Source organism: Cobetia sp. 5-11-6-3 (genome assembly GCF_013374055.1).
In the GTDB taxonomy this organism is placed as follows: domain Bacteria; phylum Pseudomonadota; class Gammaproteobacteria; order Pseudomonadales; family Halomonadaceae; genus Cobetia; species Cobetia marina.
Genome location: NZ_BLWJ01000008.1, coordinates 115343 through 173013, shown reverse-complemented (window position 1 = coordinate 173013; position 57671 = coordinate 115343). Strand labels below are relative to the sequence as shown.

Annotated in this window: 48 protein-coding genes (2 of these 48 running past the window's edge); 22 read left to right on the top strand and 26 right to left on the bottom strand. The window is 62.1% G+C overall.

What is annotated here, in order from left to right; genetic code table 11:
- A protein-coding gene (locus HXS66_RS13880) for a CNNM domain-containing protein (protein WP_176503860.1) crosses the window boundary here: on the top strand, window positions 1-1065 show its 3' portion. The gene continues 48 nt to the left of window position 1, outside the view; 1065 of the gene's 1113 nt are visible here — the last part of the coding sequence; its start codon lies off the left edge, out of view; it ends in the stop codon at window positions 1063-1065.
- Window positions 1066-1209: 144 nt separating this feature from the next.
- Here HXS66_RS13880 and HXS66_RS13875 read toward each other — a convergent pair whose 3' ends face one another.
- A complete protein-coding gene (locus HXS66_RS13875; protein ID WP_176503859.1) occupies window positions 1210-2019 on the bottom strand; it encodes an NYN domain-containing protein in 810 nt (269 codons plus the stop codon).
- 100 nt (window positions 2020-2119) lie between these two features.
- Complete coding sequence (locus HXS66_RS13870; protein ID WP_176503858.1) at window positions 2120-3013, bottom strand: LysR family transcriptional regulator; 894 nt, start codon at window positions 3011-3013, stop codon at window positions 2120-2122.
- A gap of 118 nt (window positions 3014-3131) precedes the next feature.
- On the opposite strand from HXS66_RS13870, the gene HXS66_RS13865 reads away from it, so the two are divergent.
- Entirely contained in the window at window positions 3132-4343 is a 1212-nt protein-coding gene (locus tag HXS66_RS13865) for an NADH:flavin oxidoreductase/NADH oxidase family protein (protein WP_176503857.1), read from the top strand.
- Window positions 4344-4454: 111 nt separating this feature from the next.
- Here HXS66_RS13865 and arfA read toward each other — a convergent pair whose 3' ends face one another.
- Entirely contained in the window at window positions 4455-4634 is a 180-nt protein-coding gene (arfA, locus tag HXS66_RS13860) for an alternative ribosome rescue factor ArfA (protein WP_176503856.1), read from the bottom strand.
- 899 nt (window positions 4635-5533) lie between these two features.
- Here arfA and HXS66_RS13855 point away from each other — a divergent pair.
- Window positions 5534-6943, top strand: a complete 1410-nt coding sequence (locus tag HXS66_RS13855; protein ID WP_176503855.1) for an NAD(P)-binding domain-containing protein — start codon at window positions 5534-5536, stop codon at window positions 6941-6943.
- A 140-nt stretch (window positions 6944-7083) separates the two neighbouring features.
- Here the strand turns inward: HXS66_RS13855 and HXS66_RS13850 are convergent, their stop codons facing one another.
- From HXS66_RS13850 to HXS66_RS13840, 3 genes are all read right to left on the bottom strand, one after another.
- Complete coding sequence (locus HXS66_RS13850) at window positions 7084-7251, bottom strand: hypothetical protein (protein ID WP_157109453.1); 168 nt, start codon at window positions 7249-7251, stop codon at window positions 7084-7086.
- 138 nt (window positions 7252-7389) lie between these two features.
- Window positions 7390-8748, bottom strand: coding sequence for an ammonium transporter (locus HXS66_RS13845; protein ID WP_077371230.1), 1359 nt, complete (start codon window positions 8746-8748; stop codon window positions 7390-7392).
- A 355-nt stretch (window positions 8749-9103) separates the two neighbouring features.
- A complete protein-coding gene (locus HXS66_RS13840) occupies window positions 9104-11530 on the bottom strand; it encodes a DUF1989 domain-containing protein (RefSeq protein ID WP_218015188.1) in 2427 nt (808 codons plus the stop codon).
- 274 nt (window positions 11531-11804) lie between these two features.
- Here HXS66_RS13840 and HXS66_RS13835 point away from each other — a divergent pair, with 274 nt between their 5' ends.
- The 7 genes from HXS66_RS13835 to HXS66_RS13805 all read left to right on the top strand — a co-directional run bounded on the left by HXS66_RS13835 (window position 11805) and on the right by HXS66_RS13805 (window position 18208).
- Complete coding sequence (locus tag HXS66_RS13835) at window positions 11805-13112, top strand: sensor histidine kinase (RefSeq protein ID WP_176503854.1); 1308 nt, start codon at window positions 11805-11807, stop codon at window positions 13110-13112.
- A complete protein-coding gene (locus tag HXS66_RS17575; RefSeq protein ID WP_176503853.1) occupies window positions 13109-13996 on the top strand; it encodes a response regulator transcription factor in 888 nt (295 codons plus the stop codon). Before HXS66_RS13835 ends, HXS66_RS17575 begins: the two co-directional genes overlap by 4 nt.
- Window positions 13993-14850, top strand: a complete 858-nt coding sequence (locus HXS66_RS13825) for a PAS domain-containing protein (protein WP_176503852.1) — start codon at window positions 13993-13995, stop codon at window positions 14848-14850. Before HXS66_RS17575 ends, HXS66_RS13825 begins: the two co-directional genes overlap by 4 nt.
- A 171-nt stretch (window positions 14851-15021) precedes the next feature.
- On the top strand, window positions 15022-16431 hold the full coding sequence (locus HXS66_RS13820; RefSeq protein WP_176503851.1) for an NAD(P)-binding domain-containing protein: 1410 nt from the start codon (window positions 15022-15024) through the stop codon (window positions 16429-16431).
- A gap of 213 nt (window positions 16432-16644) precedes the next feature.
- On the top strand, window positions 16645-17013 hold the full coding sequence (locus HXS66_RS13815; protein WP_176503850.1) for a multidrug efflux SMR transporter: 369 nt from the start codon (window positions 16645-16647) through the stop codon (window positions 17011-17013).
- Window positions 17014-17027: 14 nt separating this feature from the next.
- Window positions 17028-17348 carry a multidrug efflux SMR transporter gene (locus HXS66_RS13810; RefSeq protein WP_136939268.1) on the top strand — a complete coding sequence of 107 codons (321 nt, stop codon included), beginning with the start codon at window positions 17028-17030 and terminating at the stop codon, window positions 17346-17348.
- Between the two features lie 110 nt (window positions 17349-17458).
- A complete protein-coding gene (locus HXS66_RS13805) occupies window positions 17459-18208 on the top strand; it encodes a 2OG-Fe(II) oxygenase (protein ID WP_176503849.1) in 750 nt (249 codons plus the stop codon).
- A 21-nt stretch (window positions 18209-18229) separates the two neighbouring features.
- Here HXS66_RS13805 and HXS66_RS13800 read toward each other — a convergent pair whose 3' ends face one another.
- A complete protein-coding gene (locus tag HXS66_RS13800; RefSeq protein ID WP_176494115.1) occupies window positions 18230-19144 on the bottom strand; it encodes a LysR family transcriptional regulator in 915 nt (304 codons plus the stop codon).
- 203 nt (window positions 19145-19347) lie between these two features.
- Between HXS66_RS13800 and HXS66_RS13795 the strand changes: the two genes are divergently transcribed.
- On the top strand, window positions 19348-19809 hold the full coding sequence (locus HXS66_RS13795; protein ID WP_176503848.1) for a LexA family transcriptional regulator: 462 nt from the start codon (window positions 19348-19350) through the stop codon (window positions 19807-19809).
- Window positions 19810-19817: 8 nt separating this feature from the next.
- Window positions 19818-21149: a Y-family DNA polymerase gene (locus HXS66_RS13790; RefSeq protein WP_141391801.1), complete on the top strand. Its 1332-nt coding sequence runs from the start codon at window positions 19818-19820 to the stop codon at window positions 21147-21149.
- Here HXS66_RS13790 and HXS66_RS13785 read toward each other — a convergent pair.
- The 3 genes from HXS66_RS13785 to HXS66_RS13775 form a co-directional block, all read right to left on the bottom strand.
- A complete protein-coding gene (locus HXS66_RS13785; RefSeq protein ID WP_136939265.1) occupies window positions 21106-21996 on the bottom strand; it encodes a LysR substrate-binding domain-containing protein in 891 nt (296 codons plus the stop codon). The genes HXS66_RS13790 and HXS66_RS13785 overlap by 44 nt on opposite strands.
- A 160-nt stretch (window positions 21997-22156) precedes the next feature.
- Window positions 22157-23011, bottom strand: coding sequence for a trimeric intracellular cation channel family protein (locus HXS66_RS13780; protein WP_084208437.1), 855 nt, complete (start codon window positions 23009-23011; stop codon window positions 22157-22159).
- A gap of 63 nt (window positions 23012-23074) precedes the next feature.
- Complete coding sequence (locus HXS66_RS13775) at window positions 23075-24169, bottom strand: GlxA family transcriptional regulator (RefSeq protein WP_255303267.1); 1095 nt, start codon at window positions 24167-24169, stop codon at window positions 23075-23077.
- A gap of 342 nt (window positions 24170-24511) precedes the next feature.
- Here HXS66_RS13775 and HXS66_RS13770 point away from each other — a divergent pair, with 342 nt between their 5' ends.
- The 3 genes from HXS66_RS13770 to HXS66_RS13760 all read left to right on the top strand — a co-directional run bounded on the left by HXS66_RS13770 (window position 24512) and on the right by HXS66_RS13760 (window position 28889).
- On the top strand, window positions 24512-25681 hold the full coding sequence (locus tag HXS66_RS13770) for an iron-containing alcohol dehydrogenase (RefSeq protein ID WP_077371205.1): 1170 nt from the start codon (window positions 24512-24514) through the stop codon (window positions 25679-25681).
- 89 nt (window positions 25682-25770) lie between these two features.
- On the top strand, window positions 25771-27204 hold the full coding sequence (locus tag HXS66_RS13765; protein ID WP_176503847.1) for a hypothetical protein: 1434 nt from the start codon (window positions 25771-25773) through the stop codon (window positions 27202-27204).
- Between the two features lie 65 nt (window positions 27205-27269).
- On the top strand, window positions 27270-28889 hold the full coding sequence (locus HXS66_RS13760) for a sigma-54-dependent Fis family transcriptional regulator (protein WP_176503846.1): 1620 nt from the start codon (window positions 27270-27272) through the stop codon (window positions 28887-28889).
- Here HXS66_RS13760 and HXS66_RS13755 read toward each other — a convergent pair.
- The 3 genes from HXS66_RS13755 to HXS66_RS13745 form a co-directional block, all read right to left on the bottom strand.
- The gene (locus HXS66_RS13755; protein WP_084208434.1) at window positions 28873-30099 is read right to left on the bottom strand and encodes a diguanylate cyclase; all 1227 of its coding nucleotides are present in this window, start codon (window positions 30097-30099) and stop codon (window positions 28873-28875) included. The genes HXS66_RS13760 and HXS66_RS13755 overlap by 17 nt on opposite strands.
- Window positions 30100-30340: 241 nt before the next feature.
- Window positions 30341-31852, bottom strand: coding sequence for a sodium:solute symporter (locus HXS66_RS13750; protein WP_176503845.1), 1512 nt, complete (start codon window positions 31850-31852; stop codon window positions 30341-30343).
- Window positions 31845-32087 carry a hypothetical protein gene (locus HXS66_RS13745; protein ID WP_176503844.1) on the bottom strand — a complete coding sequence of 81 codons (243 nt, stop codon included), beginning with the start codon at window positions 32085-32087 and terminating at the stop codon, window positions 31845-31847. Before HXS66_RS13745 ends, HXS66_RS13750 begins: the two co-directional genes overlap by 8 nt.
- A 504-nt stretch (window positions 32088-32591) precedes the next feature.
- On the opposite strand from HXS66_RS13745, the gene HXS66_RS13740 reads away from it, so the two are divergent.
- Window positions 32592-33536, top strand: coding sequence for a hypothetical protein (locus tag HXS66_RS13740; RefSeq protein ID WP_176503843.1), 945 nt, complete (start codon window positions 32592-32594; stop codon window positions 33534-33536).
- 94 nt (window positions 33537-33630) lie between these two features.
- On the opposite strand, the gene HXS66_RS13735 is transcribed toward HXS66_RS13740, so the two are convergent.
- The 6 genes from HXS66_RS13735 to ltnD form a co-directional block, all read right to left on the bottom strand.
- On the bottom strand, window positions 33631-35007 hold the full coding sequence (locus HXS66_RS13735) for a GntP family permease (RefSeq protein WP_176503842.1): 1377 nt from the start codon (window positions 35005-35007) through the stop codon (window positions 33631-33633).
- A 155-nt stretch (window positions 35008-35162) separates the two neighbouring features.
- The gene (denD, locus tag HXS66_RS13730) at window positions 35163-36158 is read right to left on the bottom strand and encodes a D-erythronate dehydrogenase (protein WP_176503841.1); all 996 of its coding nucleotides are present in this window, start codon (window positions 36156-36158) and stop codon (window positions 35163-35165) included.
- Between the two features lie 109 nt (window positions 36159-36267).
- On the bottom strand, window positions 36268-37080 hold the full coding sequence (gene otnI / locus HXS66_RS13725; RefSeq protein ID WP_176503840.1) for a 2-oxo-tetronate isomerase: 813 nt from the start codon (window positions 37078-37080) through the stop codon (window positions 36268-36270).
- A gap of 38 nt (window positions 37081-37118) precedes the next feature.
- Window positions 37119-37772: a 3-oxo-tetronate 4-phosphate decarboxylase gene (gene otnC / locus HXS66_RS13720; RefSeq protein ID WP_176503839.1), complete on the bottom strand. Its 654-nt coding sequence runs from the start codon at window positions 37770-37772 to the stop codon at window positions 37119-37121.
- Window positions 37769-39121 carry a 3-oxo-tetronate kinase gene (gene otnK / locus HXS66_RS13715; RefSeq protein ID WP_176503838.1) on the bottom strand — a complete coding sequence of 451 codons (1353 nt, stop codon included), beginning with the start codon at window positions 39119-39121 and terminating at the stop codon, window positions 37769-37771. The genes otnC and otnK overlap by 4 nt, the downstream gene beginning before the upstream one ends.
- Window positions 39121-40059: an L-threonate dehydrogenase gene (gene ltnD, locus HXS66_RS13710; protein WP_176503837.1), complete on the bottom strand. Its 939-nt coding sequence runs from the start codon at window positions 40057-40059 to the stop codon at window positions 39121-39123. Before ltnD ends, otnK begins: the two co-directional genes overlap by 1 nt.
- A 163-nt stretch (window positions 40060-40222) precedes the next feature.
- Here ltnD and HXS66_RS13705 point away from each other — a divergent pair, with 163 nt between their 5' ends.
- Window positions 40223-41260 (top strand): LacI family DNA-binding transcriptional regulator, encoded by a 1038-nt coding sequence (locus tag HXS66_RS13705; RefSeq protein ID WP_136939253.1) that lies wholly within the window; start codon window positions 40223-40225, stop codon window positions 41258-41260.
- A gap of 23 nt (window positions 41261-41283) precedes the next feature.
- Here the strand turns inward: HXS66_RS13705 and HXS66_RS13700 are convergent, their stop codons facing one another.
- From HXS66_RS13700 to HXS66_RS13670, 7 genes are all read right to left on the bottom strand, one after another.
- Entirely contained in the window at window positions 41284-42999 is a 1716-nt protein-coding gene (locus HXS66_RS13700; protein ID WP_176503836.1) for a hypothetical protein, read from the bottom strand.
- Between the two features lie 184 nt (window positions 43000-43183).
- Window positions 43184-43876 (bottom strand): oligogalacturonate-specific porin KdgM family protein, encoded by a 693-nt coding sequence (locus HXS66_RS13695; protein WP_167592992.1) that lies wholly within the window; start codon window positions 43874-43876, stop codon window positions 43184-43186.
- A 336-nt stretch (window positions 43877-44212) separates the two neighbouring features.
- Complete coding sequence (locus tag HXS66_RS13690; protein ID WP_077371173.1) at window positions 44213-46000, bottom strand: transporter; 1788 nt, start codon at window positions 45998-46000, stop codon at window positions 44213-44215.
- A 224-nt stretch (window positions 46001-46224) separates the two neighbouring features.
- The gene (locus HXS66_RS13685) at window positions 46225-48366 is read right to left on the bottom strand and encodes a heparinase II/III family protein (protein WP_176503835.1); all 2142 of its coding nucleotides are present in this window, start codon (window positions 48364-48366) and stop codon (window positions 46225-46227) included.
- A 105-nt stretch (window positions 48367-48471) separates the two neighbouring features.
- Window positions 48472-50631: a heparinase II/III family protein gene (locus HXS66_RS13680; protein ID WP_176503834.1), complete on the bottom strand. Its 2160-nt coding sequence runs from the start codon at window positions 50629-50631 to the stop codon at window positions 48472-48474.
- 137 nt (window positions 50632-50768) lie between these two features.
- On the bottom strand, window positions 50769-51542 hold the full coding sequence (locus tag HXS66_RS13675; RefSeq protein WP_136939248.1) for an SDR family NAD(P)-dependent oxidoreductase: 774 nt from the start codon (window positions 51540-51542) through the stop codon (window positions 50769-50771).
- A 165-nt stretch (window positions 51543-51707) separates the two neighbouring features.
- Entirely contained in the window at window positions 51708-52052 is a 345-nt protein-coding gene (locus HXS66_RS13670) for a cupin domain-containing protein (protein ID WP_084208419.1), read from the bottom strand.
- Between the two features lie 351 nt (window positions 52053-52403).
- Between HXS66_RS13670 and kdgR the strand changes: the two genes are divergently transcribed.
- The 5 genes from kdgR to HXS66_RS13645 all read left to right on the top strand — a co-directional run.
- The gene (kdgR, locus tag HXS66_RS13665; RefSeq protein ID WP_077371163.1) at window positions 52404-53204 is read left to right on the top strand and encodes a DNA-binding transcriptional regulator KdgR; all 801 of its coding nucleotides are present in this window, start codon (window positions 52404-52406) and stop codon (window positions 53202-53204) included.
- 567 nt (window positions 53205-53771) lie between these two features.
- A complete protein-coding gene (locus HXS66_RS13660; protein WP_176503833.1) occupies window positions 53772-54830 on the top strand; it encodes a polysaccharide lyase family 7 protein in 1059 nt (352 codons plus the stop codon).
- Window positions 54831-55579: 749 nt separating this feature from the next.
- Window positions 55580-56515: a 3-keto-5-aminohexanoate cleavage protein gene (locus HXS66_RS13655; protein ID WP_024952191.1), complete on the top strand. Its 936-nt coding sequence runs from the start codon at window positions 55580-55582 to the stop codon at window positions 56513-56515.
- The gene (locus HXS66_RS13650; protein WP_136939245.1) at window positions 56512-57465 is read left to right on the top strand and encodes an L-carnitine dehydrogenase; all 954 of its coding nucleotides are present in this window, start codon (window positions 56512-56514) and stop codon (window positions 57463-57465) included. Before HXS66_RS13655 ends, HXS66_RS13650 begins: the two co-directional genes overlap by 4 nt.
- On the top strand, window positions 57465-57671 hold the start of the coding sequence (locus HXS66_RS13645) for a thioesterase family protein (protein ID WP_176503832.1). The gene runs 261 nt beyond the window's last position; 207 of the gene's 468 nt are visible here — the first part of the coding sequence; it begins with the start codon at window positions 57465-57467; its stop codon lies off the right edge, out of view. Before HXS66_RS13650 ends, HXS66_RS13645 begins: the two co-directional genes overlap by 1 nt.

The following is a 57671-nucleotide window of genomic DNA, read 5'->3' as shown; positions in this document are numbered from 1 at the left end:
ATCTGCTCCGTGCTGGAAGCGGCGCTGCTGTCGCTTTCCCCAAGCTATGTGGCAAGCCTGCGTGAGCAACACCCCAAGCGCCATGCGGCGCTGGCCACCCTCAAGGACAACATCGATAAGCCGTTGGCCGCCATCCTGACGCTCAATACCATCGCGCATACGGTCGGTGCGACAGGCGTGGGGGCGCAGGTGTCCGTCGTGTTCGGCGAGGCCTGGGTCGGCGTTGCCTCGGCGGTCATGACGCTGCTGATCCTGGTGGCCTCGGAAATCATCCCCAAGACCATCGGTGCCACCTACTGGCGTCAGCTGTCCCCGATGCTGCCCGGCGTGCTCAACATCATGGTCATCTCGCTCAAGCCGCTGATCTGGCTGTCGGAAATGATCACCTCGCGGATCGGCAAGCACTCGCATGACATTGATCTGCGTGGCGAGATCAAGGCGCTCGCACAACTGGGGCTGGAAAAGAAGGCGCTGGAAAATGATGAGCAACGCGTCATCACCAACATCCTCAACCTGCATGAGATGAAGGTGCGTGATGTGCTCACGCCACGTCCTGTCTGCCAGACGGTCAGCCCCGAGATGACCGTGGCCGAGTTCAATGACCAGTTGACGGTCTGGCCCTTCAGCCGCTACCCGGTGATGACCGCCGATGAGCGAACGCTGGGCATGATCCACCGCGCCGATGCGCATCAGGCCGAACCCACCACTCCGCTCAAGGACCTGATGCGCCCGATCAGCGAACTGCACGCCGAAGACAACGTCGAACAGGCCTTCGCTCGCATGCAGCGCGAGCGCCAGCACCTGTGTGTCGTCTACGACAATCTCGGCAACTGGCTGGGGGTCATCACGCTGGAAGACGTGATGGAGACGATTCTCGGCGAGGACATCATCGACGAGACGGACAACGTGGCCAATCTGCGTCGCTTCGCCCGCCAGCGCTGGATCAAGCGCATCGGTGCCGCCCCCTCGACACCGGACGACACCCGAAAGAGCTCTTCACAGAACGACACATCACCGACAGAACACAAGGCATCAACGGAGGACTCCAAGCACGGCCAGTCGTGACATGGACTGCGCGAGCCCCGCGCGCGTCAGGCGTGAAACCACCGCCACACTGAACGACAGAAGCCCCGTGACAGCCAGACAGGAGACTGGCCATCACGGGGCTTCTGTGTCGAAAGGCATCGTGCATCGTGAGATGACGAGGATTCAGCTGGCCTTTGCCGTCTCCCTGGCCTTTTTCCGGACATACAAATGCACGGAACCGCCTTTGACAGGGCGTTGCCATTTGTCCAGATACTCCAATTGCTGAATCACTCCCCCCAGCTTGCTGGCACCATGATCCGCCGGCGTGAAGCCGGGCATCTTCTTTTTCAGGTAACTTCCCAGCGCTGACAGGGCCGTCCAGCCATCCGTCTGTGGCAGCTCGTTCAGTGCATTGAGGATATGCGACCTCAGCTGTCGCTGTGCCTTGGTCGGCTTGACGAGGGTGACCGTCTCGGCCGGCGGCTTGCTCGGGGGCTTCTTCACGACAGGCGACTTGCTCGAGGGCTTCGCCACGGCGGGCGTATCCGGCTCCCTGCGCAGACACTCGGTATGCAGGAAACTGTCACAGGCGGAAACGAAGGGTTGAGGGGTCTTGGCTTCTCCGAAGCCATGCACGCGCATGCCGCTTTCCCTCAGACGTGTCGCCAGGCGCGTGAAATCACTGTCCGAGGACACCAGACAGAATCCCTCCACATTGCCCGCATACAACAGATCCATGGCATCGATGATCAAGGCGGAATCCGTCGCGTTCTTGCCCTGGGTATAACGGAACTGCTGGATAGGCTGAATGCCATGGTGCAGAAGTGGCTCCTTCCAGGGCGTCAGATTGGAGGTGGTCCAGTCCCCATAGGCGCGCTTGATGCTGGCGATTCCCAGTTTCGCGATCTCCGCCAGCAATTCCTCACAGACGGCTGCCTGGGCATTGTCTGCATCAATCAGTACCGCAAATCGATCTTTTCCCGTTGGTGACATGTCTCGCTCCATGATCTACGTCACAGGAGTCTCAAGGTCTCTCCTTGGGTCAATATGTCATGAATCCTGCAAGACAATCACTCGGTAAATCGTCGTTTACTCACGTACGCTGAGCTTCCTCTGCGTCAAATCCCGCGATCAAGGCATCCATCAGCATTCTCACCCGGCGCGGCAGAAGCGACGCCTCCGGGCGGACGAGGAAGATGCTGGTATCGGCACCGTCACCACGAATGTCTCCCAGCAGCGGGATCAAGCGCCCAGAGGCCAGGTCATCGGCGATCAGGTAGTACGGCAGACAGGCAACGCCACGCCCTCCCAGACAGGTGGCGTGCAGGGTTTCCAGGGAGTTGGAGAGGAAGCCGCAGCGCATCTCGGGCAGTGACGTGAGTCCCCAGGCGTTGAAGCCACCGGGGAGATTCAGGATCAGGCTGACATGCTCCGCCAGATCCGGCACTGAGCGCGGCGTGCCATGTCTTGCCAGATACTCCGGCGATGCACAGATGACACGCTGATTGGTGGCCAACCGCCTGGCGATCAGGCCGGGCTCGGGCTTTGCGGTGCTGCGGATGGCCAGATCCATCCCCTCATGCACCAGGTCGACCACGGCATCCGTCAGGGTCAGGTCCACGATGACCTCGGGATAGCGCTCCATGAAGCGCATCAGCAACGGCATTACCTGCAATTTTCCCAATGCGTTGGAACACGAGAGACGAATGCGCCCCTTGAGCGCACCACTGCCCTCGGCGATCTCCTGCTCCACATTGCGCAGCCGCTCCTGCAGCTCCCGTGTCTCCGAGGCATAGAGCTGACCCGCCTCACTCAGGCGCATCCGCCGTGTGGAGCGAATCAATAACTGCGCGCCCAGGCGCTGCTCGAGATGCGCGATGCGCTTGCTGATCGCTGAGTGGGTAATGCCGAGCTGTCGCGCGGCTCCCGTAAAGGTGCCGGCATCGACCACGGCATGAAAGATATCGAGATCCGTATACGTTTTCATATGTTCCATTGGCTCACGGATGCTGTGCTCACACACCGGATTATCACCAGACACTGCCCATGTCACCATGGCATCTGTTCCCTCCATGCCATATTCAGTGCCCAGAGACATCGCCACCATGATAGATCAGCCGACCGCTTCCACCCTGTTCACGCCCTTCACGCTGCCTTGCGGGCGAGTGCTCGCCAATCGCCTCATCAAGGCCGCGATGTCGGATTCTCTCGGTGATGGTACGGGGCATCCGAGTGACGCCCAGATGCGCCTCTATGAGCGCTGGGCAGAGGGCGGCGTGGCGGCGTCGCTGGTCGGGGAAGTGCAACCGGACCACCACCACGCCGAGAAGCCCGGCAATCTGGTCCTCAATGCGCAGTCCGATCTCGCGGCGTTCACGCAACTGGCGCAGCGCGGCCAGCAGCACGGAGCCGAGCTCTGGCTGCAGCTCGGCCATGCCGGCGCGATGGCCTACCCGCCGACCAGTACGCCACATGGCCCCAGTGCACTGGATATCCCCGGGCTACGTTGCGAGGCCATGAGCCTGGAGGCCATCAAGGCCTTGCCTGCCGCCATGGCAACCACGGCGCGCCTGGCCCGTGACGCCGGGTTTGGCGGGGTTCAAGTACATGCCGCGCATGGCTTTCTGCTCAGCCAGTTCCTGTCTCCCCTCTTCAATCAGCGCACGGATGACTACGGCGGTAGCCTCGACAACCGCATGCGGCTGATGCGTGAGGTGATCATTGCCGTGCGTGAGGCCGTTGGCCACGACTACCCGGTCATGGTGAAACTCAACTCGAGTGATCAACTTGAGGGCGGTTTCGAGGAAGCCGAAGCGCTACAGGTGATAGCAGCGCTCGATGAGCTGCCCATCGATCTGATCGACATCAGTGGCGGCACCTACTTCCCCGGCGCCAGCTCCGCGTCGGACGCCAGTGCCAGCGGCCCCTACTTCGTCGAATTCGCCAGGCGTGCACGCGAGGTGACGACCCTGCCCTTGATGGCAACCGGCGGCTTCAAGACTCTGGCGCAGGCCGAAGACGCCGTGGCACAGGGCGCCGTCGATCTCGTCGGCCTGGCCCGCCCACTGGCGCTGCACCCGTCACTGCCCACGCTATGGCGAGCGGGAGAATGCCCCGCGCCAGAGTTCCCGCGTTTCAGCGCCCCGCCGGAAGGCGGCGTGACCGCCTGGTATACCCTGCGCCTGACCCAGCTGGGCGAGGACCGTGAGCAGGAGTCACTGGGCGAACTGGAGACGGTGCTGGCCGACTATGAAGCCCGCGACGCCGCACGCGCCGAGACCTGGAACGCGCACTTCGCCGACTGTCTCCGCGACTGAGCCGCTTCTCGAAGTGGCCAGATACACGAACGCCGCAGCGCTGATGCTGCGGCGTTCGTGTGACCAGCGCCTTAGACAGGGGCTCCCTTCAGAGGCGGCAATGAGGCTTCTTCAAGCGGCGCAATACACACCGACTGAAGGAGCCTCACTGCCACCGCTACCCCCTTGTTGCTTGCCATTGCGCTGGTAGCTGCCCTTGCCCTTGCGCGCCTTCACGACACGCTGCTTGAACATCGAGGTACGCAGCACTGCCTTGAGGGCGTTGTCCTGCACCTTGCGCTTGTGAGTCATGGTGTCTTCTCCTGTGGCCTCTCTGTCACCGGCCCAGTATACGCCCTTTCGCCATGCAGAGTGATCAACCTCCGCTTCCCCCTCGTCGCTGGTCTGGTGAGTGAATAGCCCCGCAGATCCTCTAGACAATCCTCCAGCGAGGATCATTCGATAATCTGGCACCCTTTTCCCTTCTGATTTCTGTTCTTTCTCCATTCTCACGCCACTCACTACTCCGACACTACGTTCCCATCCTTCTCACACCCTTATTTACTCCACACCTCAAAATCACGAGCGCCAACCTGCTTGACAAAGAGGATATTTTATCCCAACACCCGTTTGACAAATTACGCATTGAAGAGACAGAAAATCATCCACCTCCCAAGCGGCATTGCAACACGTAAATCTTCTTTTTTTCTACACAGAAAACACGCCAGACAACGCCATGGCAAACCACCACGACATAAAAAGATGCTTTAAATCAACAATTTACTAAAAACAATACCAACCATGAGCCGATAAATCACATCCTTCATCCTGGCCATTCGGAAGAGAGACACAACCCACAAGGATCTTACAACTAAAGTCTAAATACTCTCATGATCGTGTACACTTCATGCACTCAGAAGCAATACCTCACATTTGAGATGACGCATCATTTCTGCGAGGATGCTTCACGTTCCGCGAGCAGTAGATGGCTCTCAAGGCAATAAAAAATACGCCTTCCGTGCTCAGGCTCAGCGAAATGACAGGTGGCAAGTCAACTGGATTCCTTACCTTTCCAGGCCACCCAAGCGCTGGATAATGCTCATTATTATCGCGATCCACTACAGGGGAAAAAGCACCTGGTCAACACGACATCCCGCAACGCGGGGTTCACGGAACACGACGTCTCATGACAGTCTCAACAGGAAATACCCATGACAAAACGCATTGCGATCATTGGCGCAGGGCCGAGTGGCCTGGCACAGCTGCGCGCCTTTCAATCTGCCGCTGACAAGGGTATCGACATTCCCGAGATAGTCTGTTTTGAAAAGCAGAGCGACTGGGGCGGCCTGTGGAATTACAGCTGGCGCACCGGTCTCGATCAGAATGGTGAACCCGTCCACGGCAGCATGTATCGCTACCTGTGGTCCAACGGCCCCAAGGAATGTCTGGAGTTCGCGGATTATTCCTTCGAGGAACATTTCGGCCACCCCATCGCCTCATACCCGCCTCGCGCGGTCATCTTCGATTACCTCAAGGGTCGGGTCGAGAAGGCAGGCGTGCGCAAGTACATCCGCTTCAATTGCCCGGTGCGCCACGTCAGCTTTGACGACACCCGCGAGCAGTTCACCGTCAGTGTCCATGACCAGCAATCGGACACGGTCGTTCAGGAGCATTTTGACCACGTCATCGTCGCTTCCGGTCACTTCTCGACCCCCAACGTGCCTGAGTTCCCGGGGTTCTCGGAGTTCAATGGCCGTATTCTGCATGCACATGACTTCCGCGATGCGCTGGAGTTCAAGGGCAAGGATCTGCTGCTGATCGGCAGCAGCTACTCTGCCGAAGATATCGGTTCACAGTGCTACAAGTATGGCGCTCGCAGCATCACCACCAGCTATCGCACCGCCCCGATGGGCTTTGCCTGGCCGGAGAACTGGGAAGAGAAGCCGCTGTTGCAGAAAGTGGACCGCGACACCGCCTATTTCCGCGATGGCACCCACAAGAAGATCGATGCCATCATCCTGTGCACCGGCTACCTCCATCACTTCCCGTTCCTCGATGAACCGCTGCGCCTCAAGACAGCCAACCGCATGTGGCCGCTCGGTCTCTACAAGGGCGCTGCCTGGGAAGCCAATCCGCGCCTGTTCTATCTCGGCATGCAGGATCAGTGGTACACCTTCAACATGTTCGATGCCCAGGCATGGTGGGTGCGTGACGTGATTCTCGGTGAGATCGCGCTGCCCAGCCGCGAGGCCATGCAGGCAGACAGTCAGGCATGGCGTGACCGGGAAGAGACGCTGGACAGCGATGAATCGATGATCCGCTTCCAAGGCGATTACGTGAAGTCACTGATTTCCAAGACGGATTATCCGAGCTTCGATATCGACGGCGTCAATCGCACCTTCCTCGAGTGGGAGCACCACAAGCACGAGAACATCATGACCTTCCGTGACTACTCCTATCGCTCGCTGATGACCGGCACCATGGCCCCGCGCCATCACACGCCCTGGCTCGACGCGATGGATGATTCGCTGGAAGCCTTCCTGGCGCAGCCCGACAAGAGCGCCAGACAAGCAGGCGGCGAGACAGCCGCCGAACGCTCCCTCGCGACTGACAAGGTCTGAGTGACGGACAGGATCTGAGTGACTGACGGCCTTGTGTCACCTGACATGTGACATCGGGCCCACAGAATGCACAACGCCGCGAAGCATGGCTTCGCGGCGTTGTGCATTCTGTGGTTGCGGAGCAAGAAGGCCCCGATGGATCAGAGGGTCTTCTTGCTGCGGAATGACGCTTTCTCATGGCGCAGGATATTGACGCTCAACGAGATGCAGACGCCAGCCGCGATCAACAGACTGACCGCCACCATCCCTGAATTGCTGAAGAAGAACGCATAGTTGGCAGCATGTACCGCAGTATCGACAGTTTCCATGACAAGACTCCTGGAGAAGAAAGAAAACGAATCGGCCCGTTCGCTCCGCCACTGGCTGGCAGCCAGACTTCAGGACAGATGGCAACGAACGCTGCAACAAACGAGCCAATCCTCATGCGGGTAATCGTCAGAACCGACTCAGCTGATATCGGGACGCTTGTCCATCGGTGCTGCCACTACCCCACCGGAACGTGCCGGCACGCTGGAAGATGACTCGGTTGCCATGCTCTCCGGGTAGGCCTTGGCCGGCACTTCGAACAGGTCCAGCCCGAGCACTTCGACATGCGGCGGCACGCGCAGCAGGTTGAACTTCTTGAGCAGATAGGCAACGCCCCAACCCGGCACGAAGCCCGTCACTGCCATCACCACCGCGCCTGTCAGCTGCCCGGTGAAGGAGACATCCGGCACGCCTTCGCCGACATTCGGGAAGCCCGCGGCGAAGACACCCACCAGTACCACACCGTAGAAACCGCAGAAGCCATGTACCGCGAAGGCGCCGACGGAGTCGTCCAGGCCACGCTTCTCGAGCAGCGCGCCGATCTTCGGCATCAAGGCGCCACCGGTGACCGCCAGTACGAAGGCCAGGCCCGGGTTGTAGAGATCCAGCCCCGCCGCGACGGTGATGATGCCGCCCAGCGCACCGGACATGGTCCAGAACGGGTCACGCGAGGACAGATAGGCACCGATCACGCCGCCACCGAAGCCCATCAGGGTATTGAAGGCGAAGGCTGAGAGGTTGGTGCGATTGCCATAGATGGTGGTCCAGCCGATGTCACCGGTGTTGAAGATGATGCAGCCACCCAGGAAGCCGAAGAAACCGACGATGATCAGCATCAGCCCGATCAAGGTCATCGGCATGTTGTGCGGTGCGATCACCTGCGGCTTGCCATCGTCACTGTACTTGCCGATACGCGCGCCCAGATTGAGCAGCACGCCCAGCGCGAAGAAGCCGGCCACGGCATGCACCACGCCCGCCGCGCCGACATCGTGATAGCCCAGCTTGTGCAGCATCCAGCCATCCGGATGCCAGCCCCAGGCACCCGCCAGGATCCAGACACCCGCACCGAGAATCACCGCCAGTAACAGGAAGGCGCCCAGGCGGATGCGTTCGATCACCGCCCCCGAGAGAATCGAGCCCGTGGTCGCACCGAACAGGGCAAAGGCCGCGAAGAAGATACCGGTGCCCATGTCATCGGCGTCGGGGCGCATGCTCGCGCTCCACGGCAGTGCCGCGGAAGCCTCGATGGGAATCAGCCCGTTGGGGAAGGCGTTGTAGATCCACCAGCCCACGAAGTAGAAGGCGGGGATGATCGAGGCCAGCGTCAGCACGTTCTTCATGCCGGACGCCAGGGCATTCTTGGAACGGGAGGCACCGATCTCATAGGCCAGAAAGCCTGCGTGGATCAGGAACATGATGGCGGTACACCACCAGTAGAACACCTCGATGTTCATCGCCTGGTGCATATCCAATATGCTTTGCAACGTCTTTTCATCCATCGTCTTTTCTCCTTTTCCGGGCCGGGTCTGCCACCGCATGCCTGCCGGTGGAAACCCTGTCTGCCCGAAGGTTGTTGTTGTTTTTCAAGGGGGACCTGCTGGATAAAGCAAGCGACATGCCAGATGCCCCCTGATGGCCACCTTCAGTAATACGTTGTTTTCATTGATATCTTCTCGAAATCGTGGACACCTCTTCACATATGAAGCCCGGAAATCACCACCTGGCAAGAGGGTGTTCGTTATTGAGGCAGGCAGGCGGCGTCCTGCACCGTGATATGACGTGAGTCGTACTGCATATACGGATCGTCACCGGCCAGCCTCACGCGCGAGGTCTCGGTCATGCGTCATGCATCACTCAGCTGCGCACCTTGAGACGCTCAGGATCATGGAAAGGCAATGTCACCACCTCGGCGACGAGACGCTTCTGGTGACCATCCAGCTGACCGATCTCAAGCTGCGTTCCGGGGCTTGAGAAATCCGGGGCGAGACGACACATGGCGATGGACTGGTTGAGCAAGGGAGAGCGGGTCGCGCTGGTGATCACCCCGACCGGATAACGCCCGTGATAGACCAGATTGCCATGGCTGACCAGCTCGCTGCTGTCCACCCTCAGGCCCATGATCCGATGGCGGGATTCCGGCGTCTCGCGCTGCATGGCCGCACGCCCGACGAAATCATCCTCCTTGCTCTTCATCGGCACGGTAAAGCCGATGCCCGCCTCGTAGGGAGACGTCTGCGGGCAGAATTCATGGCCAGCGAAGATCAGCCCCGCCTCTATCCTCAGCATGTCGAGGGCATCCAGCCCCAGCGGCGCGATGCCATGCAGCTCACCGGCCGCCCAGATCGCCTCCCACACGGCCGGGGCGTCATGCGGATGACACCAGATCTCATAGCCCAGCTCACCGGTATAGCCGGTCCGCGACACCATCAGCGGGATGCCATTCGGCCCCGCCAGACGGCCGACCATGAAGCGGAACCAGCCCAGCGTTTCCACCTCCGGCTGGGTACGCGCATTCCAGATCAACGGCGCCAGCACCTCGCGGCTCTTCGGCCCCTGCAGCGCGATGTTGTGCAGCTGATGGGTGGAGTCGCGCACCGTGACGCGATAGCCCTGCTGCTCTGCGAGATCCCGCAGCCACTGGCCGCTGGCCGGATCACCACAGATCCAGCGGAAGGTCTGCTCGCCCATGCGGAACAGGGTGCCGTCATCGAGCATGCCGCCGGTTTCCTGACACATGGCGGAATACACCACTTCTCCGATGGAGAGTCGGCGCACGTTGCGGGTCAGCGCATATTGCAACAGGCGTTCGGCGTCCGGTCCGGCGACCTCGAACTTGCGCAATGCGGAGAGATCCATCACCGCGACCCGTTCGCGACAGGCGAGATACTCCGCCTTGGCCCCCCACCCCTCGTAATGGGTGGCCAGCCAGTAGCCGTGGTAATCGATGTACTGCTTGGTCAAGGCGGAGGTGCAGGGATGGAAGGCGGTGGGCAATGTCATGCGCGGCAATTCCTCGGGCCGGTTGCGATAGGCGATACCGCGGGGGAAGTCATGTTCAGCGGCGTAGATACGCACATGGATATCGGTCGGCACCCAGCCGTTGGCGGCGTCGATGTCGTCCGGACAGGCGGATGAGGCACAGATGAGGTCACGGTCGGCGCGCAGCAGCACATAGTCGCCGGGTCGTGACCAGGGCTCATCCACCGCCAGGGTGCCGCAGGGCTGTACCCAGGTATTGAAGAAGAAGTTGATGGCCGGCCAGCTGGCACGCTGTCGGATACCATGAGACGCCGACAGGGCATTGTTGAAGTTGACCGTGCAGCTGTCGTGACCGAAGTAGCCGTGGTGTTCGTAATACTGCGGCGAGCAGGCAAGCATGAAGCTGTCATGGCGTCCGACCGTGTCCTGGATCACCTCGAGCATCGGATGCAGGTGCTGATCAAAGAACACCGAATACAGTCCCGGATTGGGCATGCAATGCCCGGACAGGCTGCGCGTGGCGCCAGCATCCAGCCCCAGCTCCTCGCCCTGTGCCCAGGCAGTGGCGTCGAAGGCCACGAAGTCGGAGCACTGACGCCCCGCCACATCGATGATCTGGATCCACTCGCCCTGCTTGACCTCATAGACCTCGACCGTGCCCGCCGCGACTCTCGTCTCCTGTCGGATCGGTGCCAGCGGCACCGGCAGATGTTCCAGCCCCACAAGCCCGGTGCAGAAATGGGACACCTCAAGCTCGGTGGCCAGCCGCTCTCCTTCGATCGTCATGTCACTGCCGGGGGCCAGCAGAATCAGGCGTGCGGCAGGCGCTTCCAGCGGCCAGCGAATCTCGGCCGGCAATCCGGCCGCTGACAGGCGCTGCCAGTACGATGGCGGGCAATGCGCGACCCCCAGCGCCTCCAGGCGTGCCTGAGTGTGCGGACTCCGAGTGTGCGGACTCCTGTTGCCGGACGTCTCCTGCGCCTCACTGGCCTGAGGCTGACTGGCGAAGGCGTGATCTCCCGGGCTGACGACGCTCGCGAAGTGCGCAAGCGACGCCTCGACTGTCGTGCCTACCCCCTTCACCGCTTCGCGGGGGCTTTCCCCGCTCTGCTGTGCCGCATCGGCGGCTTCATCACCCGTTGCCTTCAGCGCCAGCCACTCACAGGACTGCGCACCGTCCACGGATGACACCTGCACGCTATCGCCGGGCGACAGATCAAGTGCCAACACCTCCAGGCCGGCGATTCGGTAACGATACGGCTGGTTCGGCGTGGCTGCGGGTATCTCGACTGCAAGTCCCATCCTGGTGATACCTCTTGTTGTCATGGCAGGCGAGCCAGTCGAAGGAAGTGCTCGAAGGGCAAGCCTGGATCAGATGTGCCTGGATGGTGCATGACCCCTTGCGTCGCGCACCACGTTCTTCATGGTTAATTAAATTTACTCTCAGTAGATACGACGACAATCCATCAAGAGAGGTACCCATGAAGGAGTAATCCATTCGCTGGCATGAAGCTTGCTGGTGTGACACTCGAATCATGGCGCGCCGCAGGGGCGGCGAAACGACAGAGGAACTCGCATGGCACTCAGTCTCGGCGCATCGAAGACAGGCAAGGCACCTGCATCGCAAGGGATAGCGCATCGCCTTGATGTCCAGCGCGCACGAGGCTGTCCCGCCGATGCCGAGCCTCCCGTTCGCCCTGCTACCATCCCGCCGCCTGATCTGCGTGACAGACACCACCTCGATGCCATCACCTTGCGCATCGCCACCTGCGCTGACCTTGAGGAGGCGTTGCCATCCGTGCTGAGAGAGCTGCGGGACATGCTGAACGGCTGTCCTGAAAGCGGCACGGCGCACTCCGCGATTGGCGAACTCTGTGTCGTGCATCGCGCACCCGGTCAGGCGACCCATGCGGTGATTTCCCCTGCCGGCCTCGCTTTGTCAGCCGCTGCGCGCCAGAGATTGCAGGAAGTCGTCAGGGATATCGGTCGCGATCCCGGCGCTCGACAGCAGGCGTCTGGCATAGCCGGCACGCCAGGTGGCGTGCTGATCGCCCTCACGGACGCCACTGACAGCGGGGAGACGGGCAGAGGGGCGACGGGCGATGACTGGTTATGGCTTGGAGAGCCGACAGCCGCAGCCCCCTCCCGCGAGACACCGCTGGCACACGCCGTCATCGACGCTCTGAGCCGTGGCCTGGCATTGCAGCAGCAACAGGCGCGTCACGCTGAAGACAGGCAGGCAGCGGTGGCACAGGCCCTGAAGAACGAACGCCGACAACTGGCGGCGGAGCTGCACGACACCCTCGCCCAGGAATTGAGTTACCTGCAGATGCAGAGCGCACGCCTGACACGTGCCGCCCGCCATGCGCCACAGGAGGTGCAGTCACTGGCTGAGGAGGTGCATACCCAGGCCCGGCGCACTTTCCGCCAGACCCGTGAACTGATCAATGGCGCGCACGCCACCTGGGGAGACGCGCCGCTTGCCTGTGTGCTGGAGGCCTTGATCGAGGAATTCGAGACCCGTTCCAGCATGGTGTTCGAGCTCGACAATCGCATCCAGTCACTGCACCTCCCCGATGCCCTGTCCCTGCAGGTGATGTTCATCGTGCGGGAAGCGATGACCAACAGCGTGCGCCATGCCCGGGCCACCCACCTGCGCCTGCAACTGCTCTATCAGTCCTCTGGGCCGCAGCCGGCGGCGCGGGTGTTGCTGACCATCGAGGACAACGGCTGCGGGTTCGATCCCGCCGAGATCCCCGCCGCGCATTTCGGACTGGGCATCATGCAGGATCGCGCGCGCCACCTCGGGGCCGAGTTCGCCATCACCCAGCCTCGCCAGGGCGGTACCCGCGTGACACTGAGCTGGGAGCGCCGCGACACATGACCGCGACACGACAGACACCCTCGACGCACCCGACACGTCATACACTCCCGACAAGAGTGGTACTCGTCGACGACCATCCGCTGTTTCGGCGCGGGCTTGCCGAGCTCTTGAGTGAAGGTGGCCTGTTCGAGGTCGTGGCCGACTTCGATGATGGTGCGCATCTGCTCGAGCGCCTCCCCACCCTCGCCCCCGAGCTGGTGATCGTCGACTGGCAGATGCCGCAGCTTGATGGCCTGACCCTGATGCGCCATCTCAAGCAGCGTGATGCCGCTCTCAAGGTCGTGCTGCTGACCGCCTCCGACGACAGCCGCCACCTGCTGGATGCCATCCAGCAAGGGGCGGATGGCTACCTGATGAAGGACACCGCCCCCGAACGCATTCTCGAGCGCCTGCAGGCCGTCATCGACGGCAAGCTGGGGTTGGAGGAAGAGACCTTGCTGCTGCTGGCCAGGCGCCTGCAGCAGGACCACCGCCAGCGCTCGGCACGCGAACATGCACCGCCGGAAGGTGGCGTTCCCACGCCGGGTTCAGCCGTGCCGCTGACCGAGGCGACAGACGCTGCCCTGACTGACGGCATGGCTGAGACCGAGACGGCGGACTGGCATCGCGGTCTGACCGAGCGTGAGCGCGATACCCTCAAATGGATCGGGCGCGGCCTCAGCAACAAGCTGATCGCGCGCGAGCTGGGCATCAGTGACAGCACGGTGAAGGTCTACGTCAAGAATCTGCTGCGCAAGCTGGATCTGCATTCGCGACTGGAGCTGGCCGCCTGGGTCTACGCCCACCCGCTGACGCCAGCGAGTGATGCCAGCCGAGCGCCCGCCGAGGACGCGACAAGCGCCAAAGAGGCCATGACACGGGCCGAAAAGGAGAGCCTGAGATGATGCGCTTTCTCGAACAGTTCGCCTCCGCCTCACCCGCCTCGACGGCCTCGCCCTTCAGCGCACAGGCGATTCTCGACAGCCTGAGTGATGCCGTGGTCGTGGTGGATGCTGACAGCACGCTGCTCTATGCCTCGCGTGGCTGGCAGGCCCTGAGCGGACACGAATCGAGCGGCTCACGGGAAGACACGCCAATCGCCTCTCGGACGGAGGGGGGCGGCACGGCACCGCGGCGCCTGCGGGAAGCACTGCACCCCGCAGATCACGCCCGCTGGGACGTGCTGGCCCGGCACGTGTCACGCCGTGAGCGGCCTGACTGCTGGCGATTGCGCATCCTGGGGCCGGACCACCACTATCGCTGGTGTGAAGTCCGTAGCCAGTCGCTCTCGCTGGCCTCGCCCTGGCCCGCCACGCTCACTCTGCATGACATCAGCGAGCGCGTGCAGCAGGAGCAGATCGACGCCGCCAACCTGCGCAGCCTGACGCGCCTGATCAAGGGCCTGCCCGCGATGGTCTATCGCGCGCGCAACAACCGCCACTGGTCGATGGAGTACATCAGTGACGGCTGCCTGGCCATCACCGGACTCAGCCCGCGCGACCTGCTCGATCATCCCTCCCTCACCTACGGCGACATGATCCACCCCGAGGATGCCGACCGCGTGTGGGACCAGGTACAGGCCGCCCTTCAGGCACACACACCCTTCACCCTTGCCTACCGCATTCGTCACCGCGATGGCGACGTGCGCCGGGTACAGGAAAAGGGCCATGGCATCTATTCACCTGACGGCACGCCACTGGCCGTGGAAGGCATCATCTTCGCCGTCGACACCTCGGACCTGGCAGGGGATTCTGCATGATCCGCAGAGCATGGCATCGACGTCGCATACTCCTTTATGGCTACCCTTTCCGAGCAATGTGCAGCCAGGTCACATCTCGCTAGCCTGTTTCGTTGTCAGTGTTTCACGACGTCATCACGTCACGAAACCTCAGGTAACGCATCAAGACACAACAAGAACAGGATGGTATCCATGACCCAACGTATCGCGATCATCGGCGCAGGCCCCAGTGGACTGGCTCAATTGCGCGCCTTTCAATCCGCAGCCGACAAGGGCATCGAGATCCCCGAGATTGTCTGTTACGAGAAGCAGGATGACTGGGGTGGTCTGTGGAATTACAGCTGGCGCACCGGCCTGGATGCCCACGGCGAGCCGGTCCACGGCAGCATGTATCGCTACCTGTGGTCGAATGGTCCCAAGGAGTGTCTCGAGTTCGCCGACTACTCCTTTGAAGAACATTTCGGGCGCCCTATCGCCTCCTACCCGCCGCGCGCCGTGCTGTTCGACTACATCAAGGGGCGTGTCGAGAAGGCTGGCGTGCGCAAGTACATTCGCTTCGGCTGTCCGGTCCGTCAGGTCACCTTCGATGAGACTACCCAGCAATTCACGGTCAGCGTGCATGATCAGGCGCTCGATCTGGTGACCAGCGAAGAATTCGATCACGTCATCGTGGCTTCCGGGCATTTCTCGACTCCGAACGTGCCGGAATTCCCCGGTTTCGCGACCTTCAATGGCCGCATTCTGCATGCGCATGACTTCCGCGATGCACTGGAATTCAAGGGCAAGGATCTGCTGTTGCTCGGCAGCAGCTATTCCGCGGAGGACATCGGCTCGCAGTGCTACAAATACGGTGCGCGCAGCATCACCACCAGCTATCGCACCGCTCCGATGGGCTTCAAATGGCCGGACAACTGGGAAGAGAAGCCGCTGCTGGTGAAGGTCGATCGCGATACCGCCTATTTCAGTGACGGCAGCCACAAGCGAGTCGATGCCATCATCCTGTGCACCGGCTATCTGCATCACTTCCCGTTTCTCGAGGAGTCGCTGCGCCTCAAGACTGCCAACCGCATGTGGCCGCTGGGGCTCTACAAGGGCGTGGTGTGGGAAGAGAATCCGCGCCTGTTCTATCTCGGCATGCAGGACCAGTGGTACACCTTCAACATGTTCGATGCCCAGGCCTGGTGGGTGCGCGATGCGATTCTCGGCACCCAGACACTGCCGGCGAAAGCGGCGATGCAAGCCGATAGCCAGGCATGGCGCGAGCGTGAGGAAACGCTGGATAGCGACGAGGCGATGATCGTCTTCCAGGGCGACTACGTGAAATCGCTGATCAGCGAGACCGACTACCCGAGCTTCGATATCGATGGCGTGAATCGCACCTTCCTCGAGTGGGAGCATCACAAGCACGAGAACATCATGACCTTCCGCGATCACGGCTATCGCTCCTTGATGACCGGCACCCTGGCGCCCAGACATCACACGCCGTGGCTTGAGGCGATGGATGACTCGCTGGAAGCCTATCTGGCCCAGCCGGCCGAGGCCCAGGCGCCATCCGACGAGGAGTCAGCTGCTCAGGCGACGACCACGCCGCTGGCCTCCTGACGCTTTCTGGTCACTGTACACAAGAGCTTCTGTTCACAGAGACGAGGCTGCACCAACGACTTGTCAGGCACCAGGCGGAGGGGCTCCCTCCGCCTTTTCATGGTCAGAAACATCAACAAAAACTCATATAGACTCGCATTCATGCAACGCATGTCTTTCGCTGGCGATTGAACGCCTCGTTTTCCCGACACCCCACAAGGACGCCCGATCACCATGCGCATCACGCTCTATTTCCTGATCTCGACCCTGTGCGAAATCGGCTGGGCCACGGGCCTGAAGGTCGCCGACACTCCCCTGGAATGGGCACTGACGGTGCTGCTGGTCATCATCAGCCTGAGTCTGGTCACCCAGATCGCCAGGACACTGCCCGCCAGCACCACCTACGCCATCTTCGTCGGCCTGGGCACGCTGGGGACGGTGGTGACTGACCTGCTGTTCTTCGAGCTCGAGTTCCAGTGGTCCACGCTGGGCTTCGTGGTGCTGATGCTGGTGGGAATCATCGTGCTCAAGACGGCCCCCGGCGCGCCTGCCGACAAGCAACCTCGCGCGAGTGCCACACCACAGACCACCATCAGTGAATGAGCAGGAGGAATGACATGGATTGGGTCTATCTGATCGCCGCCGGCTGCTGTGAAGTCGTCGGCGTCACCGGTTTCAATCAATACGCCAACCACCGCCGCCGACGGGGTGTGCTGCTGGTCGCGCTGGGCTTCAGCGCCTCCTTGAGCCTGCTGTATCTGGCCATGGACACCATCAGCCTGGGCATCGCCTATGCCGTATTCTCCGGCATCGGCACCGTGGTCAGCGCCATCATCGGGGTGCTGTTCTGGCGGGAGCATTTCTCGTTTCGCCGCATGGCCTGCATCGGCCTCATCGTGCTGTCGATCGTCGGCCTCAACCTGACAGGCGGGCATTGATCATTGCCATTCGTGCAATGACCAATTGCCGTCAGGTGCCTTTTTCTGTCGTCGGCAGTGCACTAGCCTCTCGGGCAACATTCGTGATCATGCCATTCAGGAGTCTTGCCATGAGCCTGTCCTTCTACGCCGTCAGTCACGAGCGCGGCTTCTCTCCCACGCCCCTGCCCATCTGGACGGACAACGGTGACGTGTCTGACCTCTTCGAGACCGAGGCGACGCCAGAGGTGGTCCGTCAGGAGGTCGAGGGTGTCCCGGGCGCCTTCCAGCTGCTCAATGTGCTGACGCCTGCCGAGGCCGACAACTTCGTCGCCACCCTGGAGGCAATGGGCTTCGAGGAGGATGCGCCCGTCTCCCTGCCGCGTTCGGTACGCCACAACCACAACGTCAACTGGGTCGTCAGTGACGCCATCGATCAGGTCATCTGGGCGCGCTCGGCGCCGCTGGTGACCGAGCAGATCCAGGGCGAGGGCGCAAAAGGCATCAATGCGCGCTTTCGTGTCTATCGCTACGAGACCGGTGACTTCTTCAAGCCGCATACCGATGGTGCCTGGCCGGGCAGTCGCGTCATCAATGGCGAGATCGTCCAGGACGCCTATCCGGGCCTGATGAGCCAGTACACCTTCCTCATCTTCCTGAGTGATGGCTATACCGGCGGGCGCACCGAGTTTCTGGTCAGCCGTCGCGACCCCGAAAGGCCTGCCCAGTCACGGGACGACATCCAGACAGTCTCGGTCGCAACGCCCAAGGGTGGCGTGCTGTGCTTCCCGCATGGCTCGCACCCGCAGCACTGCGTGCACGCAGGCGAGCCGATCCGCGATGGTGCCAAGTACATCATCCGCAGCGATATTCTCTACTGATGACCACCTGCCGAGAACCTGCTAGCGACCGGCCAGCCGCTCGCGGCGGGCGAGCAGGAAGTCGACCCAGGCACGCACGCGCGGGTTGTGCTGATTCTCGCGTGCGAAGACGACATGGATGCCAGTGTCGAAATCCGACGACGTGACCTGATGGTCCTCCAGCACCGCCACGAGGCGTCCCTGGTCCAGTTCTTCACGGATGGCCCAGAGCGGTTGCACCACGACACCAGCTCCCTCGAGGGCTGCCTGGGTCAGAATGTCGGCGTTGTTGGTACGCAACGCGCGTGCTCGCGCCGAGATGCGGTGCTCCCGCTCACCCTGCACCAGCCGCCAGTGATGATTGGCGGTGGTATAGCTGAAGGTCAGCAGGCGGTGCCGCTCCAGGTCCTCAGGCTGACGAATGGGCGGCTGGGCACTGAGATAGGACGGCGCCGCGGCCAGCACGAAACGCTGGTCACTGATGTGCCGTGCGATCAGACTCGAGTCTTCCAGATGGCCGATGCGGATGGCGACATCGAACTGCTCCTCGATCAGATCCACACGCTGATCACTGCTGACGATATCCAGCGCCACCTCGGGGTAGCACTGCATGAATTCACTCACCAGCGGTGCCAGATAGAGGCGCGAATATCGCCACGGCACCGAGATGCGCAGCGGCCCCGCGACTCGCTCACTCAGCGTCTCGAGCTCATCCGTCAATTGAGCCACCTCGCCCAGGATGGCACGGAAACGGATCACGGCTCGCTCACCGGCAGGCGAAAGCCGCACATGGCGCGTGGTGCGCACCAGCAACGGCTCGCCCAGCTGTCGCTCCAGATGATTGACGTGACGCGTCGCCGTGGAACTGGCGATCTCCAGCTCACGCGCAGCCGCATTGAAGCTCTGATGCTCCGCCACCTTGAGGAAGGTGCGCAGTCGTTGGGTCAGTTCGTTCATGGCTCTCCACAGTGAATCCGCCTTTCACGTAGACACCGGACCTTGCGCCCGATGGCATTCGCCGATGCCGAGCATAACACCCTCGCCATCCGGGCTTCGCAGCGGCCACTTTCACTTGAGGCGGCTTTGCATATTAGCGGTTGCCTAACGCTTGCCTGCCACGGATACTGTATATAAATACAGCAACGACAGGAGAGCTTTCCATGACCGCATCTGCCCCCCTTGCCACTCACGAGACGTTGGCTCGCCCTCATCCCGCTCCTGCGCCATGTGAGCTGCCATACCCCCACATCACGGGGCGTGCGGGAATTTCCGGCTTTCCGTCACCGGCCGAGGATTACGCTGGCCGGACGCTGGATCTCAACGAGCGGCTGATCAAGCGTCCGGCAGCGACCTTCTTCATGACGGTGGCAGGTGACAGCATGGAAGGCTTCGGCATCTACGAGAATGACACCCTGGTCGTGGATCGCTCCATCGACGCCCGCCCCGGACATATCGTGGTGGCGCTGGTCGAGGGCGAGGTGGTGGTCAAGCGCTACGAACTGATCGGCCAGCGGCCGTATCTGTGCTCCGGCAATGCCCTGTATCCACCGGTGGCCATCGTCGATCTCGAGTGTCAGGTCTGGGGGGTGGTGCGCTCCGTCATCCACGAATACGCGGTATGAGCGCGCCGATGATCGGGCTGGTCGACTGCAACAACTTCTACGCCAGCTGTGAGCGAGTCTTTGATCCGCGCCTGGAAGGCCGCCCCGTGGGGGTGATGTCCAACAATGACGGCTGCGTGATCGCGCGCTCTCAGGAACTCAAGGCGCTGGGCATCGAGATGGGGACCCCGGCCTTCCAGCTGCAATCCCTGGTACGCGAGGGGCGCATCCACCTGCTCTCCTCGAACTATGAGCTGTATGGCGACATGTCGGCGCGCGTGCGCGACGTGCTGGAGGAATACAGCGCGGGGGTCGAACCCTACTCCATCGACGAGATGTTCGTGCGCTTCGATGGCTTTGACCGCAACGCGATGCTGGCGCTGAGTCGTACCCTGCACCGCAATGTGCGCAAGTTCACCGGCATCCCGGTATGTGTCGGCGTGGCCCCCACTCGTACCCTGGCCAAGCTGGCCAACCGTACCGCCAAGAAGCGGCCGGAATTCGGCGGCGTCTGCGTGCTGGAACCTGCCGAAGTCGGCACCCAGCGCCTGCTGGAAGACACACCGCTGGGCGATGTCTGGGGCGTGGGCCATCGCCTGGTCGAACGGCTGGCACTGCAAGGGCTGCATACCGCCTGGGATCTGCGCTGTGCGGACCCGCGCGCCATCGGTCAGCGCTATTCCGTCGTGCTGGAGCGCACCGTGCGCGAGTTGCAAGGCACGCCCTGCTTCGAGATGAACGACCCCGATGATGCCCGTCAGCGCATCATGACCTCACGCTCCTTCGGCCGCATGACCGATGACATGAATGAGCTCAAGGATGCCATTCGCCAGCACGCTCAGCGCGGCGCCGAGAAGCTGCGCCATCAGGGCAGCCAGACACGTGCCGTGCTGGTCTTCCTCAAGAGCAACCGCCACCGCCCGGATCTCCCGCAATACTCGCCCAGCACCATCATCGAACTCCCCGAACCGACCAGCGACAGCCGCGAGATACTCGCCGCCGCCCATCAGGCGCTCGAGCGTATCTATCTGCGCGGCTATCGCTTCATGAAGGCAGGCGTGATGCTGCTGGACCTCATCGACCAGCCCCGAGAGCAGCTCTCGTTGCTCGACAGCGAAGCCGATATCGCCAGACGAGAACGCAACCAGCAGCTGATGGCGACACTGGATGCGATGAATCAGAAGATGGGTCGTGGCACCGTGCGTCTGGGCGTCGCGCGCCCGGATGCCGCCTGGCAGCTGCGCTGCGCGCATCGCAGCTCACGCTATACCACCCGCTGGCAGGAGCTGAAGCGACTGGGGAGCCCCCCTCGGCTCCCTACAACGTCAGGCGCGACGCAAGAAACTCGACAAAGGCACTGATACGGGGCGAGAGCGTGCTGTTGCGGTAGTACACCGCCTGGATCAGCTCACGCGGATTGGGCGACTGGACCTGCCCCGGCAGCACTTCTACCAGAGCGCCCGACGCCAGGTCATCGGCGAGCATGAAGCGGGAGATCAGCGCGATGCCGTGGCCGGCCAGGCATAGCTGGCGCATGACTTCACCGCTGGAGGTGGAAAGGTGCGGCGTCGTTTCCAGCTCCCGGGGCGCACCCTTGAGTGGCCAGCGATTCAGGCGACTGGGCGGCAGGAATCCCAGCAGGCGATGCGCCGCCAGCGCCGCGACGCTCGTCGGCGTGCCATGCCTTGCCAGATAAGCTGGGCTGGCGACCAGGTGCAGGGTCGAGCGCCCCAGTACCTTGGCGTGCAGGGTCGAATCCTCGAGCTCGCCGATGCGAATGGCGACATCGGTGCGCTGCTCCAGCAGATTGATGATGTCGTCACCCGCCGAAAGCTCCAGGGAAATGCCGGGATAGCGACGTTCGAACTCTCCCACCAGCGGCACCAGCTGATGCAGGACGAAAGGACTGGCGGCATCGACCCGCAGACGGCCGCTGGGTTGATCACGCTGTTGACGCAAGACGTCTTCGGCCTCGCTCAACTGCTGCAGCCCCTCCCTGATGCGCTCGACGAAAGCACGCCCCTCGTCTGTCAGGGCGACGCTGCGAGTGGTACGAGTCAACAACGGTGTCTCAAGCTCGCTTTCCAGCCGCTGGATGGCCCGTGACACCTTGGCCACGGGCACATCCCGCTGCTTGGCGGCAGCACTGAAACCTCCGCTGTCGACCACCGCCAGCAACCATTCAAGGTCTTGTGAGCGACTGCGCATGATGAAACTTCTCCCAGAAGACGATGGTCCTTGTCAGACCTTGATGACCCCTTGTTCGGCCCGAATCCTTGCAGAAATCGCAATGATCGGCACCTGTCAGCCACTTCTTGCACCACAATCACGCACCGCTTCCAAGCGATCACGCCATGGCCTTCCGTGCTCAGTTCCTGCCTCGCCGGCTCTCGCCGGGGCGCAGCATGCGCACCCGGGCCTTGGGAGTACGACGTGGCAGCATCGGCGGCTCGGGGGGCTGGTCGATCTTCATCGAGGCCTCGAGCTTGCTGAGCCCCACTGAGCCCCCCAGGGTGGTGGCGAATTCGGCGTCACCCTGCTCGCGCTGATTGTCTGAGGGCGTGCCCGACGTGCGGGGTTCACCACTCGCTGACAGGTCCGGTGGCGGGATGATGACCCAGGCGAAGGTCGGCAGCGTCAGATTCCAGTAGATGGCCGGAAGTCGAATCATCAATACCATCACGATGGCCGCGCCTGTCGCCCAGGCAAGCGGCATCCCGAGCTCGAGCAGCGCGATATAGAGAATCCCGCCCGCCAGCGACGCCGAGGCGTAGATTTCCTGACGCAGCACCATCGGCACGCGGCGCGCCAGTACATCCCGGATCATGCCGCCTGCCACGCCACTCATGGTGCCCATCACCACGACAACGATGCCCTCTACCCCCATCATGCGGGCCTTGTGAGCGCCCAGCACGGTGAACAGCGCAAGGCCGAAGGCATCCGTCACGGGCAGAAAGACCCGCGTCAGACGGTGGATGTAGTGAAAGCCCAATGTCGCCACGCCCACCGTGAGCAGGATCACCCAGAGATAGACCGGCTGCTCGACCCAGAACACCGGTCTGATGCCCAGCACCAGATCACGCAGGGTGCCGCCGCCGATACCGGTCACGGCGCCGAGCACCAGCATGCCGATCGGGTCCATCCGCGAACGACAGGCCACGACGACGCCTGTCAGCGCGAAGATCATCACACCGGCCAGATCCAGCCAGGTTATCCAGTTCATACCCATAGCATCCTCAGACGACGAAACTGTCATTCATGCGCCACACGCGAGCGTGATGGCCGTTCATTCAGCGGCCAGTCCGCGACGCGCCGTCACGCTGGGTGCCTCACCGAAACGCTGTTGATAGGCACGAGAAAAGTGCGCCAGATGGGTGAATCCCGTGGCAAAGGCCGCCTGGGAGACACTGACCCGACTGTCGGCGAGCACCCGCTGCGCATGATCCAGACGCATGCCGAGATAGCATTGCTTGGGGGTCTCGCCGAATTGCGCCACGAACAGGCGCGTCAGCTGGCGCTGTGACTGCCCCGCGAGCCGGCAGACCACCGGAATGGGCAGGGCCTGGGCAAGATTGGCCTCCATCACCGCCAGCGCCCGCACGACACTGCGCGGCAACGACGAATCGCGCGGAGTCGGGCTCTCCACGTTCACGGCCGTGCGCTGGTGCATGATCTGACGTCCCACGGCATCGGCCAGCGAAGGGCCATAGAGCCGCTCGATCCAGGCCAGCATCATGTCGATGCTGGCCGCCCCGCCGGAGCCGGTCAGACGCTCACCCTGCCATTCATAAGGGGCCGAGCTGACGTCCAGCTCAGGAAACTCCTGCTGAAAGGCCGGCACGCTTTCCCAGTGCAACGCCACCGGATGCCCCGCCAGCACACCGGCCCGCGCCAGAATGAAGGGGGCGGTATCCAGTCCCCCCAGCCAGGCACCATGGGCCGCCAGCCAACGCAGCACGGCACGCGACTCACTGTCGACACTCGCTTCTGGCTCATAGGACGACACCACCATCAGGCGCATCCGGGCCATGGATGCCGAGGCCTGTTCACACACCGCTTCCGATGCCTGGCGGGGCTCCCACGTCATCAGCTGATCGAGGCGACCATCGACATCGATACGGACCCCATTGCTGGCCACCACCGCCTCACCATCCGCTGACAACAGCCGCCAGGCGAACAGATCCCGCCCGAAGCGATTGGCGACCCTCAAGGGCTCGAGCAGGCAGAACAGCGTCAACATCGAGAAGCGCGGTACCAGCCAGACATTCAGCGTATTCTCGGCGGCGCCGGGCGCCAGAACGGGCGGTGAGTCCGGCCGCGGGTAGGGATGCGCGCCAGTGCTCAAGGGCTTCATGTCCAGCGCGGTCGGGGTATCAGGCATATGGCGATTTTCATCAATCCTTCGGCGGTTTTCATCAAACGATAATGACATTGGGGAAAAGAGACCAGTGACCTGTGCAGAATCGCGGCTTTCGATCGTCTGTCACCTGCCATCATCGCATCGCGCCTGATGACATAACGCATCACTCAAGCCACGCGAGTGATTCCATATGGCATCAGAACATCGACCTTGGGCGTAGCGACCTTAGGCGAAAACTCAATAAAAACCCATTGAATTCAGTGGCTTGAAAAGAGCAAGAAACTGGCATGCCATTTGCTATCCATCATGACAGGAGGCGCCAACCAGCGCCCCTCCCCATGTCATCAAGGACAGGATATCGCCATGAGCATCGCCAGCTTCAAATCCGCCCACCGCCTGATAACGGGCCAACAGGCCTCATCACGCCTCAGTGAAGAAATCCTTCGCCTGGGCATGCGCTGCCCGATGGTGGTCACCGACCCCGGTGTGCTGGGATCGGGTACCCTCAAGCCGATCACGGATCAGCTCGATGTACTGAAGGCCAATGGCCAGCTGACCCATTACCGCATCTTCAGCGAGGTCAGTGCCGAGCCGGAAGTGCACATCGTGGAGGACTGCATGAGCGTCTACCTCGAGGCGCAGTGCGATGGCCTGATCGCGCTGGGCGGCGGCAGCGCCATGGACATCGCCAAATGCGTGGCGGTGTACGCCACCCATGACGGCGATCTGGAAAGCCTGTTCGGGGAAGACAAGGCCCGTGTGCGTGGTGCACCGCTGATCGCGATGCCGACCACGGCAGGCACCGGCTCCGAAGTCACCAACATCGGCATTCTGTCTGACACCGAAGCACGCATGAAGAAAGGTATCGTGAATGACTACCTGCTGCCGGACGTCGCCATCGTCGCCCCGGAGCTGACGGTCAGCTGTCCCCGCCATGTCACTGCCGCCAGCGGCGTCGATGCTCTGGTGCATGCCATCGAGGCCTACCTGTCCAACTTCGCCACGCCCATCACCGATGCGCTGGCCATCAAGGCCATGCGCCTGATCATCAAGGCATTGCCCAAGGCCTATGCCAATCCCGGCAATCTCGAGGCGCGTGAAGCCATGGCCACGGGGAGTCTGCTGGCAGGCATGGCCTTCGGCAATGCGGGGGTCGGGGCGGTCCACGCCCTGGCCTACCCGCTGGGCGGGCGCTACCACCTGCCCCATGGCGTGACCAACGCCCTGCTGCTGCCGCATGTGATGCGCTGGAATGCGCTGGCCTGCGTCGAACGCTTCCGGGATATCGCAGAGGCACTGGATACTGCGCATCATGCACTCAAGGATGAGGCCGCGGCCGAACTGGTCGTCGAGCGCCTGCACCAGCTGTGCCGAGACGTGGACATCCCCAGTGGCCTGCGCCATTTCGACATTTCCGAAAAGGATATTCCTTCGCTTGCGGCAGATGCCGTCAAGGTGGAACGCCTGCTGCGCAACAATCCGCGCCAACTGACCCAGCACGACATCGAGTGCATCTATCGCGCTGCCTGGTGAAGCCCGCCAGGCATGAGCACTGCCCCTTCTCGTGAACACCATCTCCACCCCAGGTGAAGATGAATAACGATAACAACAGGAACGCCATCATGAGCCACTGGAAAACCCGCCAACCCGGAGAGGAAAGCCCCTACTACGCTCTGGGGCCTTTCAAGATTCGCCTGCCCTTCCTGCACTACCGATTCGAGCTGCCCGACTATCTGCAGGGACTTCTGATGTGCGCGGTGGATCTCGCCGCCATCCCGCTGATGACGGAGCTGCTGGGCATGCCGTTTGAAGCCGCCCTGGCCATCGTGATGCTCAACGGGCTGCTGTATCTCGTTCACCATCTGCTGGGCGACCCGGTCATTCCCGGCTGGATCACGCCGGCCATCCCTCTGCTGATGGCCTATGTGGCCACCTTCCCCGAGGGCGAGACGCGGGTGCATGCCCTGATCGCCTTCCAGCTGATGCTCGGGATACTGGCCATCGTGCTCGGGCGAACGGGGCTGGCCAGCAAGGTGGTCAACCTGATTCCCTCGGCCATCAAGGCCGGCATCATCATGGGGGCAGGCCTGGCCGCGATCAGCGTGGTCTTCAAGGAAGGCGGACGCTTCGACACCTATCCCATCACCATCAGCATCGCCGTGGGTCTGGCGTTCTACATCATCTTCTCGCGCCACTTCGCAAGGCTGAAGACCTCGAATCCGTTCTGGGGCAACCTGGGCAAGCTGGGGATCTTCCCGATCATCCTGCTGGCGATCATCGTCGCACCGCTGGTCGGCGAGGCCGCCTGGCCTGACGTGCAGTGGGGCTTCAGTCAGCCGGACTTCGTGACCATGTTCAGCCAGTACACCGTCTTTGGCGTGGGCTTGCCGCCGCTGTCGATGTTCCTGACCGCCCTGCCCACCGTACTGGCCGCCTATATCGTGCTGTTCGGCGATGTCCTGCAATCCAAGGCGCTGGTCGAGGAAGCCGATGAGTCACGGCCTGACGAGAAGATCGACTACGACGCCAACCGTGCCCACATGATCTTCGGTGGCCGCAATACGCTGATGAGCCTGTTCGGTCCGGACGTCACCATGTGCGGGCCGCTGTGGGCCGCCATGCAGGTCGTCGTGGTCGAGCGCTACAAGGAAGGCAAGCAGGCGATGCACTCGCTGTTCGGGGGCTCAGGCTCCTTTCGCTGGGGCACGAATACCGGCCTGCTGTTGCTGCCCATCGTCAGTCTGGTCCAGCCCATTCTGGGGATCGCGCTGGCGCTGACCCTGTTGATCCAGGGTTATGTCAGCGTGCGACTGGGGATTCTCGAAGCCCGCAGCCAGCGTGACCTCGGCATTGCCGGCGTGATCGCCGCCGTTCTGGTGATCAAGGGCGCCGCCTGGGCCTTCGGAATCGGGATCGCCCTGTGCCTGTTGATCTACGGCAAGCGCTTCTTCTCGGGGGAAAACGACGAGACCTTCAGCCGCGATATCGGCAAGGGCGATATCGACGCTCCCGCCAGTGACGTGACGCCAACCGTTTCCACGACATCCTCGCATTGACGTATCGTAACCCCATGGCCCCCCGCCGCCTGAGCGCGCGGGGGCTTCTGTCAGGGGAACCCTCAATGCAGAACGTGGAACAGGATCTCAAGCTGGAAGCGGCGCTGGCACTGCTGGAACGTCAGTCACTGGAGGCCGTCGAGGTCATCGACACTCGCGGCGAGGTGATCGGCGTCTTGACGCGCCAGGAAGTGGAATCCGCCGCCGAGCGCAAGGAACGCCTCGCCCGGTCGAATCAGCGCACCCTCGCCGCCGGGCCGGACGGCCCACCGGACACCGCCACGGACCTGCTGGCCGAGGTTCCGGTGCAGCGAGTGCTGGATGCCTTGCACGACGGGGTCTACATCACCGACGCCCTCGGGGTGACCGTGGCCATCAACCAGGCCTATGAGCGCATCACGGGGCTCAAGCGCAGTGATGTGCTGGGCCGGCACATGCAGGAACTGGTGCGCAGAGGCTATATCTCCAAGTCGGTCTCTCTGGAGGTCATTCGGGACGGCAAGCCCGTCACTCTGGTCCAGAGCCTGCACGATGGCCGCAAGATCCTGGTCAGCGGCCTGCCCATGCACGCGCGGGATGGCACCTTGAGTCACGTCGTCACCAGCGTGCGTGATATCACCGAATTGCTGCGCGCCAAGCATGCCCAGGAACAGCTTCGCCAGCTGCACTCCCTGCACGAGACCTACAGCGTCAACGCCGGTACCGACGAGCAGGCACTGGAACTCGTCACCAGCGAGGCCACGGCCGCTTGCTTCGCGCTGGCAGAACGCGTGGCCGCCACCGATGTGAAGGTCCTGATCCAGGGCGAGACGGGCACGGGCAAGACATTGCTGGCCCGCTATCTTCACGAGCACAGCGAGCGCTCTGCCGGTGTGTTTCTGGAACTCAACTGTGCCGCCCTGCCCGAAGGACTGCTGGAGGCGGAACTGTTCGGCTATGCGCCCGGGGCCTTCACCGGTGCCAATGCCCGGGGGAAACAGGGGCTGTTGGATGTGGCCAATGGTGGCACGCTGTTTCTCGACGAGATTGGCGACCTGCCACTCTCGCTGCAGGCCAAGCTGCTGAAGGTCGTCGAGGAGCAACGTTTCATGCCCGTGGGGGGAACCGAACTCAGGCGGACCAACGTGCGCCTGCTGACCGCGTCACATCATGACCTGGCCGCTCGCGTGAGGGAGGGGCGCTTTCGCGAAGACCTCTATTATCGCCTCAGCGTCGTCCCCATCACGCTGCCCCCGCTTCGCGAGCGCCGTGGTGAGGTCATCCCGCTGCTACGCCACTATCTGGGTCACTTCTGCCAACGTCATGCCCGCGTTCGCCACTTCGATCCCGAGGTGCTGGAACTGCTGGCCTCGCATCAGTGGCCGGGCAACATCCGTGAGCTGATCAACCTGGTCGAGCGACTGGTCGTCACCACCGACCAGACGCTCATCACCACGGACATGCTGCCCGCAGAATGCCTGGGGCCAGGCGGTCTCGCGGCCCCCTCTGCCGCTGCGACGATACCTGCCGGAGTGCGCGAGAACCACGCCACTCTCACGCAATGCACCCAGGCCCTGGAGCGGGAACTGATCCACCGGGCGCTCGAGCGACATGCCACGACGCGTGCTGCCGCTTCCTCGCTGGGCATCAATCAATCGACACTGGTCAAGAAGATGCAGAAGTACGCCATCAGGCGTCAGCGGTGACCGGGGTCTCGGGCAGCGAGCGAGGTGACAGCACGCAGCGGTCCCTGCCTCTGGCCTTGGCGTGATAGAGCGCTTCATCCGCCTGATTCAGGATATTCTCGAAGTCGTAATCCTCCCCGCTGCCTGCGGCGGAGACCCCCACGCTGATGGTGACGATCCCCTGCTGCGGATTGCCCGCATGCGGTAGCGCCAGTCCGCTGACATGCTCGCGAATCTCCTCCGCTCGCGCCAGCGCCGCTTGCGGGGAGCAGGATGGCAGCAGCACCACGAACTCCTCCCCCCCGAAACGCGCCACGATGTCGACATCGGGGTGCACGCTTTCGAAGATGGCCGTCGCGATGCGCTTGAGGCAGACATCGCCTTTCACGTGACCGTAGTGATCGTTGTAGGCCTTGAACTGATCGACATCGATCATGGCGACGCCGTACTGGAGTCGGCGATCGACCTGCTTGCCGATGAGGGAACTCACCAGGCTGTCGAAGTGGCGGCGGTTGTAGACTTCCGTCAGGGGGTCGATGGAGGCAAGTCGCCGAAACTCTTCATTCTTCTCCGTGAACTCCTCGACCCGCAACTGCTCGCGCAGCAGCAACAGGTAGGAAAGCCGCTCGGCCTTCTCGCTGCGCAGATTGGAGATGATGGAAAACAGCGTGATGGAGAAGAACACCATCAACGCCATGAACCCTGCCGACTCATAGGGGGCAGGATGGGCGGTGACCAGGTACAGCATCACGCAGAAATGGAAGGCCGAGGAACACAGGGCGTACCAGAAACGCAGCTGGAACAGGACATTTCCCACCAGCACGATGAGCCCGAGCGCGAACAGATCCAGAAAGGAATGCGGTGACACTGACAACTGGATCAACAGGGCCGTGAAGATCATCGCGAAGCACACGAGAGCGGTCATCAGCATCTCGCGCAACACCGGCGTCACACCGCGCTTGAGCAGGTAGATGCAGAGCAACGCGATGGGCGTCATCACTCCGACCCGGATGATGATGGCTTCCAGCATGTGATCCGGCCGAAAGCGCCAGTCATTGATCAGAAACAGCACATAGATGCTGATCGCCACCGCCCCCATGCAGACAAGCTTGTGACTGCGCTCTGCGTGGATGTCCCGCTCGAACCGCGCCTCGATCTCGTCCGGGAAGTCGATCCCCAGCCCGCCGTTGCGGTGTATCTGCCTGTCCACCTGTACCATCAGATCATTCATCCACGCCCCCTCCCTTGAGGACAGTCAATCAATGATCACACTCTATACAAGGCGACACCGGTGAATAAGGCATGAGGACCAAACGTGACAATCGTTCACGCTTGTCAAACGATTGTCCAAATATTCGAGACCACGGACATTGCCCCCACGCCCCGGCGGGTGGGACGAGGCGACGAGGTCCCTCCCGTCTCGCTCGTCATCCGTGATTCTCCCCCTGCAGGCAACAATCGGCAGTGCGCCCTCAGCGATCGGCAGGCGATGAAAAGCGCCACGGCGCGGCAATCCGGAAGAAGCGCCGCGTGACGGCCTCGTCCACGGGACGCGTGATCAGCGAGACCAGCACGAAGACCGGCAGATTGAGCATCAGGCCCCAGAAACCGGCGTGAATCCCGAGCGGATGCGGCCAGACGATGGTCAACAGCACCGTGACGACAAAGCCGGCGCAGATGCCTGCAGCCACCCCGGCGGCCGAGGCACGCGGCCAGAAGAACATGCCGAGAAACGCCGGCAGCACTTGGGAGGCAAAGCCCAGCCCGATCAGCAGGATCATCACCAGATTGCCCGGTTCGATGATGGCCAGCGGCGCGATGATCAGAAACATCACCGGGAAGATGAGCCACCGTGCCCATTGGCCGGCGCGTTCATCACTGAGCTTGAGCCCGGGCTGCAGCACATCCCGACTCAGGCTCAGGGCTACCGAATGGATGAAGGGCTCGCTGGAGGACATCGAGGCAGCCAGCGTCCCCGCCCCCAACAGCCCCACCAGCCAGACCGGCATGTTGGCCATCGCGTACTCCAGCACCACCGTATCGGCACGCTCAAGCTCGGGCAGGCTGAAGATGCCGATGAAGCCCACCACCACCAGCGGCAGGATCACCACGTAGTAGGTCGGCAGCCAGCTGGCGCTGCGGCGGATGGTCTGCGCGGAGGAGGCGCTCATCCATTGCGTCCACACCGGCGGCATGAAGGACAGCATCGAGACGATGATCGAGGTGGTCCAGAAGCTGAAGCTCATGTCGCCCCCCGCCCCCGGCAGGCGGAGATACTCGGGATGTGACCGCTCGAGGCGCTCGAACACTCCGCTGAAGCCCCACTCCCCCGTGGCCAGGTGCGCCGCCCACAGGCCGATGACCCATGCCACCACCACCATCAGCACGCCCTGGAAGACATTGGTACGCCCGATGGCGCGCTGACCACTGACGAACAGATACACGGCGATCGCCGCAAGCACCAGCAGCACGCCGGCCCACAGCGGGATACGCCCCCCGCTCATCACCAGCAGGATGTAGGCCGAGCCGATGGTCTGCAGCACCGCATAGGCCACCGAGGCGATCGACATCACCAGCGCCGAGAGCGCACCGAGTGCGGGGCTCTGATAGCGATCCGCGATCGCGCTTGCCTGGGTGACATGCCCGAACTGCTCACCGAACTTCCACACCTTGGGCCCGAAGTACCAGGCCACCAGCGCCAGATAGGCCAGATAGATCGCGACATAGAAGACCGGCACTCCCTTGCTGTAGGCCCAGCCCGGCGCGCCCATGAAGGTGTAGGCACTCACGCTGCCCGCCGCGATCAACAGATACAGTGTCATCGGCCCCATCGAGCGGCCGGCCACGCCCCACTGCTCCAGCGAATCCATGCGTCGGCCGCCGCGCGCGCCCAACCCGATCAGCATCGCCAGCGCGATATAGCCCAGGGTCATCATCAGCGGCACGCTGCCCTGCCAGGACGTGAGGGTCAGTGACTCACTCATGTGTCGCCCTCTCATCCTCGCGCGGTGCGCCATCCTCCTCATCCGGCAACAGACGATTGCCCAGCAGCATGGCCCCGCTGCAGGCGAAGATGATCAGGTAGCTCCAGAGGATCAACGACGGCATGCCCCACAGCGAGCTCTGCTGATTGACCCAGCCGATCACCGGCCAGATACCCAGCGCGATCAACAGCAGAAAGACCGCCAAGAGACTCCAGCCCCGCCAGCTGGCAGGCATGACGACGCATGGCAGGCATGACGTGGAGGCAACCTCGCCGGTGTCCGGCGCGGAGGAAGGAGAGGAAGACGACGAGGTGTCAGGCGTAGCCAAGACAAGCTCCGATATGAACAGGGAGTGAATGAAAAATCTCGGCGCGCAGTGTAGCCGCTTGAAGCGCGGCTGGGGAGTTGCCATGAGGATAAAAGGTCTGACCGCCGGGGATGTCAGTGGCCATGCTCAAGCGCCTCACCCGGTCAGAGTCAGGTCAGAATCAGGGCAGAGTCCGGTCATGCGGATGCGATGAGTCTCCACCAGCGCTGAATGGAGGGCATCGGCTGGCTGTGGTAGCGTTCGCGCGATCTTTCATCAGACAAGACGCATTCAACCGAGGAGCATCGAGAGGTGCTTGATCCCCAGGCCTCCTGTGCAGAAATTCTGCCGAGAGCCACCTCTTGAGACGCCTCGCCCACTTGCAGCGCGCTGAGCGAGCTCTCCCTCATCTACCGACAAGGCATTGGTACCGTGACCCCCATCTTCGAAAAGGACATTCGATATTTCACTCGGCACGAACAGGACTATGTCGCCCCGATCCGCAGACGCAAGCGGTATACCGCCTGGAGCCTGGCGCTGGTAGGCATCCTGCTGGTGGGTCTTTCATGCGTATTCCTGATGGCGCCATTGCTCTTCCCGGCGAAGGACAGCCTTCCCTGGCCTGCCGACCTGGTGGTGATCGTCATCGTGTGGGTGGGCCTGTTTCTCATGAGCCTGCCCTACCACGCCCGTCATGGCATGCCACCGACGGCAGGACGGATGACCGGGCAGCTTGAGGAAGTGACATCCTCGACCCCCACTACCCCTCCGGACTCGATCATCGAGGACAGATTTCAAAGACAGGGATGGAAACAGACACATGAAGGCATCAGCTATCACTCCAGCAACCCCAGAAAGATCACCACTCGCCACTACTATCTGGGCAATACCCGCCTGATCTTGCCGCCCGGGGCTGATGACATCGTCCGTCCAGCCCTTGGCGAGGAGATATCCGTCATTGGTGCCCATGTTCCTGACGGCGTATCGCCACCGTTTCGGACTCTCTTCCCGTTCTTGAGACTCGCGCGCCAGGGAAGCCCTGACCACGGCTACATGGTCGTGCTGCAATATGACGACAAGATCAACATCGATGGTGTCCTCGAGAAGTACGGCAAGCACTTCTTCTGGCGACGCAGGATGAGGAAACCTCTGCTGGCTCTGGTCATGGTGCTTCTGCTCATGCTGCCTTTCCTCTCTTCCCTCATCATCGCCCTCATCGATCACTTCTCCGAGGGGCTGGGCCCCTGGTTGACCTACCCCTGGTGGGCCGCATGTCTCTGCCTGGTGCTGTCCTTCCCGGTGATCTATCTCAAGACCCGAAAGGCGCTGATCGGCAAGAGCGACAGGATCGATTATCAGGAGCAGCTCAAGGGCTGATGGATACACGGCTCAAGAACACGCAGCTCAACACAGCAACGCCGGGCCTCGATGAGGCCCGGCGTTCTTGAGGCGAAAGACTGTCCTGACTGGCTCAACCGACGATGGCGTTGAGCAGCAACAACGTGATGATGGAAATGGCCCAGGCGAGTGTCGTCGGCAGGGTCAGCACCAGCATCTGATGCTTGGTGCTCTTGACGCCGAGCATGCGATTGACGACCCAGAAATAGCTGTCATTGAAGTAGCTGAAGAACATCGCGCCGATACAGGCGGCCTGCGCGGCCAGCACCATGTTGACGTCCGGCATGCCCATCAGGATCGGCGCGGAGATCGAGGCCGCGGTAATCATCGACACCGTGCCACTGCCCTGGATGAAGCGCACCAGCGTTGCGATGATGAACGGGATCAACAGCGGCTGAAGCCCCAGTGCCGCGACCTGCATGGCGATGTAATCGCCGCCGCCACTGGCACGCAGTACCGAGCCCAGTGCACCACCGGCACCGGTGACCAGCAGGATGATCCCCGCCGTCTCGACGCCCTTTTCCAGATGATCGAACACTTCCTGTTTGGGGGTCTTCGGCATCAGGCCATAGATGGCGACCAGCACGCCGATGCCCACGGCGATCACCGGGTTGCCGATGAAGGCGATGGTACTGGTGAGCGCATTGCTGGTATCGCCCATCACGGCACTGACCAGCGTGTTGAGGAAGATCAGCGCGATGGGCAAGCCGATCGGCATGCAGGACATCAGCAGGGACGGCAGCTCCGATTCAGGCAGCATGCTGTCGGTGTCATGCTTGACGCTACCTTCGAAACCACCCGGCTGGGCCTCCAGCATCGCCTCGATGCGCGGGCCCATGATACGGGCGTAGATCACCAGTGCGATCAGCGCAGGAGCGGTGATCACCAGGCCCCAGCCGATCATCAGACCGATGTCGACACCGAAGATACCCGCCACGCCCAGCGGACCCGGGGTCGGTGGCACGCTAGAGTGGGTGATGATCAAGCCAGCCGCCAGCGCGATGCCCAGACCGATCACCGAGCGTCCGCTGTTGCGCGCCAGTGAACGCACCAGCGGGTTGAGGATGACGTAGGCCGAATCACAGAAGATCGGGATGGAGACGATGTAGCCCGTCAGCGCCATCGCGGCCTCTTCCTTGTTCTTGCCCAGCAGAGTGAGGATGGCATAGGCCATGCGCTGTCCGGCACCGGTCACCTCCAGCACACGCCCCATCATCACGCCGAAGCCGATCACGAGACCGATGGTGGAAAGCGTCTTGCCAAAGCCGGTAGTGATGGCACTGATGACCTCATTGGGCGGCATGCCACCGATCAACCCCGCCAGAGAGGCGGCGATGATCAAGGCCAGCAAGGCATGCACGCGGGTCTTCAATACCAGATAGATCATGACGAAGATGGCGATACCCAGGCCGATGATGACCTGTGGCCCCGCGACGGCGGCGTCTGTCATGGGTGATGCTCCTGTCGATTGTTATTGTGTGGCGTGCGGTGTCGGCGCTGCCGGCTGGCATGTCACCGATCGTTGTTATTGACGTACGGGTGTGACGATCAGGTCTGGCAAAGGTGTCTGGCGAGCTCGTCCTGGATGAGATGCCCGAACGCTGGCTAGGCGATGGCGCTCTCGTCGCGGTAGGCATTGAGAATCTCGTGCAGGTCGGCATCGCCGACGAAGCCCAGAGAACGCGCCTTGCGGGTGTCAAAGCGCGCCGGCCAACTGCCGACGATGGCGGTGATCCGCGGGTCAGGCTCATGCTTGACGAGGGCCAGCGCCTGCTCGCCGGCGATGTCTGCCAGCGCCTTGAGCATCTCGGCGACGCTGACGGTGATGCCCGGCAGCATGAAGCAGCGAGAGAGGCCGAATTCCGCCGCCGGCACTTCCGCACCCTGGATCAGGGCCGCGACCACCCGACGCGGCGACATCACGAACATCTCAAGCTCGGTCGGTACCGGGCAGATGGCGGTTTCGCCATTGAGCGGTTCGCGCAGGATTGAGGAGGCGAAGCTCGAGGCCGCCGCGTTGGGGCGCCCCGGGCGCACGATGATGGTGGGCAGGCGCAGCACGCAGCCATCCACCAGACCGCGACGGCTGTAATCATTGATCAGCAGCTCCGACATCGCCTTCTGAGTGCCGTAGGAGTTCTGCGGCACCAGGGCAGTCATGTCGCTCAGCGTCTCGGGGAGATCACCGCCATAGGCGGCGACCGAACTGGCCATCACCAGTCGGGTATCGCTCAACCCGCGTGCCGCGCAGCCTTCCAGCAGCAGGCGAGTCGCGTCGAAATTGACGCGCATGCCGAGTGCCAGATCCGCCTCGGCCGCCGAACTGACCACGGCTGCCAGGTGATAGATCACCGCAGGCTCACCGGCCAGGCAGCGATCAAGCACCTCGGCATCGGCGATGTCGCCGGCGACGATCGCGACATCCAGCGAGGTGGCCGGTTCGGCTGCCAGACATGACGCCGCCTCGGGACGTGGCGCCTCGATCTGATCCAGCAGGGTCAGGCGTGACAATGGCTGGCCGTTCAGGCTGCCCTTGTCGATCAGGGCCTCGGTCAGGCGCTGACCGAGGAATCCGGCGGCGCCGGTAATCATGACGTGCATCGTGTGGACTCCTTGCCAGCCGTCGGCATGACGGCCCATGGCGTGTTGTCGTTGTTGTGGTTGTGGGCGTTATTGGTGTTATCGGCGTTGTTGCTGGCTTGTCTGATGATCAGGCGGTGCCGGACTGGCCGTCGTTGAGCCCGAAAGCCTGTCCCCAGCCGAGGCCTGCGCGCGTTTCACCCCGCGGACGATATTCACAGCCGATCCAGCCGTCGTAGCCCAGGCTTTCCAGCCGGGCGAACAGCGCCGGATAGTGCACTTCCCCCACGTCCGGCTCGTGACGGTCCGGCACGCCGGCGATCTGCACATGGCCCATGTGTGCGAACTGCGCTTCCAGATTGCGGATCAGGTCGCCCTCGACGATCTGGCAGTGGTAGAGATCGAACTGCACCTTGAGGTTGGCGGCGCCGACCCGGGCGAGAATCTCGCGTGCCTGCGCCTGGCCACTCAGATAGAAGCCGGGCATGTCGCGCGGGTTGATCGGTTCGATCAGCAGTGTCTTGCCGACCTTCTCAAGCTCTGCGGCGGCGTAACGCAGGTTGCTGAGGTAGGTCTCGGTGCAGCGCGCGCGCATGGCGTCATCCGCATCCTCCGGCACCAGCCCCGCCATGGCATGCACGCGGGGACAGTCGAGCGCTTCGGCATAGCGAATCGCCTCTGCCACCGAGGCCCGAAACTCCTCCTCGCGGCCCGGCAGACAGGTCAGGCCGCGCTCACCGGCCTCCCAGTCGCCCGGCGGCAGATTGAACAACACCTGCGACAGCTGGTGTGCATCGAGCCTTGCGCGCAGTTCTTCCGGGGCATAGGCATAGGGGAAGAGATATTCGACCCCGCGAAAACCGCTGTCGGCCGCAGCCGCGAAGCGATCGAGAAAATCATGCTCGGTGAACAGCATGCTGAGATTGGCGGCCAATCGGGTCATGTCAGATCCTTGGATGTCACAGATGAAGAGGTCATCACTCAGGGGCGTCCGAATCTGGCTTCGAGTTCCGCCACCTGTTCCGGGGTCATCCCACGTGGGTTCTTGCCCTGCAGCAGCAGGAACAGCTTGGCGGTTTCCTCAAGCTCTTCCGTGGCATAGACCGCCGCTTCCAGGGTCTTTCCGGCCACGACGGGGCCATGATTGGCCAGCAGCACGGCACAATGCTTGCCGGCCAGGCCACGCACGGCATCGCCCAGCGCGGGGTCGCCAGGCATGTAGTAAGGCACCAGCGGCAGCTTGCCGACCCGCATCACGTAATAGGCCGTCAGTGGCGGAATGCACTCACACGGATTCACGTCCGGCAGGCAGGACACCGCCACCGAGTGGGTCGAATGCAGGTGGACGATGGCACCGGACTGCGGGCGCTCGTCATACATGGCGCGATGCAGGAAATGCTCCTTGGTCGGGGTATCGCCATCGATCAATACGCCCTGAGCGTCGAGTCGCGAGATGCGCGCCGGGTCCAGGCGCCCCAGACAGGCATTGGTCGGCGTCATCAACCAGCCGCCATCGTCCAGCCGCTGGCTGATGTTGCCGCTGGAGCCCATGGTCAGGCCGCGGTCGAACAGTGACTTGCCGTAGGTGGCGATCTGCTCGCGCAACATGTTGATGTCGTGCCGTGACTGACTCATGCGGTCTCCTCGCGAGGATTCATGGCATCGAGGACATCGAATGCCCGGGTAAAGAAGTCTTCGCCGCCGAAGTTGCCGGACTTGAGAGTCAGCGAGAGCATCGCCTCCGGCTGCGAGGGGCCGGCGGCCGGGTGCGGTGCCTGTGTCCAGGGCACGCCGGGGTCGATCTGACCGCCGATGCGCAGCTCACGGATGTCGAGTGCCGAGACCACCGCGCCGGAGGTTTCTCCCCCCGCCACCAGCAGGCGACCGACCCCTTCCGCGACCAGCGTGCTGGCCAGACTGGCCAGGGCGCACTCGATGAGTTCACCGGCCTGCTTGACGCCCAGTGACGCCTGCGCCGCCTTGACGCCTTCCGGCTCGGCAGAGGCGTAGATCAGAAATGGCCGGGGGGCCGCCGCCGCCAGTTGCTCACGGGCGAAGTCGAGTGCCGCCTCGAAGTGGGCATCGCTCGCGTTGAGCTTGACGGGGTCCAGCGCGAAGGCGGCATGCTGCTGGGTGAAGTGCGCCACCTGCTTGAGCGTCATGCGCGAGCAACTGCCGGACAGCACCATCGCGGCGCCCTGCGCCGGGGCCAAGACCGCCGCATCATCGATCTGCGCAAGCCAGCCCTTGCGGCGGTACTGGGCAGGCAAGGCCTGCGCGAGGCCAGAGCCGCCGGTGACCAGCGCGTGCTCCACCAGCGCCTCGGCCAGTACCTCGAGATCACGCTCGTCGAGGCTGTCGCAGACCACATGACGCACTCCTTGCGCCTTCAGCGTGGCAAGTCGCTCACCAGCAGCCTGCGCTCCCTCACTCAGCGTGGCGTGGTTGAGCAGCCCCACACCATGGGGCGTCTGGCGTGATAGCACGCGCACGATGTCGGCATCGGTCATCGGGTTGAGGGGGTGATGCTGCATGCCGCTGTCATTGAGCAGACGGTCACCCACGAACAGATGCCCCTGATAGACACTGCGCCCGTTGATCGGGAACGCCGGCACGAAGGCGGTCTGTGTGCTGTCCAGCGCCTCCAGCAGCGCATCGGCGACCGGGCCGATATTGCCCTCCGGCGTGGAATCGAATGTCGAGCAGTACTTGAAGAACAGCTGGCGCGCGCCCTGGGCTTTCAGCCATTCAAGCGCCGCCAGCGATTCACTGATCGCCTGATCCACCGGGCAGCTACGCGACTTGAGCGCGATGACCACGGCGTCCACTTCGCTGAGATCCAACCCGCTCCCCGTCCCTTCCTGCGGCGCATCCTGGGGGACCCCGATCACCTGCACGGTGCGCATGCCGGCCCGTACCAGGTTGTTGGCAAGATCCGTCGCGCCGGTGAAGTCGTCGGCGATTCCGCCCAGTACGATCGCCATCACTGCGCTCCTTCATCATTGGCGGCCGGCAGGCTGAAGCTGCCGAGACGCTGATAGACCTTGATGACGGCCGAGTCGTCCTCACGCCCGAAACCGGCGCCACTGGCAGCGGTGAACTGCTGCAATGCACTGCCGGCCACCGGCATGGCAAGCTTCAGCTCGCGGCCGGTGCTGTGCACGATGTTCAGGTCCTTGACGAAGATGTCGACGGCCGACAGCGGCGTGTAATCGCCCTTGAGGATGTGCGGCACGCGATTCTCGAACATCCAGGAATTGCCCGCGGAGTGGGTGATGACGTCATACAGGGTGTCGGGGTCAATCCCCATGCTCATGCCCAGCGCCATGGCTTCAGCCGCCGCCGCGATGTGCACGCCGGCGAGATGCTGGTTGACCAGCTTGACGCTGGAGCCCGGCCCGGCGCAGTCGCCCAGCCGATAGACATTGGCCGCCATCGCCGCCAGCACGCGTTCCGCCTTGACGTAAGCCGCGTCGCTGCCGGAGGACATCACGGACAGCTCACCACTGCGTGCCTTGACGGCACCGCCGCTGATCGGGGCGTCGAGCAGCTCCAGCTGCATGCCGTTCAGGCGGGTTTCCAGTTCACGCGCGAAGCTCGGCGCCACGGTGGCGCACTGGATCACCAGGCTACCCGGTGCGAGTCGCTCGGCCAGCCCCCTCTCGCCCTGGGCCCCGAACAGCACCTGCTCGACCTGATCGGCATTCACCACCACCAGCACCACCACCTGACACTCGGCTGCCAGTTCCAGCGGTGAGGCCACCGTGCGCCCCCCTGCCGCGTCAAACGCCTGACAGGCACCAGGCGAGATATCACAGCCGATCACGTCCAGGCCTGCTTCCAGCATGGCGCGCGCACTGCCCATTCCCATCGCGCCGAGGCCGACAAGGCCGATCACTGGTGAAGTCGTTACTGCTGTCATCTGGCGTCTCCCGCTGAACCTGTTCCGAGTGACGATCAAGGCGGCCTCTTTCAGCGACATCGATCTGCACTTCCATGAATGTTAGCGCTACCATGTTAGCGCTAACATCATTAATAGATTAGGCTCCAAGCCACGACAAGCGGCAGATGAGAAAACGCGACAAATGTCTAATCAATCAGAATCATCCCGACGCAGCCGCAAGGGGGCCATGCAGCCGACCCTGAATGATGTGGCCCGGGAAGCCGGCGTCTCGTCGATCACCGTCTCGCGCTACTTCAACAGTCCCGACAGCGTGCGCGAGGCGACACGCCTCAAGGTCGAGGCGGCCATCGAGAAGGTCGGGTACGTGCGCAACCTGATTGCCGGCAGCCTGGCCTCGGCCACCAGTCGCGTGATTCCGGTCATCGTGCCCTCGCTGTCCAACGTGGTGTTCATCGACGTGATCAAGGGGCTCCAGGAGGAATTCGAGGCGCACGGCTATCAGCTGCTGCTGGGCAAGACGGATTACGATCTGGCTCGTGAAACCCAGCTGATCCGAACCTTTCTGGGCTGGTCAGCCGCGGGCCTTGTGGTGACGGGACTGCGCCATGACGAGGCGACACGCCAGATACTCGAGCACTGGAATCAGCCGATCGTGGAGATCATGGAGCTGGGGGAAGGGTTGGATCTGAACGTGGGGATGGATCATGTCGCCGCCGGACGCGCCATGACCGAGCACCTGCTGGCACGCGGGTATCGCACGATCCACTTCGCCGGTGCCGAGCTCGATCGCGACTATCGCGCGGCGATGCGCTACGCCGGGCACCGTGAGGCGCTGGCCGCCGCCGGCATCGAGGAGGCTCCCCTGCTCGACCTGCCCGTGCGTCAGCAGATGACCAGCGGTGCGCAGGCGCTGGAGCGCATCCGCGAGAGCCACCCTGACTGCGACGCCATCCACTTCGCCAACGATGACATGGCCTGTGGCGCGATTCTCGCCGCCGCGCGGCTCGGCGTGAGCATCCCGGACGACATCGCCATCGCCGGCTTCAATGGCCTGCCCATCGGTGAGCACGTCACCCCGCGCCTCACCACCATCGTCTCACCGCGAGAGCAGATAGGCCGTGTGGCCGCACGCAAGTTGCTGGCACGCATCAACGGTGAACCCGTCGGAGAACTGAGCCACGACCTGGGGTTCACGCTGCGGGTCGGCGACAGTACTTGAACACCCCCTGAGCACACACAAGCTCAGCGCATCACCCACGCCATCATCAGCTGGCCCAGCGCGATACACACGAAGACACTCAGGCCCGCCAGCGTGGAGGAGAAGCTGGCCAGCGCCACGGACAGCAGTGCCGCGACGCACAGCAGACGCGACGGCAGGCTGATTCGACGACGGGATACGCTTTCTAGAGGCGGAGGACTGACGGGACGCTTGAGGTTGGCGAAGAATTCCGCCAGCCGTCGCGCGCGTGAGAACGGGCGTCTTGGCGCATACAGATAACGGGCGAGGAACAGGAAGCCGACGACAGTCACGATCTGGATGACCAGCGATATCGCCAGCTTGATGTCGACCAGCTGGGATTCCGGGAAGCCCGAGAGCCAGGGCAGACGCTGCAGTGTCGGCATGTCGAGCCAGAGATAGCTGCCAATCGTGACCGTGATCCCCACCAGCACACTGCCCCACCCGGCCCAGTCAGGCGCCCCCGTTCTGAAGAGCACCATCAGGGCCGGGAGTGCCAGCGGCATCTGCAGCAGCACCCCGAACATGATCATGATGTCGAACAGGCTCACCAGCTCAATGCGACTCAGGACGATGACGAACAGGACGACGATGACACCCTGCACGACACCGAACATCCGCCCCAGGCTCACCAGTCGCGTTGCCATGCCGGAGGTCTGCTCGAGCAGTGGCATCACGAGTCGCATCATCACGCCGGCATCACGATTGAAGGCCGTGGTGATGGGCGCGATGGTGACCGCCAGCATGGCGGAGATCACCAGTCCCAGTACACCGGACGGCAGGTAGTGGATGATGAAATGCACATAGGCCACGTTGGCCGCGTCATTGCCGAGCGCGGGATAACGTGCCGCCAGGTCGATGCCCGCCGACCCCAGCAACCAGGGCGGCAGGAACCAGGTCACGGGCCCGATCACGAACAGCACCGACGCCAGGCCTGCCGCCTTGCGCGCTTCGCCGTCATCTGCCGTGGTCAGAAAGCGATAACTGGAAGTGGCATTGTTGATGCTGATGCACTGCTTGACCAGCATGGCCAGTGACCAGATACCCATGATGAGCAGGCTGTTGTGAGAACTGCCGATCCAGAAATCCCGGTTCGACTCAGGGAAGCTCAGCGATCCGTTCCACATCAGCGTGAGGCAGAAGCCACCGATGACAAGCGTGAGAATCGCCAGCTGCATCATCTGGATGAAGTTGTTGGCCGAGACAATCCACACGCCGCCCACCAGGGTAATGGCGATGATGAGGCTGCCGATCAGCACGGCGATGCTCACCACCGGAAAGCCGAAGACCGCGCTCAGGAAAAGCGAGACGCCGTAGAGGCCGATGGAGGCGGTCATCAGCGTCAGGAAGATCTGACTGATGACATACACGAGTTGCGTCGTCTTGCCGTAACGCAGCTCCAGGATGTCGGAATAGGTGCTGACCCTCAGCCGGCGGAAACGCGGCGCGAAATACAGCGCCGCCAGCAGAAAGCCCAGCGCATTGCCCCAGAAGATCACCAGCACGGCAAAGCCATCCTCGTAGGCCTTCTGGGCGGCCCCGGTGAAGGTCCAGGCGGAGAACTGCGTCATGAACGCCGTACTCCCCGCCATCCACCAGGGCACGTTGCCGCTCCCCCGGATGAAGCTGTCCGGGGTCTGGCTGCGACGACGATAGACCAGGATCGTCAGCACGATCAGGATGATGGAGAAGAACAGTGCGACTCTATCCAGCTGTGTCATGTGGCTCCCTGCCGATCATTCCCGTGCCGACGCTCACGATAGCGCCCTCGAGGTGTGACTCACGCGCGCTCATGCTCACGATCTTGCTCATGGATCTGGCCTCGAGGGCTCGCCCCGTAGCCGGGGCGAACTATCGACAACTGCCACGCACGTCATGTCGCATGTACCGCGTGGCATCTCTGGATCAGTAATAATATTTCAAGCCGACACGTGTCTTGAGCTGACGCGTATCGGAACTGGAACTGGAACTGACATCCGCGAATTCCAGATACGGGAACCATGACCCCATGCGACGCCCCGCACTCAGAATATAATCGTAGTTCTCGCGGGTATTGTTGTAGATGTCCTTGTCTTCGTTGCGATAATAGTTGGCCTCCAGCCAGTATTTATTCTTGCCGTGGTTGTAGGACATGGTGAAGGTGATCTTGTTCTGTTCATAATCATCATTGGAATCTTCACTGTAGTTGGAGTATTCCCGACGATAGCGCAGCGCCGTGGTCAAGGGGATACTGCTGGCCTTGTAGCCGACACGCAGCTGCGGCTTGATCGTGTACTTGCCGTCCCCGAACGCGATGGGCATGCCGGGTTGGATATACCAGTTATCGTCCAGCTTGAACTTGAAGCCCCAATCGATCTCGCTGTCACCGCGCTCCAGATTCCCCATCGCGGGTTGTGAGCCATCTTCACGTTTCTCGGACGCAAACTTGGATTCCAGCCCGTAATAGAAGTTGTCGATGGAATCGCTCACCTTGACTCGGGTGGCATGTTGCTTGGCGTGATGCTTGTATTCATGACGAATATCCAGTGTCACGGCCTGGGCGCTGGTAGTGAACACCAGTGCGGCAATCGAAAGGGAGATCTTGTTGTAGTGTTTCATGGCGTACCTCATTGTTTTTATGGGGAGTCAGTCAATTGACTTGCAGGCAACCCGCGTCCTGTCGCGTGCCCGGCATTGGCTAGCGCGTGGGTTGCCTTGTGTTGGCATCGGCGTACTGGATCGATCCAGACGCCAGATGCAGGCCGCAGAATCCCCTGCCGATGGCGCAAAGGCGCATCGACTCTCCTGCTGATGTGGTCATTGGCGTTGACCGAGTCAGGAGTGGGGATTCGGGTTCGGGGTATCAGAGGTTCACGGAGCGAGTGGCGCGCACGAATGGCGAGCCAAGTGAGCGACGAGGCACCAGGTGCCAGCGCCGCTCACCATCACGCCGCGTCAGCGCGTACTGCCATCGCTGACCAGGCGCTCTTCCCTGGAATGTGACGTCTTGTCGATGGAGGTCACCAGCAGCAGACCGATCGCCACGATGATGCCGCCACACAGCACGAAGACCATGCGTCCCCAGAAGGGATTGGGTACCAGGAACATCAGCATCACGCCCAGGCCGGCAACCAGGATCAGGTAGCCGAGAATGTTGCGCTGGCGGTTGTCGACGCTGCGATGTTCCTCGTCATCGCTGATGACGGGCGTGTCACGGTTGGTGAAGAAGGTCGCGACTTCCGCTTCGCGCTCGGCGGAAAGGCCGCGATAGAACAGCGTGGTCAGCACGAAGAAGCCTGCCGTGATCACGGTGTGCGCCATGATGCCGACCGCCACCTTCATGTCGCTCCATTCACGCGAGGTCAGGTCCGCGTCGAGACCGAAGGTGTTGACGATGAAGTCCGGCGTCATCAAGAAGCCGACCACATAGGACACCAGGCCACCGACCACCAGCGTCGCCCAGGCCGCCCAGTCAGGCGTCTTGCGGATGAAGAAGCCGAGCAGGCCGGGAATGGTCATCGGCAGACCGATCAGAGCGCCGACATACATCATGGCGTCGAACAGGCTCAGTCCCTTCAGGGAGTTGATGAACAGAGCAAACCCGATGATCGCCAGGCCGAAGACGGTGGAGGACAGGCGCGACATCAGCAGCAGTTCACCTTCAGACGCCTTGGGACGCAGCACGACCTCATAGAAGTTCTTCACGAAGATCCCGGAATTGCGATTCAGGCCGGAGTCCATCGAGGACATGGTCGCGGCGAACATCGCCGCCACCAGCAGCCCCAGCATCCCGGCAGGCATGTAGAGGCTGACGAAGCTCATGTAGGCAAAGTCAGCCGCCTTGGCACCTGCCTCGGGATACATCGCGAACAGATCCACCCCTTCACTGGCCATGAACCAGCTGGGCATGAACCAGATGAACGGCCCCATGGTCATCAGGACACAGGCCAGCAGACCCGCCTTGCGCGCATTCTTCGAATCCTTGGCCGCCAGGTAGCGATAGGAGTTGAGCAGGTTGTTGGTGATGCTGAACTGCTTGATGAAGATGAAGAACCCCCATAGCGCGAACAGCGACAGGTAGTTCATGTCACCCCCGATCAGGAAGTTCACCGGGAAGTCTTCCACGACATGGCTCGGGCCGCCGGCGTGGATCACGGCCACGATGGCACAGGTGATGGTGACGGCCATGATGATGACCATCTGCATGTAATCGGACGCGATGACCGCCCAGGAACCGCCGGTCACCGACATCACCAGCACGACCAGACCGGTCACGATGATGGTGGTTTCCATGTCATAGCCGAACAGGCCGGAGGTCACGATGGCCAGACCATTGAGCCAGATGCCCGCATTGATGATGCTGGTGGGCATGGAGGACCAGGTGAAGACCTGCTCGTTGACGGCCCCGAAGCGCTGCCGGATCGCCTGGATCACGGTGATGACCCGCAGCTGCCGGAAGCGTGGTGCGAAATACAGATAGTTCATCAGATAGCCGAAGGCATTGGCCATGAAGATGATCGCCACGGCAAAGCCATCGTTGTAGGCCTTGCCTGCCGCACCGGTGAAGGTCCAGGCACTGAACTGGGTCATGAAGGAGGTCGCACCGACCATCCACCACAGCATCTTGCCGCCACCGCGGAAGTAATCACTGGTGCTTGAGGTAAAGGTTCTGAACAGCCAGCCTATGGCGATCAGAAAGAGGAAATAGATGCCGATGACGGCAGTATCCAGATCTAGGTTCATGGCAATGCACTCTTGTCTTTATCTGTCTTGTCATTGTTGTTGCGCACCCGGCAGTGCACGTTTCCCCGCCGCCTTTCCCTGACCACGGGGGCCGCTGTCTCATCTGTCGCTGGCAGCGCCTTCCATCTCCGGGAAAGATCCCGGCCGTTGTTTGGATCGGTCCAATTCACATCCTGAATCGACTCCCGGATGGCGCCATCCAGACCTCGGACGCCGACGGCGGGTCAGGCGTTGTGTGACACCTGCGCCGTGTCTGGAAGATCAATGAGCGTGACATCCTGCTCGATTCGCAGGGGGCGCTCCCCGGCCTCGAGCGTCAGGCTTTCCCCTTGTCGGGCTGGCTCGGCCAGCACCACCAGCAGTCGACCGGTGGCGAAGGTCAACTCGAGAATCGTCAGGCCATCCGCACTCGGCAGCACCCGGAAATGGATCACCTGCGGACGCGCCCCACCACACTGCTCCAGAGCTTCATCGAAATGCCCGTGACTCTCGAACAGGGAATAGAAGGTCTGCGAGGTGGCGGTCAGGCGCGTCATCACCTTGGCGTCAGGCCGCAGGTTGTGATCAGGGTCATTGGCACCGACACGCAGCTGGAAGGCTTCAGCAGGCGCCTGGGTGATCTGATGCCAGCTATGGAAACTGTCACCCTCAAGCCAGGTCATGCTGTGTCCGGTAGCGGGTCGGCACTGCCCCTGCTTCCAGAGGTGCTGATAGCCGTGGCGATCCCCCATCACTTCCAGGGCATCCAGCGCGGTGAATTCACTTCCCCACCAGCGCACGACATGGCCACCATGATGGAAGGTGTAGTCATAGACGTGCGGCTGCTCCGAGGTCAGCGTGAAGACATCCAGCAGAATCGGTGTCTCGGTATGACGGCTTTCCACCAGCAGCACCTCACGCTGCATGGCCACGCCGTCATGCGCGTTGTCACATCGGGCACGCGCACCCGCCGCGCAACCAGTCAGCAGTGAGATCTCGCCATGTCGCTCGTCCGCCAGCGCGTGGTTCGCCGCGTGCTGCGACTGCATGTCCACCACGACCAGGTTGTGGGCGACACTCTGCTTGGCATAGCCCTCGTTTTCCTTGAGGTAGCGTCCACCGAACTTGGTCTCCACATTGACCCAGCGTGCGAAGCCATATTCCTTGAGCACTTCCTTGCCGCGCGAGAAGAAGCTCAGCCCCAGCTCATCGAAGTGGCCATGCCCCATGCCGTGCTGACCGGCCGTCAGCACGACATGCTGTGCCGCAAGCCCCTGCCCACGCTTGAGGTGTGCATGCCCGCCAGACTGGCCATCCGGGCCATCGCGGAAGAGCTGGCTGGTCGCTTCCACCTGCGTGTCGACACCCTGCACCGCGTTCAGCAACGCCAGCCCATTGGCATGGATCCAGCAGCCCTGCTGCTGACGCGCCAGGGCCAGCAGCTCCCGGGGAGCCTCATAGCGTGCCGCCAGCAGCGACATGGCGCAGCGCGCGCCCTCATCATCGAGATCCATGCTGCGCGAGGCGTCATTGAGCGCCGGAAAGCGCCCATCCGGATAGGCGCTGGACAGCAGCACGTGCAGCGATTTCTCGATGCGTCCGTCGGCATGTGTCAGCACCCTGCGTTCAGGGTGGTGACGCTCGATCGCCTCCGCGAACAGACACAGCGGATGGATGGCGAAGCGGTGGTAATAGGGGCCCTCGACGTAATAGCCCTGCGGGGAGAACAGCAGCGCGATCTGGGCGAGAAGGCCACCGGTCTCGCCGCTGCCATCCAGGCCATCGATGGAGATCGCCAGATGCTCAGGACTCTCGATCACCATCGCGCAGATCCCGACCGCCGCCACGGCCCACAGGCCGTGATTGTGAATGCGGTCGAAATCGTGGCGGTAGGTCTCGGTGAACATCTCGAGCATCGGCTGGAAAAGCCCATCCAGCAGCGACTGATACCGCGCCTCGCTCAGGGACGGCTTGAGCAACGCCAGCCCCAGCGAGGCATGCAGCAGCCAGATATGCTCGTTGAGAATCTGATGGAACAGCCTGCCGGGCGGATTGGTATTGCGCGCGACCTGATACGGCATGTCGCGGTAGCAGGCCGCGTAGCCCGCCAGCAGCTCCTCGGCGTGCGCCAGGGCCTGCGCGTTGTCACTGAGCCGTCCCCACAGAGCCGCCCCCTCGATCACGCGGGCATTCTCCTTGTGGGTATTGTGCTCGAAGCTACCCGCCTCGCCCTGCCCCGGAATCACGATACCGCGCACCATGCTGGCCGCCACTCTGGCCTCCAGCGCGGCGAGGCTGCGCCCCATCGCATTGTCCTGCCCCTGCTGCCTGCGAATCTCGTCAAGCTCTTCACGGGTCCAGAGCAGGTAATCACCTTGTGCCGACATAGATAGAATTCTCACTGAATGAAGCGTTCACTGATCCTGCCTGTTGCCCGGGTCCTGCCTCGCAGCGACCGACACTGATGGCCTCACGAGGCAGGTGGCGGTGCATCACAGCAAGGCGCACCCGCCTTGCCATTCGAGACGCTCGCCTGCCACGCTCACCGCATGCTGCTGGCCGGGCGTCAGCGCGACGGCGAGACGGTGTCGAGTGCCATCGCGCAGCTCAAGCGCCAGCACACAGGCCTCGTCACTCTCCTGAAGCAGCTGAAGCTTGAGGACACGGGGACGCGCCTCACTGGCGATCTCACGCGCTTCCTCAAAGACACCGTGTGTCTCGATGACACAGGCCACCGTCTGCGAAGAGGCCTGAGAGCGCAGCAACAGGTAGGGCTCATCGCGCAGATTGCGCTCGGGATCATTCGCCCCGATGACGCCCTGGACCAGCGTGGCAGGCGCGGTGCACACCATGCGCGCGGTGACGAAGTGGTTCTCCTGCAACCAGGTGACGGCCTGCGAGACGCCCGCCGCCTGCTCCGCGCCGGACGCCATCTTCCACAGATGCTGGTAACCATTGGCTGCACCCAATGCCGTGGGTGAGGCCTGCTGCTCGAGCGCCGGCTCTGCCATCATCAGTTGCCCCTGGTAATGCAAGGGGTAGTCATAGCGATGCGTGCCATCACTGCGTGCCTGCATCAGGTCCACGACCAGCGGCTCGGCCATCTCCGGCAGCGAGACCAGCAGCAGGCTGCGGGTGAGCACCACGCCCGGCACGTAATCCCGAAGCCGCGCCCGAACCATCTGCAGACGCGGGTCAGTCGTGTCAAAGGCGTCGAGTTCCCCGTGATGTTCACAGGCGCGCGCGGTGTCCAGTCCATGGTGCGAGGTTTCATCCACGACCAGGGTGTTGTGCGCCACGCTCTGCTTCGCGTAGGAACGGTTCTCCGGGGTGTAGCGGCCACCGAATTTCGGTTCGATATTGACCCAGCGACTGAAGCCATAGTCGGTCAGGACTTCGTGCTGGCCGTTGTGATAACCGAAGTGCAGGCCATCGAAGTGACCATGATCGAGCGCCGAGTGCAGCGTGGGGTCACTGCCATGCTGGCCGAACGCCAGATACACCATGGTTTCCGCACCGCTCGCCGAAGGCGCACGCAGGATGGCCAGACCGCCCGCATTGCCCTCGCGTCCATCGGAAATGAATTGACTGGCGCGTGCGCCGGGGGCCCGTGACGCCGTCTCGGCGAATTCCGCCAGCGACTGACTGCCACCACACAGCGGCAGGCGTTCGACCTTGTCGCGCACCAGTCCGGCCACCGCCGGATTGAGCCGCGTATCCTGATAGCGCTTGAGCAGCGTGGCCGCGCCCAGCATCGCGCCCTCATCGATCAGTCCCATGGTTCTTGAGCTGTCATTGAGCGCCAGGAAACGGCCATCGGGGAACGCGACCTCCTGCAGACACAGAATCGCCTTGCGAATGATCTGATCGCGATGATCATGGATGTCCGGCCGCACGCCACTGTTCACCAATGCCTCGGCGAAGAGCACCATCGGTCTGAGGGCGAAGCGATGGTAATAGGGGCCTTCCAGGTAATAGCCATCCGGCGAGAACAGCTGGTCCAGCTGGGCGAGAAAGCCACCGCTGACGCCATCGCGGGCATTGCCGAGCAATGACTGCTCCACCAGCGCCTCGTCTCCCAGTACCAGCCCGGCAATCCCCGCCGCCGCCACGGACCAGATGCCATGGTTGTGCACCACATCGAAGTCATGGGCGTTCTGCACCACCAGCAGGTCGATCATCGGACGCAACAGATGCGCTTCGATCTGCTCACGCTCCGCCTCAGGCAATTCGGAGCGGATATTGCCGTAGGCATCCGCGGCGTACAGCAGCCACATCCCCTCGTTCAGACACTGATGAAACAGCTTGCCCGGCGGATTGCTGTCCCTGGAGACATGGGCGGGCAGCGCTTCATAGATCTCGGCATATCCCAGCAACAGGCCACGCACGAATTCGAGATAGCGCTCATCATGTGTCACCAGCCACAGCTGAGAAGCCAGATTGACGTGCTGATAGTTGAGCTTGTGGCGTGCATGCTCTTCTCCGCCCGCCTCACCCTGCCCGGGAATGCACAGGGGTGCCGAGAGCACCGACGCCAGGCTCGTCTCGGCATGTGCCAGCCGGCGTGCCAGCAGTCCGCTCCTGTCCCGCAATTCATGGGCCTGGCGCAGCGCCGTCAGTGCTGCGCGATCCAATAGCAATGTCTGTTCCATGGCGTGGCCACTCGTGATGATGGTTGGCGTGTCGTCTTGATGCCCGACAGTTCGTCGGGCGTCCCTGGTTGGCTCAGTCTCGCCCGGCCCCGCGACACCAGGGGGCGCAGGGGTTGCCTGAGCACGGATTGACGAACTCACGGACACATCTGCCCACCATTGACGTCGATCACCTGGCCGGTGACATAGCCACTGGCCGCATGCGAGGCGAGATAGAGGTAGGTCGGCGCCATTTCCTGGCACTCGCCGAAGCGCCCCATGGCGATGCTGCCGGCGATGGTCTGCTTGAGCGCATCGCTCTTGTCGGCATGGAAGGCCGTATCGATGGTGCCCGGCGCCACGGTATTGAAGCGGATGCTGTCCTTGGTGAATTCCTTGACCCAGTTGCGATGCAGGTTGTGCACCATCGCCTTGCTGCCACCGTAGAGGCACGCGCCCAGGCCACCGCCTTCACGCCCCGCGATCGACCCGGTCGTGATCACGCTGCTGCTCTGTCCGGACTGGCGGGCCGAGGCGCGCAGCGGCTCAATCGCGAAGCGCGTCACCATCACCACCGAGCGAATGTTGAGGTCGATGACATTGTCGAAGAAGTCATCGTCAATGCCCTCGAGCCCCTGGCGCCCGCCAAGACCGCCAGCATTGTTGACCAGCACGTCCAGTCCGCCCATGGCCTCGACGGCCTGCTTCACCAGCGCCTCGCACTGAGCCGTCTCGCGCACGTCCGCCTGCAGATAGAACACGCGTCCCGGCGCGGAAAGCTCGCTCAGCAGCGATTCCGCCTGAGACGGGCTCCGGCTGCCGTGCAGCACGACCTTGGCACCTGCCGCCAGGAAGGCTCGCGCCACCTCAAGCCCGATGCCTGCAGTGGAACCGGTCACCAATACACGTCTGTCCTTGAGATCTTCAAACATCACGACACTCCTGAAATTGTGGAATGAAATTGGGGGAAGGGTGGGCGTCAGTGGCCCCGGCACAACGACCATCACCCATCAATCAATAAAGTCTTATTTAGATAAACCGCATCATTTAGTGCGCCAGCGTGCCGACCCGGGCCAGAGCCCGAGAGCGGCGTAACGTCACGGGGTCAGCATGTCATCGCGGCGCGGCGAGAAGAGATCGATCACCACACTCTCAGACTCCAGCGCCACGGCGCCATGCAGGGTGTGATGCGGTGCGACGAAGGCATCGCCCGGCCCGAGCCGGCGCTTCTCGCCGTCAAGCTCGACCTCGAATGCGCCCTGCACGACGTAGCCGATCTGGTCATGAATCTCGTGCTGATGGGGCGTACCGACGGCACCGAGGTCGAACTTGACGCATACGGCCATCAGGTCCGGGGTGTGGGCGACGATCTTGCGCTGGATGCCCGGCTCGACATCCTGCCAATCCTGTTCGTCGTTGATGAAGAAACTGCCTGCGTTCATCGCTGTCGCTCCCTGCTGAGTACCGGGTACTGAATCCTGAGCACCATGTCCCATCCTTGAGACGCTCCCTCGCACTCGCAGCGCGAGCAGATTCGCGAGGGACACCGTCGATTGAGACACCAATCTGAAATGGCGTTTTGAAAACGTAGCAGGGGATTTTTATTTTTGAAACAGCATTTCATTCCATCTTAGACTTTTAGACCGCTCCAATGCCTGGACGATGATCTGCCGCTCAGCGCATCCATCGATGCCACCACCGGCCGCAAGCGTTGTGGTAGCGCGACTGAGGGTGTAAAAGCGAAGATGGGTGTTCTAAAATCAAGTTTCATTAATTTCAGAATAAGGGATCTCATGTCTTCAGAAACCAAGGCTGCCGAAGCCAAGGTCGACAACGTCACCGCGGTGATGAAGGTGATGGCAGTGCTGGAGGGGCTGGATATCGATCATGAGTCCAGCCTCGCCGAACTCTCGCAGCGTGCCATGATGTCGAAAAGCACTGCTTATCGGTTTCTTCAGACACTCAAGAACCTCGGATATGTCGCCCAGGACAGCGAAAGCGAGAAATACCGCCTGACCATGAAAGCCTTCGTGCTGGGCAGTTCAGCCCTGGGCAACATGGACCTGATCAAGATGGCGGACCCCGACATGGCCGCCCTGTCGCAATTGACCCGTGAAGCGGTTCACCTGGGCACTCTGGATGCCAGCACCGGGGAGATCGTCTATGTCCACAAGTACAACTCGCACTTCAACCTGTGCATGAATACCCGCATCGGTGACCGTTGCCCCGCGCACACCACTGCCATGGGCAAGGCGCTGATGTCACGCATGACCGAAGCCCAGCTTGAGCACCTGCTGACACTGCAACCACTGGAACCGCGTACCGAGCGCACGCTGACCTCGCGTCAGGCGCTGGATGAGCAGCTCGCACAGGCGCGTCAGTCGGGTCTGGCAGAAGATCTCGAGGAAATGGACGCCGGAGTGTGCTGTTTCGCGACACCGATTCTTGATCACACCGGCAAGGCCATTGCCGCCTTGAGCATGTCCATCCCCACCATTCGCTATCACCAGGACATCACCCTGGCCTACAAGGCCAACCTGTGTGAATCCGGGCGCAATATTTCCCGCCAACTTGGCTGGAAGGAAACGGATTGAGATATGCATCACCCCTGAACGACGTCAGGTAGCGCTTCGCTATCCGACACGCAGCGTGCAAGTCATTGCTCGCCAGTCGCCTGACATCCATGGATGGATGTCACAGCGTGAAAGAATCTCCGCTGTCACACCGTTGTCGGCATACCAGCACTTCATGCCAGCAATTGTGTCGACACGCCGTGCCACCCCTTCTTCATTCTCTTCAGGCAACTACTCACTCTCTTCTTGCGTGAGGCGGTGAAGCCTTGTCTTCATTCAGCGTCCACCATGGCGAAACCGCCATGCATGACCAATGGATGACATGGAAATTCAAGAAAACGCATTGATATGATTTTTTCCTTATCAATCATTGAGATGCCAACAGCGATACCTTTCCTCTCTCATGGCTGAAAGCACGATTCCACCTCTCAGATCACGACATAACCCTCTGTAAAATATTGGAAATCCAGTTTTCAAAACGCTATTTCATTTTCATCAATAATCGTCTTGACAGTCATGATCAACTGGCTCTAGCCTTCGACTGCCATCTTGGCACTCACCCCATAAGCATAAAAAAGGCTTGAGACCATGCGTAATACTCGGGTACGCCACCCCTTGGTGACAGCATTTCTCCTCGCTGCCAGTGCAGGTATCATTTCATCGCCAAGTGCTGCCAATGACACTCCCCCCGGAGAGACATTCGATCTCGGCACCTGGAAGCTGACACTGCCGATGGACGCCGACGGCAATGGCAAGGTGGATGAAATCAAGGTGTCAGACCTTCAGAGCTATCGTCACTCTGACTACTTCTATCTCGACGATGATTCCCATATGGTCTTCGTGACGCCCAACAGTGCCTTCACGACGCCAAATTCAAGCAATGCCCGCACGGAACTGCGTCAGATGCTACGCGGTACCGACACCAGCATCGGCACCCATGATCCGAAGAACAACTTCGCACTCGCCTCGCATGAAAAGGCCGATGAATTCGCTCAGATAGGCGGCTACCTTGAGGCCACGTTGCGCGTGGAACATGTCGCGGAGCGTTCGAAGAAACCAGACAGGAAGTCAGCCTATTCGGTGGTCATCGGCCAGATACATGCTGGCAAGGACCAGGCATTGATGGAGGCGAATGAAGGCTTTGGACATGGCAACGAGCCACTCAAGATCTTCTACAAGAAGCTGCCGGATCAGGACACTGGTTCGGTGTTCTGGAACTACGAGAAGAATCTCGCCAAGGAAGATCCCAAACGCACGGATGTCAGCTATGCGGTATGGGGCAACGACTGGAGCAGCAACGCTGATCCTGGCAAGGAAGGCATTTCGCTGGGCGAGACCTTCAGCTACAAGGTCGAGGTCAAGGGCGACATCATGCATCTGACCTTCAATTCGGACGGCCATCCGACACGCAATTTCGAGATCAATCTTGCCGACAATGTCGATGCCAACGGCAAGGTGGACGCAGATGACCTTTCGGCGGGCTACGCCGGTGACTGGATGTACTTCAAGGCGGGCTCCTACAACCAGTGCAACACCAAGGCCAGTTCCAATGCCTGTGAAGGTACGGGCGTATGGGAAACCGACAAGGCCAACGGCGACTACGCCAAGGTGGTCTTCTCTGAGCTGAAAAGCGGCAAGATTCAGTGATGAAAGATTGAACTGATCAGATGCTGAAGCGCTGAGACGCCCAAGGGATGAGACCCGCGTGAGATCACGAGTCTCGGGCAAGGGATTGCCACTCATACTCTTGAGCCAAGGCCATGTCTCTTCAGCCAGGGACATGTCTCTTCAGCCAGGGGCATGTCTCTTCAGCCAGGGGCATGTCTCTTCAGCCAGGGGCATGTCGTCCTCTTCCCCCTGGATTGTCAGAAGCCCTACCTCTGGCAATCCAGGGGGAGTTGCGTTGCCGATGACCAGGGCACTCGAGACTGTCCATTTCCTCCGGGCTTGTCTCTCCTTCCTGTCGCTCTCTTCTCACTCCACCTTTCTTCTCTCTCCTCTCGCTCCCTCTCGCTCCCTCTCACTCCCTCTCACTTCCTCTCTCATCTCTTCTCGCTCTCATCTCTCTCCTCTCTCATCCCTACACTCTTCCTTCATCTCGACCCTCTCCTCCTCGACGCAATGAGCGTATCGCTACCCTTGGCCTGCCTGTCGGAGAAAGACGTCGAGAAGCCTGCAAGAGATGTCAGTGATCACCCTCAATCTGCTGCGAGCGGCAGGTTGACGTAAAACGCAAAGTATCCGGCGCGTTCTGATCATCTCGCTGCCCCCAACTTCACGACACTGTGTTCAACAAAGGCGCAGAGGCGATGCGACCGGGGCGTGCAGATTGACGTCTGGCGACATGGCCGCTGCGACTTACCGCAGACAAGTGTCCTGACACGTGAGGCTCGACGATGAATCGCAAGACTATCCTGACATGCGCCATCACTGGCGCGGGTGATACCGCCAGCAAGAACCCGAATGTCCCGGTGACACCGAAGCAGATCGCCGATGACTGCATCGCGGCGGCCAAGGCCGGCGCCAGCGTGGCCCACATTCACGTGCGTGATCCGGAGACCGGCGGCATCAGCCACTCCACCGAGCACTTCCGTGAAGTCATGGACCGTGTGCGTTCCGCCGACACCGACATCGTCATGAACATCACCGCCGGTGGTGGCGGCGACTGGATTCCGGACGTCAACGACCCGACTCGTGGTGGCCCGGGCACCGATATCCAGACCCCGGCCGAGCGTCACGCGCCGATCCAGGAACTGCTGCCGGAACTGTGCACCCTGGACTGCGGCAGCCTGAACTTCGGCGACATGGTCTACATCAACACCGCTGACTGGCTGCGTGAGCACGCTCGTCTGGTGCAGGCCGCTGGCGTCAAGCCGGAGCTAGAGTGCTTCGACCTGGGCCACGTCTGGTTCGCTCGCCAGCTGCAGCAGGAAGGCCTGCTCGACGACGACCTGCTGTTCCAGCTGTGCCTGGGCATTCCGTGGGGCGCGGAAGCCGACACCGAAACCATGCTGACCATGAAGAACAAGCTGCCGACCAACTCCAACTGGGCAGCCTTCGGTATCGGCCGCATGCAGATGCCGATGGTCGCACAGGCTGTGCTGCTGGGCGGTCACGCTCGCGTCGGTCTCGAAGACAACCTCTATCTGTCCAAGGGTGTGATGGCCACAAACGCTCAGCTGGTCGAGAAGTCCTCTGGCATCATCGAGAACCTGGGCTCCAGCGTGATGACCCCGGCCGAGACTCGCGCCTTCCTCAAGCTGCGTGATCCGTCCACCGGCAAGACCGCCGGCGACGTGGCAGCCCTCGAAACCGCAGGAGGTGTCGCATGAGCCAGTTATCTGTCGTAGGAACCGGTGTCATCGGCAATGGCTGGATCTCCCGTGCATTGGCCAATGGCTGGGATGTGGTCGCCTTTGATCCGGCCCCGGACGCCGAAGCCCGCACTCGCGCCTTCGTCGAGAATGCCTGGCATGCACTGGAGAAGGATGGCCTGGCGGAAGGCGCTTCCGTCGAGCGTCTGCGCTTCGCCGCGACCCTCGAAGAAGCTGTCGTCGGTGCTGATCTGATCCAGGAAAACGTGCCGGAGCGTCTGCCGCTCAAGCAGGAAATCCTCAGCGCCATCGATGCCGCTGCCGAAGAGCACGTGGTGATCGGCTCTTCCACCTCCGGTTTCAAGCCGACCGATCTGCAACAGGACTGCAAGAAGGCGCCGGGCCGCGTCATCGTCGCCCACCCCTTCAACCCGGTCTATCTGCTGCCGCTGGTCGAGCTGGTGGGTGGCGAGCATACCTCTCCGGCGCTGCTGGAAGGCGCACGCGAAGACTATCAAGCACTGGCCATGCGTCCGCTTATCGTGCGTCGCGAGATCGAAGGTCACATCGCGGATCGTCTGATGGAAGCGCTGTGGCGTGAAGCCCTGCACCTGGTCAACGACGGCGTCGCCACCACCGAAGAGATCGACGCGGCCGTCGTCTATGGCTGTGGTCTGCGCTGGTCGCTGATGGGCACCTTCCTGACCTTCCACCTCGCCGGCGGCGAGCCGGGCATGCGTCACATGCTCGAACAGTTCGGCCCGGCCCTGAAACTGCCGTGGACCAAGCTCGAAGCGCCGGAGCTGACCGACGAGCTGATCGACAAGGTCGTGGAAGGCTGCGAATACCAGGCAGCGGGTCGCCCGGTTGCCGAGCTGGATCGTCGTCGCGATGACTTCCTGGTCGAGCTGCTGACGCTGACGCGCAAGTACTGGCCGGAAGCCGAAGGTCTCGAGGGGCGTATCTGATGGACCTGCTCGAGATCACGGTGCCGCATGAATGGGTCGACTACAACGGCCACATGAATGATGCCGAATACGCGCGCGCCTTCTCGATGGCAGTCGAGGCGCTGATGGAACACGTGGGCCTGGATGCCGACGGTCGTCGCGAACACGACCTGACCATCTACACCCTGGAGACGCACCTGTGCTACCTGGCGGAGGCGCACGAAGGC

Coding starts and splice junctions, on each gene's coding strand:
- otnK (WP_176503838.1), bottom strand. CDS start 39,121: ATGGCGATCGTACTGGGCGGAATCGCCGACGACTTCACCGGCGCGACG.
- ltnD (WP_176503837.1), bottom strand. CDS start 40,059: ATGACAGCAGTAACGACTTCACCAGTGATCGGCCTTGTCGGCCTCGGC.
- HXS66_RS13675 (WP_136939248.1), bottom strand. CDS start 51,542: ATGTTTGAAGATCTCAAGGACAGACGTGTATTGGTGACCGGTTCCACT.
- HXS66_RS13745 (WP_176503844.1), bottom strand. CDS start 32,087: ATGCCTGCCAGCTGGCGGGGCTGGAGTCTCTTGGCGGTCTTTCTGCTG.
- HXS66_RS13815 (WP_176503850.1), top strand. CDS start 16,645: ATGCGCATCACGCTCTATTTCCTGATCTCGACCCTGTGCGAAATCGGC.
- HXS66_RS13735 (WP_176503842.1), bottom strand. CDS start 35,007: ATGACAGACGCCGCCGTCGCGGGGCCACAGGTCATCATCGGCCTGGGT.
- HXS66_RS13705 (WP_136939253.1), top strand. CDS start 40,223: ATGTCTAATCAATCAGAATCATCCCGACGCAGCCGCAAGGGGGCCATG.
- otnC (WP_176503839.1), bottom strand. CDS start 37,772: ATGAGTCAGTCACGGCACGACATCAACATGTTGCGCGAGCAGATCGCC.
- HXS66_RS13805 (WP_176503849.1), top strand. CDS start 17,459: ATGAGCCTGTCCTTCTACGCCGTCAGTCACGAGCGCGGCTTCTCTCCC.
- HXS66_RS13810 (WP_136939268.1), top strand. CDS start 17,028: ATGGATTGGGTCTATCTGATCGCCGCCGGCTGCTGTGAAGTCGTCGGC.
- HXS66_RS13660 (WP_176503833.1), top strand. CDS start 53,772: ATGCGTAATACTCGGGTACGCCACCCCTTGGTGACAGCATTTCTCCTC.
- HXS66_RS13800 (WP_176494115.1), bottom strand. CDS start 19,144: ATGAACGAACTGACCCAACGACTGCGCACCTTCCTCAAGGTGGCGGAG.
- arfA (WP_176503856.1), bottom strand. CDS start 4,634: ATGACTCACAAGCGCAAGGTGCAGGACAACGCCCTCAAGGCAGTGCTG.
- HXS66_RS13855 (WP_176503855.1), top strand. CDS start 5,534: ATGACAAAACGCATTGCGATCATTGGCGCAGGGCCGAGTGGCCTGGCA.
- HXS66_RS13845 (WP_077371230.1), bottom strand. CDS start 8,748: ATGGATGAAAAGACGTTGCAAAGCATATTGGATATGCACCAGGCGATG.
- HXS66_RS13755 (WP_084208434.1), bottom strand. CDS start 30,099: ATGAATGATCTGATGGTACAGGTGGACAGGCAGATACACCGCAACGGC.
- HXS66_RS13765 (WP_176503847.1), top strand. CDS start 25,771: ATGAGCCACTGGAAAACCCGCCAACCCGGAGAGGAAAGCCCCTACTAC.
- otnI (WP_176503840.1), bottom strand. CDS start 37,080: ATGACCCGATTGGCCGCCAATCTCAGCATGCTGTTCACCGAGCATGAT.
- HXS66_RS17575 (WP_176503853.1), top strand. CDS start 13,109: ATGACCGCGACACGACAGACACCCTCGACGCACCCGACACGTCATACA.
- HXS66_RS13865 (WP_176503857.1), top strand. CDS start 3,132: ATGATAGATCAGCCGACCGCTTCCACCCTGTTCACGCCCTTCACGCTG.
- HXS66_RS13825 (WP_176503852.1), top strand. CDS start 13,993: ATGATGCGCTTTCTCGAACAGTTCGCCTCCGCCTCACCCGCCTCGACG.
- HXS66_RS13780 (WP_084208437.1), bottom strand. CDS start 23,011: ATGAACTGGATAACCTGGCTGGATCTGGCCGGTGTGATGATCTTCGCG.
- HXS66_RS13785 (WP_136939265.1), bottom strand. CDS start 21,996: ATGCGCAGTCGCTCACAAGACCTTGAATGGTTGCTGGCGGTGGTCGAC.
- kdgR (WP_077371163.1), top strand. CDS start 52,404: ATGTCTTCAGAAACCAAGGCTGCCGAAGCCAAGGTCGACAACGTCACC.
- HXS66_RS13850 (WP_157109453.1), bottom strand. CDS start 7,251: ATGGAAACTGTCGATACTGCGGTACATGCTGCCAACTATGCGTTCTTC.
- HXS66_RS13760 (WP_176503846.1), top strand. CDS start 27,270: ATGCAGAACGTGGAACAGGATCTCAAGCTGGAAGCGGCGCTGGCACTG.
- HXS66_RS13670 (WP_084208419.1), bottom strand. CDS start 52,052: ATGAACGCAGGCAGTTTCTTCATCAACGACGAACAGGATTGGCAGGAT.
- HXS66_RS13750 (WP_176503845.1), bottom strand. CDS start 31,852: ATGAGTGAGTCACTGACCCTCACGTCCTGGCAGGGCAGCGTGCCGCTG.
- HXS66_RS13650 (WP_136939245.1), top strand. CDS start 56,512: ATGAGCCAGTTATCTGTCGTAGGAACCGGTGTCATCGGCAATGGCTGG.
- HXS66_RS13685 (WP_176503835.1), bottom strand. CDS start 48,366: ATGTCGGCACAAGGTGATTACCTGCTCTGGACCCGTGAAGAGCTTGAC.
- HXS66_RS13700 (WP_176503836.1), bottom strand. CDS start 42,999: ATGACACAGCTGGATAGAGTCGCACTGTTCTTCTCCATCATCCTGATC.
- HXS66_RS13680 (WP_176503834.1), bottom strand. CDS start 50,631: ATGGAACAGACATTGCTATTGGATCGCGCAGCACTGACGGCGCTGCGC.
- HXS66_RS13775 (WP_255303267.1), bottom strand. CDS start 24,169: ATGCCTGATACCCCGACCGCGCTGGACATGAAGCCCTTGAGCACTGGC.
- HXS66_RS13790 (WP_141391801.1), top strand. CDS start 19,818: ATGATCGGGCTGGTCGACTGCAACAACTTCTACGCCAGCTGTGAGCGA.
- HXS66_RS13870 (WP_176503858.1), bottom strand. CDS start 3,013: ATGAAAACGTATACGGATCTCGATATCTTTCATGCCGTGGTCGATGCC.
- HXS66_RS13875 (WP_176503859.1), bottom strand. CDS start 2,019: ATGTCACCAACGGGAAAAGATCGATTTGCGGTACTGATTGATGCAGAC.
- HXS66_RS13770 (WP_077371205.1), top strand. CDS start 24,512: ATGAGCATCGCCAGCTTCAAATCCGCCCACCGCCTGATAACGGGCCAA.
- HXS66_RS13655 (WP_024952191.1), top strand. CDS start 55,580: ATGAATCGCAAGACTATCCTGACATGCGCCATCACTGGCGCGGGTGAT.
- HXS66_RS13795 (WP_176503848.1), top strand. CDS start 19,348: ATGACCGCATCTGCCCCCCTTGCCACTCACGAGACGTTGGCTCGCCCT.
- HXS66_RS13695 (WP_167592992.1), bottom strand. CDS start 43,876: ATGAAACACTACAACAAGATCTCCCTTTCGATTGCCGCACTGGTGTTC.
- HXS66_RS13840 (WP_218015188.1), bottom strand. CDS start 11,530: ATGGGACTTGCAGTCGAGATACCCGCAGCCACGCCGAACCAGCCGTAT.
- HXS66_RS13835 (WP_176503854.1), top strand. CDS start 11,805: ATGGCACTCAGTCTCGGCGCATCGAAGACAGGCAAGGCACCTGCATCG.
- HXS66_RS13820 (WP_176503851.1), top strand. CDS start 15,022: ATGACCCAACGTATCGCGATCATCGGCGCAGGCCCCAGTGGACTGGCT.
- denD (WP_176503841.1), bottom strand. CDS start 36,158: ATGCACGTCATGATTACCGGCGCCGCCGGATTCCTCGGTCAGCGCCTG.
- HXS66_RS13690 (WP_077371173.1), bottom strand. CDS start 46,000: ATGAACCTAGATCTGGATACTGCCGTCATCGGCATCTATTTCCTCTTT.